The sequence below is a fragment of the Stenotrophomonas maltophilia group sp. msm4 genome (assembly GCF_032025605.1).
GTDB classification, from domain to species: Bacteria; Pseudomonadota; Gammaproteobacteria; order Xanthomonadales; family Xanthomonadaceae; genus Stenotrophomonas; species Stenotrophomonas sepilia.
In genome coordinates, this window is record NZ_JAVSKK010000002.1 from 668113 (window position 1) to 722717 (window position 54605).

Annotated in this window: 56 protein-coding genes and 5 tRNA genes (2 of these 61 only partly in view); 28 read left to right on the forward strand and 33 right to left on the reverse strand. The window is 65.7% G+C overall.

Annotated features, from left to right (window positions below; all coding sequences use genetic code 11):
- The 3 genes from ROV93_RS12195 to ROV93_RS12205 form a co-directional block, all read right to left on the reverse strand.
- On the reverse strand, window positions 1-1921 hold the 5' portion of the coding sequence (locus tag ROV93_RS12195) for an NADPH-dependent 2,4-dienoyl-CoA reductase (protein ID WP_072169149.1). It extends 110 nt beyond the left edge of the window; 1921 of the gene's 2031 nt are visible here — the first part of the coding sequence; it begins with the start codon at window positions 1919-1921; the stop codon falls past the left edge of the window.
- A gap of 134 nt (window positions 1922-2055) precedes the next feature.
- Window positions 2056-2688 (reverse strand): hypothetical protein, encoded by a 633-nt coding sequence (locus ROV93_RS12200; protein WP_072169150.1) that lies wholly within the window; start codon window positions 2686-2688, stop codon window positions 2056-2058.
- A gap of 192 nt (window positions 2689-2880) precedes the next feature.
- Window positions 2881-3900 carry a zinc-binding alcohol dehydrogenase family protein gene (locus ROV93_RS12205; RefSeq protein ID WP_072169151.1) on the reverse strand — a complete coding sequence of 340 codons (1020 nt, stop codon included), beginning with the start codon at window positions 3898-3900 and terminating at the stop codon, window positions 2881-2883.
- A gap of 357 nt (window positions 3901-4257) precedes the next feature.
- On the opposite strand from ROV93_RS12205, the gene ROV93_RS12210 reads away from it, so the two are divergent.
- The 4 genes from ROV93_RS12210 to ROV93_RS12225 all read left to right on the forward strand — a co-directional run bounded on the left by ROV93_RS12210 (window position 4258) and on the right by ROV93_RS12225 (window position 7321).
- The gene (locus ROV93_RS12210) at window positions 4258-5349 is read left to right on the forward strand and encodes an OmpA family protein (protein WP_049416163.1); all 1092 of its coding nucleotides are present in this window, start codon (window positions 4258-4260) and stop codon (window positions 5347-5349) included.
- Between the two features lie 218 nt (window positions 5350-5567).
- Window positions 5568-6074: a hypothetical protein gene (locus ROV93_RS12215; protein WP_005408235.1), complete on the forward strand. Its 507-nt coding sequence runs from the start codon at window positions 5568-5570 to the stop codon at window positions 6072-6074.
- Between the two features lie 20 nt (window positions 6075-6094).
- Window positions 6095-6901, forward strand: coding sequence for a pseudouridine synthase (locus tag ROV93_RS12220; protein ID WP_072169152.1), 807 nt, complete (start codon window positions 6095-6097; stop codon window positions 6899-6901).
- 84 nt (window positions 6902-6985) lie between these two features.
- Window positions 6986-7321, forward strand: a complete 336-nt coding sequence (locus ROV93_RS12225; protein WP_005415439.1) for a hypothetical protein — start codon at window positions 6986-6988, stop codon at window positions 7319-7321.
- Between the two features lie 127 nt (window positions 7322-7448).
- Here ROV93_RS12225 and kbl read toward each other — a convergent pair whose 3' ends face one another.
- The gene (kbl, locus tag ROV93_RS12230; RefSeq protein WP_005415440.1) at window positions 7449-8657 is read right to left on the reverse strand and encodes a glycine C-acetyltransferase; all 1209 of its coding nucleotides are present in this window, start codon (window positions 8655-8657) and stop codon (window positions 7449-7451) included.
- Window positions 8658-8862: 205 nt separating this feature from the next.
- Here kbl and ROV93_RS12235 point away from each other — a divergent pair, with 205 nt between their 5' ends.
- The gene (locus tag ROV93_RS12235; RefSeq protein ID WP_072169153.1) at window positions 8863-9558 is read left to right on the forward strand and encodes a TorF family putative porin; all 696 of its coding nucleotides are present in this window, start codon (window positions 8863-8865) and stop codon (window positions 9556-9558) included.
- A 194-nt stretch (window positions 9559-9752) separates the two neighbouring features.
- Here the strand turns inward: ROV93_RS12235 and tdh are convergent, their stop codons facing one another.
- A complete protein-coding gene (tdh, locus tag ROV93_RS12240; RefSeq protein ID WP_005415442.1) occupies window positions 9753-10775 on the reverse strand; it encodes an L-threonine 3-dehydrogenase in 1023 nt (340 codons plus the stop codon).
- Between the two features lie 373 nt (window positions 10776-11148).
- Between tdh and ROV93_RS12245 the strand changes: the two genes are divergently transcribed.
- The 7 genes from ROV93_RS12245 to ROV93_RS12275 all read left to right on the forward strand — a co-directional run bounded on the left by ROV93_RS12245 (window position 11149) and on the right by ROV93_RS12275 (window position 19742).
- Window positions 11149-13311: a S46 family peptidase gene (locus ROV93_RS12245; protein WP_061480604.1), complete on the forward strand. Its 2163-nt coding sequence runs from the start codon at window positions 11149-11151 to the stop codon at window positions 13309-13311.
- A 192-nt stretch (window positions 13312-13503) separates the two neighbouring features.
- Window positions 13504-14148 carry a histidine phosphatase family protein gene (locus tag ROV93_RS12250; RefSeq protein ID WP_008268389.1) on the forward strand — a complete coding sequence of 215 codons (645 nt, stop codon included), beginning with the start codon at window positions 13504-13506 and terminating at the stop codon, window positions 14146-14148.
- Window positions 14149-14189: 41 nt separating this feature from the next.
- Window positions 14190-15461, forward strand: coding sequence for a bifunctional tetrahydrofolate synthase/dihydrofolate synthase (gene folC / locus ROV93_RS12255; RefSeq protein WP_111008086.1), 1272 nt, complete (start codon window positions 14190-14192; stop codon window positions 15459-15461).
- 80 nt (window positions 15462-15541) lie between these two features.
- Window positions 15542-16585, forward strand: a complete 1044-nt coding sequence (locus ROV93_RS12260) for an SPOR domain-containing protein (protein ID WP_072169154.1) — start codon at window positions 15542-15544, stop codon at window positions 16583-16585.
- 46 nt (window positions 16586-16631) lie between these two features.
- Window positions 16632-17411 carry a CvpA family protein gene (locus ROV93_RS12265; RefSeq protein WP_072169155.1) on the forward strand — a complete coding sequence of 260 codons (780 nt, stop codon included), beginning with the start codon at window positions 16632-16634 and terminating at the stop codon, window positions 17409-17411.
- 30 nt (window positions 17412-17441) lie between these two features.
- The gene (purF, locus tag ROV93_RS12270) at window positions 17442-18908 is read left to right on the forward strand and encodes an amidophosphoribosyltransferase (protein ID WP_049414284.1); all 1467 of its coding nucleotides are present in this window, start codon (window positions 17442-17444) and stop codon (window positions 18906-18908) included.
- 9 nt (window positions 18909-18917) lie between these two features.
- Entirely contained in the window at window positions 18918-19742 is an 825-nt protein-coding gene (locus ROV93_RS12275) for a ferritin-like domain-containing protein (protein WP_049414282.1), read from the forward strand.
- Between the two features lie 66 nt (window positions 19743-19808).
- On the opposite strand, the gene ROV93_RS12280 is transcribed toward ROV93_RS12275, so the two are convergent.
- Window positions 19809-21266, reverse strand: coding sequence for a DUF2235 domain-containing protein (locus ROV93_RS12280; RefSeq protein ID WP_072169157.1), 1458 nt, complete (start codon window positions 21264-21266; stop codon window positions 19809-19811).
- Between the two features lie 225 nt (window positions 21267-21491).
- Between ROV93_RS12280 and ROV93_RS12285 the strand changes: the two genes are divergently transcribed.
- On the forward strand, window positions 21492-22745 hold the full coding sequence (locus ROV93_RS12285; protein ID WP_069138938.1) for a M12 family metallo-peptidase: 1254 nt from the start codon (window positions 21492-21494) through the stop codon (window positions 22743-22745).
- Window positions 22746-22799: 54 nt separating this feature from the next.
- Here the strand turns inward: ROV93_RS12285 and lpxH are convergent, their stop codons facing one another.
- From lpxH to ROV93_RS12330, 9 genes are all read right to left on the reverse strand, one after another.
- Window positions 22800-23546, reverse strand: a complete 747-nt coding sequence (gene lpxH / locus ROV93_RS12290) for a UDP-2,3-diacylglucosamine diphosphatase (protein ID WP_072169156.1) — start codon at window positions 23544-23546, stop codon at window positions 22800-22802.
- Between the two features lie 93 nt (window positions 23547-23639).
- Window positions 23640-24179, reverse strand: coding sequence for a phosphatase PAP2 family protein (locus ROV93_RS12295; RefSeq protein ID WP_065185789.1), 540 nt, complete (start codon window positions 24177-24179; stop codon window positions 23640-23642).
- Entirely contained in the window at window positions 24160-25305 is a 1146-nt protein-coding gene (locus ROV93_RS12300) for a glycosyltransferase family 1 protein (protein ID WP_180890757.1), read from the reverse strand. Before ROV93_RS12300 ends, ROV93_RS12295 begins: the two co-directional genes overlap by 20 nt.
- A 170-nt stretch (window positions 25306-25475) precedes the next feature.
- Entirely contained in the window at window positions 25476-28400 is a 2925-nt protein-coding gene (locus ROV93_RS12305) for a TonB-dependent receptor (RefSeq protein WP_072168271.1), read from the reverse strand.
- A 319-nt stretch (window positions 28401-28719) separates the two neighbouring features.
- On the reverse strand, window positions 28720-30246 hold the full coding sequence (gene ppx / locus ROV93_RS12310; RefSeq protein ID WP_005415458.1) for an exopolyphosphatase: 1527 nt from the start codon (window positions 30244-30246) through the stop codon (window positions 28720-28722).
- A 169-nt stretch (window positions 30247-30415) separates the two neighbouring features.
- Window positions 30416-32503, reverse strand: coding sequence for a polyphosphate kinase 1 (gene ppk1, locus ROV93_RS12315; protein WP_053500783.1), 2088 nt, complete (start codon window positions 32501-32503; stop codon window positions 30416-30418).
- A gap of 4 nt (window positions 32504-32507) precedes the next feature.
- Window positions 32508-33839, reverse strand: coding sequence for a phosphate regulon sensor histidine kinase PhoR (gene phoR, locus ROV93_RS12320; protein WP_061479944.1), 1332 nt, complete (start codon window positions 33837-33839; stop codon window positions 32508-32510).
- 111 nt (window positions 33840-33950) lie between these two features.
- A complete protein-coding gene (phoB, locus tag ROV93_RS12325) occupies window positions 33951-34640 on the reverse strand; it encodes a phosphate regulon transcriptional regulator PhoB (RefSeq protein WP_005408258.1) in 690 nt (229 codons plus the stop codon).
- Between the two features lie 116 nt (window positions 34641-34756).
- Window positions 34757-36457, reverse strand: a complete 1701-nt coding sequence (locus ROV93_RS12330) for a M48 family metalloprotease (protein WP_172412112.1) — start codon at window positions 36455-36457, stop codon at window positions 34757-34759.
- An 88-nt stretch (window positions 36458-36545) separates the two neighbouring features.
- On the opposite strand from ROV93_RS12330, the gene grxC reads away from it, so the two are divergent.
- The 5 genes from grxC (at window position 36546) to ROV93_RS12355 (ending at window position 40472) form a co-directional block, all read left to right on the forward strand.
- A complete protein-coding gene (gene grxC / locus ROV93_RS12335; RefSeq protein WP_004154541.1) occupies window positions 36546-36836 on the forward strand; it encodes a glutaredoxin 3 in 291 nt (96 codons plus the stop codon).
- Entirely contained in the window at window positions 36833-37225 is a 393-nt protein-coding gene (locus ROV93_RS12340; RefSeq protein WP_004154542.1) for a carboxymuconolactone decarboxylase family protein, read from the forward strand. Before grxC ends, ROV93_RS12340 begins: the two co-directional genes overlap by 4 nt.
- Before the next feature lie 321 nt (window positions 37226-37546).
- Complete coding sequence (locus ROV93_RS12345; protein WP_012479261.1) at window positions 37547-38551, forward strand: isocitrate dehydrogenase; 1005 nt, start codon at window positions 37547-37549, stop codon at window positions 38549-38551.
- 206 nt (window positions 38552-38757) lie between these two features.
- Window positions 38758-39501 (forward strand): cysteine hydrolase, encoded by a 744-nt coding sequence (locus ROV93_RS12350; protein ID WP_072168270.1) that lies wholly within the window; start codon window positions 38758-38760, stop codon window positions 39499-39501.
- Between the two features lie 53 nt (window positions 39502-39554).
- Window positions 39555-40472: a LysR family transcriptional regulator gene (locus ROV93_RS12355; RefSeq protein WP_072168269.1), complete on the forward strand. Its 918-nt coding sequence runs from the start codon at window positions 39555-39557 to the stop codon at window positions 40470-40472.
- Between the two features lie 81 nt (window positions 40473-40553).
- Here ROV93_RS12355 and ROV93_RS12360 read toward each other — a convergent pair whose 3' ends face one another.
- Window positions 40554-41312 (reverse strand): Bax inhibitor-1/YccA family protein, encoded by a 759-nt coding sequence (locus ROV93_RS12360; protein WP_072168268.1) that lies wholly within the window; start codon window positions 41310-41312, stop codon window positions 40554-40556.
- Between the two features lie 180 nt (window positions 41313-41492).
- On the opposite strand from ROV93_RS12360, the gene ROV93_RS12365 reads away from it, so the two are divergent.
- Both ROV93_RS12365 and ROV93_RS12370 read left to right on the forward strand, forming a co-directional pair.
- Window positions 41493-41569 (forward strand) — tRNA-Pro (locus ROV93_RS12365).
- Window positions 41570-41608: 39 nt separating this feature from the next.
- Window positions 41609-41685 (forward strand) — tRNA-Arg (locus ROV93_RS12370).
- 171 nt (window positions 41686-41856) lie between these two features.
- On the opposite strand, the gene ROV93_RS12375 is transcribed toward ROV93_RS12370, so the two are convergent.
- Window positions 41857-42279: a hypothetical protein gene (locus ROV93_RS12375; RefSeq protein WP_227836579.1), complete on the reverse strand. Its 423-nt coding sequence runs from the start codon at window positions 42277-42279 to the stop codon at window positions 41857-41859.
- Between the two features lie 74 nt (window positions 42280-42353).
- Window positions 42354-43274 (reverse strand): hypothetical protein, encoded by a 921-nt coding sequence (locus ROV93_RS12380; RefSeq protein ID WP_031748294.1) that lies wholly within the window; start codon window positions 43272-43274, stop codon window positions 42354-42356.
- 434 nt (window positions 43275-43708) lie between these two features.
- On the opposite strand from ROV93_RS12380, the gene ROV93_RS12385 reads away from it, so the two are divergent.
- Together ROV93_RS12385 and ROV93_RS12390 are read left to right on the forward strand one after the other, a co-directional pair.
- Window positions 43709-43933 carry a hypothetical protein gene (locus tag ROV93_RS12385; protein ID WP_072168266.1) on the forward strand — a complete coding sequence of 75 codons (225 nt, stop codon included), beginning with the start codon at window positions 43709-43711 and terminating at the stop codon, window positions 43931-43933.
- A gap of 168 nt (window positions 43934-44101) precedes the next feature.
- Window positions 44102-44178 (forward strand) — tRNA-His (locus tag ROV93_RS12390).
- Window positions 44179-44240: 62 nt separating this feature from the next.
- Here the strand turns inward: ROV93_RS12390 and ROV93_RS12395 are convergent.
- The 11 genes from ROV93_RS12395 to ROV93_RS12445 all read right to left on the reverse strand — a co-directional run bounded on the left by ROV93_RS12395 (window position 44241) and on the right by ROV93_RS12445 (window position 49097).
- A complete protein-coding gene (locus ROV93_RS12395) occupies window positions 44241-45479 on the reverse strand; it encodes a site-specific integrase (protein ID WP_180890760.1) in 1239 nt (412 codons plus the stop codon).
- 65 nt (window positions 45480-45544) lie between these two features.
- On the reverse strand, window positions 45545-45919 hold the full coding sequence (locus tag ROV93_RS12400) for a MarR family transcriptional regulator (protein ID WP_180890761.1): 375 nt from the start codon (window positions 45917-45919) through the stop codon (window positions 45545-45547).
- Window positions 45920-46490: 571 nt separating this feature from the next.
- Window positions 46491-46658, reverse strand: a complete 168-nt coding sequence (locus tag ROV93_RS12405; protein WP_180890762.1) for a hypothetical protein — start codon at window positions 46656-46658, stop codon at window positions 46491-46493.
- 259 nt (window positions 46659-46917) lie between these two features.
- Window positions 46918-47160: a hypothetical protein gene (locus ROV93_RS12410; protein WP_312539945.1), complete on the reverse strand. Its 243-nt coding sequence runs from the start codon at window positions 47158-47160 to the stop codon at window positions 46918-46920.
- A gap of 10 nt (window positions 47161-47170) precedes the next feature.
- Entirely contained in the window at window positions 47171-47638 is a 468-nt protein-coding gene (locus ROV93_RS12415; protein WP_180890764.1) for a hypothetical protein, read from the reverse strand.
- A 64-nt stretch (window positions 47639-47702) separates the two neighbouring features.
- The gene (locus ROV93_RS12420; protein ID WP_032961791.1) at window positions 47703-47963 is read right to left on the reverse strand and encodes a hypothetical protein; all 261 of its coding nucleotides are present in this window, start codon (window positions 47961-47963) and stop codon (window positions 47703-47705) included.
- Entirely contained in the window at window positions 47960-48142 is a 183-nt protein-coding gene (locus ROV93_RS12425) for a hypothetical protein (protein ID WP_049397876.1), read from the reverse strand. Before ROV93_RS12425 ends, ROV93_RS12420 begins: the two co-directional genes overlap by 4 nt.
- Window positions 48139-48309, reverse strand: a complete 171-nt coding sequence (locus ROV93_RS12430; protein WP_312539947.1) for a hypothetical protein — start codon at window positions 48307-48309, stop codon at window positions 48139-48141. The genes ROV93_RS12425 and ROV93_RS12430 overlap by 4 nt, the downstream gene beginning before the upstream one ends.
- Window positions 48309-48632, reverse strand: a complete 324-nt coding sequence (locus ROV93_RS12435) for a hypothetical protein (protein WP_134734692.1) — start codon at window positions 48630-48632, stop codon at window positions 48309-48311. Before ROV93_RS12435 ends, ROV93_RS12430 begins: the two co-directional genes overlap by 1 nt.
- Before the next feature lie 64 nt (window positions 48633-48696).
- Window positions 48697-48867, reverse strand: a complete 171-nt coding sequence (locus tag ROV93_RS12440) for a hypothetical protein (protein ID WP_167692992.1) — start codon at window positions 48865-48867, stop codon at window positions 48697-48699.
- 68 nt (window positions 48868-48935) lie between these two features.
- A complete protein-coding gene (locus ROV93_RS12445) occupies window positions 48936-49097 on the reverse strand; it encodes a hypothetical protein (protein ID WP_155029018.1) in 162 nt (53 codons plus the stop codon).
- Between the two features lie 1077 nt (window positions 49098-50174).
- On the opposite strand from ROV93_RS12445, the gene ROV93_RS12450 reads away from it, so the two are divergent.
- From ROV93_RS12450 to ROV93_RS12460, 3 genes are all read left to right on the forward strand, one after another.
- On the forward strand, window positions 50175-50504 hold the full coding sequence (locus ROV93_RS12450; protein ID WP_032961796.1) for a hypothetical protein: 330 nt from the start codon (window positions 50175-50177) through the stop codon (window positions 50502-50504).
- 215 nt (window positions 50505-50719) lie between these two features.
- Entirely contained in the window at window positions 50720-51052 is a 333-nt protein-coding gene (locus ROV93_RS12455) for a hypothetical protein (RefSeq protein ID WP_032961798.1), read from the forward strand.
- 103 nt (window positions 51053-51155) lie between these two features.
- Complete coding sequence (locus tag ROV93_RS12460) at window positions 51156-51542, forward strand: response regulator (protein WP_005409127.1); 387 nt, start codon at window positions 51156-51158, stop codon at window positions 51540-51542.
- Window positions 51543-51563: 21 nt separating this feature from the next.
- On the opposite strand, the gene ROV93_RS12465 is transcribed toward ROV93_RS12460, so the two are convergent.
- The 4 genes from ROV93_RS12465 to ROV93_RS12480 all read right to left on the reverse strand — a co-directional run bounded on the left by ROV93_RS12465 (window position 51564) and on the right by ROV93_RS12480 (window position 53230).
- On the reverse strand, window positions 51564-52016 hold the full coding sequence (locus ROV93_RS12465) for a hypothetical protein (protein WP_005412387.1): 453 nt from the start codon (window positions 52014-52016) through the stop codon (window positions 51564-51566).
- Window positions 52013-52321, reverse strand: coding sequence for a hypothetical protein (locus tag ROV93_RS12470; protein ID WP_049447208.1), 309 nt, complete (start codon window positions 52319-52321; stop codon window positions 52013-52015). Before ROV93_RS12470 ends, ROV93_RS12465 begins: the two co-directional genes overlap by 4 nt.
- A complete protein-coding gene (locus tag ROV93_RS12475) occupies window positions 52318-52728 on the reverse strand; it encodes a lysozyme (protein WP_219627573.1) in 411 nt (136 codons plus the stop codon). The genes ROV93_RS12470 and ROV93_RS12475 overlap by 4 nt, the downstream gene beginning before the upstream one ends.
- A gap of 106 nt (window positions 52729-52834) precedes the next feature.
- The gene (locus tag ROV93_RS12480) at window positions 52835-53230 is read right to left on the reverse strand and encodes a hypothetical protein (RefSeq protein ID WP_180890766.1); all 396 of its coding nucleotides are present in this window, start codon (window positions 53228-53230) and stop codon (window positions 52835-52837) included.
- Between the two features lie 445 nt (window positions 53231-53675).
- Here ROV93_RS12480 and ROV93_RS12485 point away from each other — a divergent pair.
- From ROV93_RS12485 to ROV93_RS12495, 3 genes are all read left to right on the forward strand, one after another.
- A tRNA-Lys gene (locus tag ROV93_RS12485) sits at window positions 53676-53751 on the forward strand.
- Window positions 53752-53949: 198 nt separating this feature from the next.
- A tRNA-Lys gene (locus ROV93_RS12490) sits at window positions 53950-54025 on the forward strand.
- Between the two features lie 424 nt (window positions 54026-54449).
- On the forward strand, window positions 54450-54605 hold the 5' end (the start) of the coding sequence (locus tag ROV93_RS12495) for a hypothetical protein (RefSeq protein WP_072168265.1). Its footprint extends 213 nt past the window's final position; 156 of the gene's 369 nt are visible here — the first part of the coding sequence; it begins with the start codon at window positions 54450-54452; its stop codon lies beyond the right edge, outside the window.

Below are 54605 nucleotides of genomic sequence, written 5' to 3' on the forward strand. Positions count from 1 at the left end.
GTTCGGCCCGCAGCGTGCGGTTCGGTTCCTGCCCGGCGCAGATCACCACATGGTCGACCGGCAGCAGCTGTTCGCTGCCGTCCACGCGGATGCGCAGGCCCTCGTCGTCCACCCCCAGGTACTCGACGCCACCGAGCATGCGCACGCCCTTGGCCTTCAGCGTGGCGCGATGGATCCAGCCGGTGGTCTTGCCCAGCCGCGCGCCCGGCTTGCCTGGGCTGCGCTGCAGCAGCCACAAGCGCCGCGGTGACGGCTCGACCTCGGGCCGGCCCAGCGAGCCGCGTGCCTCGAAGCTGGCATCCACGCCCCATTCGGCCATCCAGCGCTGCGGATCCAGCGAGGGGGATTCACCGGCGTGGCTGAGGAATTCGCCGACATCGAAGCCGATGCCGCCGGCGCCGATGATCGCCGCATTGGCGCCCACTTCGACCCGTCCCAGCAGCACGTCCAGGTAGCTCACCACCTTGGCGTGATCGGCACCGGGGAAATCGACCTTGCGCGGGGTGATGCCGGTGGCCAGCACCACCTCGTCGAAGCCAGCCAGTTGGGAAGCGTCGACGCGGGTACCCAGGCGCAGCTGTACGCCGGTCTCCTGCAGCGCGTGGCGGAAGTAGCGCAGGGTCTCGTGGAACTCTTCCTTGCCGGGGATGCGCTTGGCCACGTTGAACTGGCCGCCGATCTCATCATTGGCATCGAACAGGGTGACCTGGTGGCCACGCTGGGCAGCGACAGTGGCGCAGGCCAGGCCGGCGGGGCCGGCACCGACCACCGCGACCTTCTTCGGCGTAGCCGTGGGACGATAGACCAGCTCGGTCTCGTGGGCGGCGCGCGGATTGACCAGGCAGCTGGCCAGCTTGTTCTCGAACACGTGGTCCAGGCAGGCCTGGTTGCAGGCGATGCAGGTGTTGATCGCCTCCGCGCGGCCGGCACGGGCCTTGTTCGGCCACTGCGGGTCGGCCAGCAGCGGGCGTGCCAGCGACACCATGTCGGCGCCGCCACCGGCCAGGATGCGTTCGGCAACGTCGGGCATGTTGATGCGGTTGGTCGCCACCAGCGGTACCTTCACATGCGGCTTGAGCTTGGCGGTGACGCCGGCAAAGGCCGCGCGCGGCACCGAGGTGGCGATGGTCGGAATGCGCGCTTCGTGCCAGCCGATGCCGGAATTGATGATCGTTGCGCCAGCCGCCTCGATCGCCTGCGCCTGCTGAACGATCTCGTCCCAGTCGCTGCCGTCGTCGACCAGATCCACCAGTGACAGGCGGTAGATGATGATGAAGTCCGGGCCGCAGGCCTCGCGGATGCGGCGCACGATCTCGACCGCGAAGCGCATGCGCTGGCGCGCGTCGCCGCCCCAGGCATCGGCGCGCTTGTTGGTGCGCGGGGCGATGAACTCGTTGATGAGGTAGCCCTCCGAGCCCATCACTTCCACGCCGTCGTAGCCGGCCTCGCGGGCCAGCTTGGCACTGCGAGCGTAGTCGGCGATATGGCGCTCTACGCCGCTGGCCGACAATGCGCGCGGGGTGAACGGGTTGATCGGTGCCTTCAGCTTCGTCGGTGCCACCGACAACGGGTGGTAGGCATAGCGGCCGGCATGCAGCAGCTGCAGGCAGATCTTCGCGCCGTGCTGGTGCGCGGCGGCGGTGAGCTGGCGGTGCGGCCGCACTTCCCAGGGCCAGGACAGCTTGCCACCGAATGGCTTCAGCCAACCGACCACATTGGGCGCGAAGCCGCCGGTGACGATCAGGCCGACGCCGCCCTCGGCGCGCTCGGCGAAGTAGGCCGCCAGCCGCGGGAAGTCGCGGGCGCGATCTTCCAGGCCGGTGTGCATCGAACCCATCAGGACGCGATTGCGCAGCTGGGTGAAGCCCAGGTCCAGCGGGGCGAACAGGTGGGGATAGGCGCTTTCGTTGGCTGGCGACATGGTCGATACGCTTGCGTACGGAAGCGCGAAGCGTGCCGCGAAACGGCGGCCGGGGCAAGGCCCGCTTCTTTGGAAGGGCTGGCCGCTGTCTGACGGTTTGGCAGTGCCGGCCGCTGGCCGGCATTCCGGTCAACTCAGGGCGATTGCGGTTGCCGGCCAGCGGCCGGCACAACCGGCGCGGGCCGACCGATCCCGAACCAGCCCAGCGTCATTCCGCACAGCGGCCCGATCAGCAGGGCGAAGGCGAGGGTGCCGAGGCCGACATTGCCGCCCAGGCACCAGCCCAGCAGCAGTACGCTGCCTTCGATCAGGCTGCGCACCTTCCAGATCGGCCAGCCGGTACGGGCATGCAGACCGGTCATCAGGCCATCGCGTGGCCCCGGGCCAAGGCGGGCACCGATGTACAGGCCGGTGGCCAGCGCCACCAGCAGCATGCCGCCACAGAACATCGCCAGCTGCCAGCCAAGGCCGACGGCCGGCGGCAGCAGCCACAGCCCGAACTGTGCGGAGGGGCCGATCAGCATCACGTTGAGCACGGTGCCGACGCCCGGCTTCTGCCGCAGCGGCCACCACAGCAGCAGCACCAATGCACCGATGGCATTGGTTGCCAGGCCGAATGACAGTGGCGTCTGCGCAGCGATGCCCTGCGACAGCACATCCCAGGGTGCCACGCCGATGGCGGCACGGATCATCAGCGAGGCGCCGAAGCCGTACAGGAACAGGCCGGTGATCAATTGCAGCAGGCGCAAGGGCAGGGTGGTGGGCATGGCGGTCCGGGGGGGGGATCTGTTTCCACCGTATCGCTGTTTCTGCATCATCCATAGATACAGATGCCGGCCAATCCGCCGCTACAGGTAGCGTCGATCCTGCATGCGGGCGGTTGTGCAGGGCCGAGCCCGTGCTCTGCGGGTGGCGGCAGGCACAGCAGCCGAGCGTGGGCTCGGCTCTACATCACCGCGTCAGTCGTCCCAGCCGACCAGCGCCAGCTTGCCTACCGTGCGCCCGCTGGCCAGGCGCTGATGCGCGATGTCCAGGTTGGCCGCATTGATCGTGCCCAGCGTTTCCTTGAGCGTGCCACGCAGCTGGCCGGCATCGATCATGCTGGCCGCACGGCTGAGGATGCGGTGCTGTTCGATACAGTCGGCGGTGGCGAAGCGCGAACGCGCGAACATGAATTCCCAGTGGATGCCGATGCATTTGGCCTTGTAGGGATCGCCGATGCGCAGCGCACCCCGCGGCTCGACGATCAGGCCGACGTGGCCCTGCGGTGCCAGCAGCTGGCCCAGTTCATCCCAGTAGTGGTCGGTGTCGGCCAGATTGAGCGCGACCTGCACCGCATCGATGCCCAGCGCCCGCAACTGGGGCTGCAGTGGCTGCCGATGGTCGATCACATGCGTGGCCCCCATCTGCCGGCACCACTCGATTGAGGCCTCGCGCGAGGCGGTGGCGATCACCTCGAAACCGGCATGGCGTGCCAGCTGGATCGCCATCGAGCCGACGCCGCCGGCGCCGCCGATCACCAGCAGGTGCTGGCCCACGTGGCGGCGGCCATCGAGCTGCAGCGGCATGCGCTGGAACAGCAGTTCCCAGGCTGTGAGAGTGGTCAACGGCAGCGCCGCCGCTTCAGCGAAATCGAGCGTGGTCGGCTTGCGCGCGACCAGGCGCTCATCAACCCACTGGTACTGGGCGTTGCAGCCCGGCCGGGTAACGTCACCGGCGAAGTAGACCTCGTCACCGGAGGCGAACAGGCTGGCCTCGTCACCGATGGCTTCGACCACGCCGGCTGCGTCCCAGCCGAGCACCCGGGGAACCTCAAGAGTGGCCGGATCGGTGGCGGCCCGCTGCTTGCCATCGACGGGGTTGACCGAAACCGCTTCGATCCGCACCAGCAGATCGCGACCGCGAGGAGGCAGCGGCGGCGGCAGCAGGACATCACGCAGGGCGGGCGCGTATTCACGACTCAGGGCGACGGCTTTCATCACGGCTCCGGCTGGGTTCGTGATCCCATCATAAGGTTCCTCACGTTTCCTCAGACGCGCTGAACCGTGTGATGCAGCACGTTGCGCAATATGTCGCTTCTCGCGCCTAAACCCCGTCAAACCCTTGCAGCGTGTGGGTCTTGCGGATTTTCATCATCCTGTATAGGGTTTCAACGTCGGACCGGTGGACGGTCGGGCGCAACACTTCACATGTTACGGGACTGTTAACATGGCCTTCACCCGCCTGAGCATAATGTTCGCGGCGGTGGCGTGCTGAATCGGCTGTCGAACATCGACGCACTAGTGCTGGCCCATGCCTCTACCGGTTTCATACCCCCGAAATAGGAGCTGTACTCAATGAACAAGAAGATCCTTACTGCCGCGCTGCTGGGCGGCCTGGCTTTCGCCCAGGCAGCTTCGGCGCAGGAGTTCGATGACCGCTGGTACCTGACCGGTTCGGCCGGCTTCAACTTCCAGGACAGCGACCGTCTGACCAATGACGCTCCGTTCGTGACTCTGGGCCTGGGTAAGTTCATCAGCCCGAACTGGTCGCTGGACGGTGAGCTGAACTACCAGAACCCGAACTTCGACAGCAACCAGGACCTGAACTGGTCGCAGTACGGCGTCTCGCTGGACCTGCGTCGCCACTTCATCAAGGAAGGCCGCGGCTGGAACCCGTACATCGTCGGTGGCCTGGGCTACCAGAAGTCGGAAGAAGAGTACGCTGCGCTCGACAACAACGGCCCGCGCCAGCGTAAGGACGGCAATGTTGCCGCCAAGCTGGGCGTCGGCCTGCAGACCACCTTCGAGAAGCGTGTTGCTGTCCGCGCCGAAGTGGCCTACCGCGCTGACTTCGACGACCAGAGCATCGCCGCACGTGACGAGAGCTGGTTCGGCGACGTGCTGGCTTCGGTCGGCGTCGTGATCCCGCTGGGCCCGGCTCCGGTCGCGGCTGCTCCGGCTCCGGCTCCGGTTGCCCCGAGCTGCGCCGACCTGGACGACGACGGTGACGGCGTCAACAACTGCGACGACAAGTGCCCGAACTCGCAGCCGGGTCAGACCATCGGTCCGGACGGTTGCCCGGTTCCGGTCTCCATCGACCTGAAGGGCGTCAACTTCGACTTCGACAAGTCGAACCTGCGTCCGGACGCTGTGGCGATCCTGAGCGAAGCCACCGAGATCCTGAAGCGTTACCCGGATCTGCGCGTTGAAGTTGCCGGTCACACCGACTCGAAGGGTACCGACGCTTACAACCAGAAGCTGTCGGAGCGTCGTGCTACCGCCGTGTACAACTACCTGACCAAGAACGGCGTTGACGCCGGTCGCCTGGTCGGCCCGATCGGCTACGGCGAGAGCCGTCCGATTGCTCCGAACACCAACCCGGATGGTTCGGACAACCCGGAAGGTCGCGCCAAGAACCGTCGTACCGAGCTGAACGTCCAGAACTAAGTTCTGACGCTCTGCCCGTAGGACACAGCAGGACCCGGCTTCGGCCGGGTCTTGTTGTTTCTGCGGCCAGGAAGCTCGCCTGTGACCCGGCAAGGCGACCGTTCGTCGTCTTTTTGTCCGTAAAACCAATAAGTTGTCGTATTCATTGAAAGTGGCGCTTGAAAGCTGACACGGCATTGCTAAACTCGCCGCGTCACTTCCTTCCGTGGATGCCCCTCATGCTGCGCTCTGCATCGGCCGCCGTCCTGGCGCTGGCCCTGGTTCCCGCCGCCCACGCTGCGGTCGATTGCTCGGTCAACACCAGCGCCTCGCCGCTGCCGTTGCCGGCCACGACCATCGCGCCGGTGGCCGACGAGCTGTACATCCGTGGCAACCAGCTGGGCATGCCGGCCGGTGTGCTGAGCAGCAACTACGACCCGTCGCAGTCGCTGGACCAGGTGCTGCAGCGCCTGCGCATCGACGGCTGCCAGAACATCGCCAAGGCCATTCCGAGCGCACCGGCGGTGAAGCCGAACGATCCGGCGGCCTATAAGCCGCAGACCGAATTCGACAACACGCCCTGGCGCTTCGACATGAGCCAGAACGGCAAGCGCATGACCGCCGAAGAGTTCGACGCCTGGATGAAGGCGCGCGGTGTTCGCGTGGTCAAGGCGCGTCCGGCTCCGGCCGCCACTCCGGCCCCGGCCGAAGCACCGGCTGAGACCAAGCCGGTCGACAAGAAGTAAGCGCCGCGGGGAGCAGAGGCTTGCGCACGCGCCGCCCACCTGCCGCCCCCGCCGCCCGCTCCCGCGCACCGCGTGGGCGTGCGACTCCGAATGTCACCAGTGGCGTGCGCCATGGCCTGGCGCGCATACTGTCCAAGGCCGGCGTGTGCTCGCGCAGCGAGGCCGCGCGCTGGATCGCCGAGGGCCGCGTGCGCGTGTCCGGCCGCATCGTTCGTGATCCCGAGTTCCCGATTGCCAGTCCGCCCCCGCCGATCGAGGTCGACGGCCAGCCGATGGGGGCGCCGCAGCGCCTGTACCTGATGCTCAACAAGCCGCGCGGGGTGGTCACCACGGCGCAGGACGAGCGTGGTCGCGACACCGTGTATCGCTGCTTCGATGGTGCCGGCCTGCCGTGGATCGCGCCGGTCGGGCGCCTGGACAAGGCCAGCGAAGGCTTGCTGTTGTTCAGCAATGATCCGCAGTGGGCGGCGCACCTGACCGATCCGGAGACCGGCCCGCAGAAGACCTATCACGTGCAGGTGGATCGTCTGCCCGATGAGGACACCCTGGCCGCGCTGCGCGCCGGTGTCGAAGACGCGGGCGAGCTCCTCGCCGCCTGTGCCGTGCGCGTACTGCGCAGTGGCGACAAGACCGCATGGCTGGAGGTGGTCCTCGACGAGGGCCGCAACCGCCATATCCGCCGCCTGTTGGCGGCCTTCGACCTGCAGGTGCTGCGCCTGGTCCGGGTCGCGATCGGTGGGCTGCTGCTCGGCGATCTCGGCAAGGGCCAGTGGCGGGTTCTGCAGGTCAGCGACCAGCAGCGGCTGGGGGCCGCTGCACCGGGCTGATCATCGCCCGTGGCCGGCAGTTGCGGGCCGCCGTTCCAGGCGTAGGGGGCGCCTGGCTGTCGACTTTCCCGAACGGAGCCTGCCATGTACCACCCGACCCTCAATCAAACCCTGCGCTGTGCAGGCCTGCTGCTGCCGATGGTGCTGCTGGCCGCCTGCGGCGGCCACAAGAAGGTGGCCAAGGCGGAAACGCCTGCCGAGACCCCGGTGGTGGAAGTGAAAACCCCGGAGCTGGATGGTCGCGGCAGTTACCGCTTCCTGATGAGCAACGGCGACAAGAAGATGACCGCCGATGAGTTCGATGCCTGGATGAAGGCCAACGGCATCCGCGTTGCCAAGGGCAATGGCCAGGACGCTGCCGCCAAGCCGGTAGTGGTTGCCAGCAAGGAAGAGCCGAAGGGCAAGAAGAAAAAGAAGTGACGCCCGTGGGTGCCGACCCTGGTCGGCACGTCATCAGGCTCCGGTAGGTGCCGACCTTGGTCGGCACGCTTTGACCGTGCGGGGTCAGAGCCCTTTCCTGCGGAAAGCGATCCGACCCCGGCCATGATCAGCCCTTGACCACGCCCAGTTCGACACCAATGCGGGTGAACGCATCAATCGCCCGGTCCAGGTGCTCGCGGCTGTGCGCGGCGCTGATCTGGGTACGGATGCGGGCCTGGCCCTTGGGTACCACCGGGAAGAAGAAGCCGATGGCGTAGATGCCTTCTTCCAGCAGGCGCTCGGCGAACTTCTGCGCCAACGGTGCGTCATACAGCATCACCGGGCTGATCGGATGCACGCCCGGCTTCACGTCGAAACCGGCGGCGGTCATCTTTTCGCGGAAGTAGGCGGTGTTCTCGGCCAGGGTGCTGCGCAGGTCGTCAGCGGCCGCCAGCATTTCGAACGCCTTGATGCCGGCGGCCACCACGTGCGGCGGCAGCGAGTTGGAGAACAGGTACGGGCGCGAGCGCTGGCGCAGCAGTTCGATCACCTCGGCGCTGGCGCAGGTGAAGCCGCCCAGTGCGCCACCCATGGCCTTGCCCAGAGTGCCGGTGATGATGTCGATCTTCTCCAGCACCCCCTTCACTTCGGCCGAGCCGCGGCCGGTGGCGCCAAGGAAGCCGGTGGCGTGGCATTCGTCGATGTGCACCAGGGCGTTGTACTTCTTTGCCAGCGCGGTGATCTCGTCCAGCGGCGCGATGAAGCCATCCATCGAGAACACGCCGTCGGTGGTGATCAGCTTGGTCTTGCAGCCGGCGGCATCGGCGGCCTGCAGCTGGGCTTCCAGATCGGCCATGTCACAGTTGGCGTAGCGGAAGCGCTTGGCCTTGCACAGACGCACGCCGTCGATGATCGAAGCATGGTTCAGTGCATCGGAAATGATCGCGTCGTTCTCGCCAAGCAGCGGCTCGAACAGGCCGCCGTTGGCGTCGAAGCAGGCCGCGTACAGGATGGTGTCCTGCTTGCCGAAGAAGTCGGCGATCTGCTTTTCCAGCTGCTTGTGCAGGTCCTGCGTGCCGCAGATGAAGCGCACCGAGGCCATGCCGAAGCCGTGGGTATCGAGTGCGTCCTTGGCGGCCTGGATCAGGTCCGGATGGTCGGCCAGTCCCAGGTAGTTGTTGGCACAGAAATTCAGCACCTTGCGGCCGTCGTCGAGGGTGATCTCGGCCGACTGCGGGCTGGTGATGATCCGCTCGGACTTGAACAGGCCCTGGGCGCGGATGGCGTCCAGTTCCTCGGCGTAGTGGCGGGTCAGGGCGGAGGAGGCGTCGGTCATGGCGTGGGCACGGCTCTGAACGGGAAACCGCTGATTCTAACGGGCATCGCCGCTTGCCGACCGGCCCGGGCGGGGCATCGCCACGGCCGGCGCATGTTGCATCGCAATAGCAAAGTGGTTAAAAATTCGTGAACCGGAGCTGTCCCGTTCCGGCCGATACGCCCGCCCTCGGCCTTCCACGCCACCGCCCCCACCGGAGACGCTCATGAAGCACGCCCGTGCCTGCCTCGCCATTGCCGCTGCCTTGACCCTGGCTGCCCCGTTCGCCGCCAGTGCCCAGGAAAACGAATCGCCGTACAGCTGGAACGTCACCGCCGTGTCGGACTACCTGTTCCGTGGTGTCTCGCAGACCGACGAAAAGCCGACCCTGCAGGCCGGTTTCACCTACACCTCGCCGGTCGGCCTGTATGCCGGTGTCTGGGGTTCGGGCGTCGACTTCGGTCCGGGCGACCCGAGCACCGAGGTGGACTACCAGATCGGCTACGGCGTTGACGTCACGCCCCGCGTCAATTTCGACGCGCTGCTGAACCGCTACACCTACCTCGGTGCCAGCGAGCTGAACTACAACGAGCTGATCACCACCACCACGCTGGATGAAACCTACAAGCTGACGGTGGCCTACACCAACGATGTCTGGAACAGCAGCACCGATGGCTGGTACTTCGGCCTGGGCGGCAGCTGGGGCCTGCCGAAGGACTTCACCCTGAATGCCAATGTCGGCCGCAGCAGCTTCGAGAAGGGCCTGGCCAAGGACTACACCGACTGGAACGTCGGCGTCAGCCGCCAGTTCGGCCTGTTCAACGTCGGCCTGGGCTACTACGGTACCGACGGCAATGGCCGTGACAACTCGGGCAAGCTGGCACACAGCCGCGTGCTGCTGACCGTGGCCGTCGGCAAGTAACCCTTGCTTCGGTAGGTGCCAGGCTTGCCTGGCATGCTTTACGAAAAAGGCGCCCATCGGGCGCCTTTTTCAATTCCGCAGTGTTCTTGATCCCATCCGGGGGAGAGCCCCCTTGTTGTTCAAGGGGGCGCGCCAATGGCGCGGGGATAAGGAAACATGCGCGGACTGATTCAACGTGCCGAGGGCACGGTGAATCAGTTCCAGCTGAGCACGACCTTGCCGGCCTTGCCTTCTTCCATCAGGTCGAAGCCCTTCTGGAAGTCGTCGATAGGCAGCTGGTGGGTCATCACCTTGCCGAGCGGGAAGCCGGACAGCACCAGCTGGGTCATCTTGTACCAGGTCTCATACATCTTGCGGCCGTAGATGCCTTGCACGGTCAGGCCCTTGAAGATGATCTTGTCCCAGTCGCAGCCGGCACCCTTGGGCATGATGCCCAGCATGGCGATCTTGCCACCGTGGTACATGCAGTCGAGCATGTCGTTGAACGCACGCGGGTTGCCGCTCATTTCCAGGCCCACATCGAAGCCCTCCATGTGCAGTTCCTTCATCACGTCCTTCAGCGACTGGTTGGCGACGTTGACCACGCGGGTGGCACCCATGTCGGCGGCCAGCTTCAGGCGGAAGTCGTTGACGTCGGTCACCACCACGTTGCGCGCACCGATGTGCTTGCAGATGCCGGCGGCGATGATGCCGATCGGGCCCGCGCCGGTGATCAGCACGTCCTCACCGATCACGTCGAATTCCAGTGCGCAGTGCGCAGCGTTGCCGTACGGGTCGAAGAACGCGGCCAGCTCCGACGGGATCTGGTCCGGGATCGGCCACAGGTTGCTGGCCGGCATCACCATGTATTCGGCAAAGGCACCATTGACGTTGACGCCGATGCCGACGGTGTTCGGGCACAGGTGCGGGCGGCCGCCACGGCAGTTGCGGCAGTGGCCGCAGACGATGTGGCCTTCGGCCGAGACGCGCTGGCCGATCTCGTAGCCGGTCACGCCCGGGCCGATTTCGGCAATGCGACCGACGAATTCATGGCCGATGGTCAGGCCCGGCTTGATCGTGCGCTGGCTCCACTCGTCCCACAGGTAGATGTGCAGGTCGGTACCGCAGATCGCGGTCTTCTCGAGCTTGATCAACACCTGGTTGGGGCCCGGAGTCGGCACCGGAACCTCTTCCATCCAGATGCCCTTGGCTGCTTCGCGCTTGACCAGGGCCTTCATCGTTTGCTGCGCCATCGGGGTGGAACTCATCAGGGGGAAAGCGCGGATTATAGGGTGCCGCGCGGATTTCCCATGTTGCGCTGCGGGTGCTTTGGCGGAACGAAAGGCGTGCGCCGGCGGGCGTTTCGAACGTACTGCAAACAGCAGCGCCTCCCTGATTCCGGGGGGAGGGGGCGTGGTCACCCTGGCCGGGACACGCAAAAGCCCATCCATGGCGCCAACAGTCCCGGGCAGGGTGACCACGCCCCCTCTGGACGATTCCGTGTGCGCGGCCGATGTGCGCAGAGCAAGAAGCAGGCCCATGACTTCCGGGGTTCGGGCCGGGGCAGGGCGGCGGGCTACAATCGAGGGTTCCACTACCAGGGGCCGCTCCATGCGCTCGAACCTGCTTGCATTTTCCATCGTCGCCAGCCTTGGGCTGGTCCAGGTCGCCCACGCCGCAGAAGGCATGTGGGTGCCGCAGCAGCTGCCGGAAATCGCCGGGCCGCTGCAGAAGGCCGGCCTGAAGCTGTCCCCGGAGCAGCTGGCCAACCTGACCGGTGACCCGATGGGTGCGGTGGTTGCGCTGGGTGGCTGCACCGCCAGCTTCGTCTCGCCGCAGGGCCTGGTGGTCACCAACCACCACTGCGCGTATGGCGCCATCCAGCTCAATTCGACCGCGCAGAAGAACCTGATCAAGGACGGCTTCAACGCGCCGACCCTGAAGGATGAACTGAGCGCCGGCCCGAACGCCCGCGTGTTCGTGCTCGACCAGATCACCGACGTCACCGCCCAGGCCAAGGCCGCCATCGCCGCCGCCGGCAACGACCCGCTGGCCCGCAGTCGCGCGCTGGACGCCTTCGACAAGGCCCAGGTTGCCGCCTGTGAAGCCGATGCCGGCTTCCGCTGCCGCCTGTACAGCTTCTCCGGCGGCAACACCTATCGCCTGTTCCGCAACATGGAAATCAAGGACGTGCGCCTGGTCTACGCGCCCCCGGGCAGCGTCGGCAAGTTCGGCGGCGACGTCGACAACTGGATGTGGCCGCGCCACACCGGCGATTTCTCGTTCTACCGCGCCTACGTCGGCAAGGATGGCAAGCCGGCCGCCTTCGCCGCCGACAACGTGCCGTACCAGCCCAAGCACTTCCTGAAGTTCGCCGACCAGCCGCTGGGCGCCGACGACTTCGTGATGGTGGCCGGCTACCCGGGCCGCACCAACCGCTATGCGCTGGCCGGTGAGTTCAACGAAACCGCCAGCTTCACCTACCCGACCATCGCCAAGCACTACAACGCCGTGCTCAAGATGATCGCCGACGCCGGCAAGGCCGACGCCGACGTCAAGGTGAAGTACGCCGCCACCGCCGCCAGCATGAACAACGTGGCCAAGAACTACCTGGGCCAGCTGGAAGGCTTCAAGCGCATCGACGCCGCCGGCCAGAAACAGGCGGAAGAGGCCGCCGTGCTGGCGTGGCTGAAGAAGCAGGGCGCTGCCGGCAAGCCCGCGCTGGCCGCACATGCGCAGCTGCTCAAGCATCTGGATACCAGCAAGTCGACCCGCGAACGCGACCTGTTCGTTGGTCAGTTCAACAACACCTCGGCCGTTGGCGCGGCAATCACCCTGTACCGCCTGTCGATCGAGCGCAGCAAGCCGGATGCCGAGCGCGAAGCCGGTTACCAGGAACGCGACCTGACCACCATTGAAGGTGGCCTGAAGCAGATGGACCGCCGCTACGTGGCGAAGATGGACCAGCAGCTGCAGGCCTACTGGCTGGAGCAGTACGTGGCTCTGCCGGCCGCGCAGCGCGACAATGAAGTGCTGAACAAGTGGCTGGCCGGCAGCGATGCCAACGCAGTCAAGGCGCTGGTGGGCAAGCTGTCGGGCACCGAGCTCGGCAGCCTGGACGCACGCCTGAAGTGGTTCAAGGCCGACCGTGCCGCGTTTGAAGCCAGCAGCGATCCGGCCATCCAGTACGCCGTGGCTGTCATGCCGGCGCTGCTGAAGCAGGAAGAGCAGAAGAAGATCCGCGAAGGTGAATCGCTGACCGCGCGTCCGCTGTACCTGCAGGCCGTGGCCGACTACAAGAAGAGCCAGGGCGAGTTCGTCTACCCGGACGCCAACCTGTCGCTGCGCATCACCTTCGGCAACGTCATGGGCTACGGCAAGGACGGCGTGAAGTACACCCCGTTCACCACCCTGGAAGGCGTGGCGGCAAAGGAAACCGGTGAAGATCCGTTCGATTCGCCGAAGGCGCTGCTCGATGCGGTCAAGGCCAAGCGTTATGGCGGCCTGGAAGACAAGCGCATCGGCTCGGTGCCGGTGAACTTCCTGTCCAACCTGGACATCACCGGCGGCAACTCGGGTTCGCCGGTGCTGGACGCCAACGGCAGGCTGGTCGGCCTGGCATTCGACGGCAACTGGGAATCGGTCAGCTCCAACTGGGTGTTCGACCCGGTGATGACCCGCATGATCGCCGTCGACAGCCGCTACATGCAGTGGATCATGCAGGAAGTGGCGCCGGCGCCGCAGCTGCTGAAGGAACTGAACCTGGCGAAGTAAGGTAGTGCCGGCCGCTGGCCGGCAACCTCGACCAGACAGCCGGAGTTTTCGAAACCCCGCGACCCACGTCGCGGGGTTTTTTCATGCCCGCCCCGACCCGGCGCGCCGAACAGGTATCATCCGTGTTCCGCGCACTTCACAGGATGTGAACGAAACGCGGGAACCTCCTCCCCCCCAGGACCCCTTGCACGCATGCGCATCCTGCTTGCCCGCCACGGTGAAACGCCGTGGAACGCCGAAGGCCGCTATCAGGGCCAGATCGACATCCCGCTGTCGCCGATCGGCGAAGCCCAGGCCCAGGCACTGGGTGCCCGCCTGGCCTCGGTCGACATTACCCGTGCCGTCGCTTCGCCGCTGTCGCGCGCGCAGCGCACCGCGCAGCTGGCGCTTGGCGCCGCCCGTGCCGACATGCTGCTGACCGAGCCGGAACTGCAGGAAATCGCCCACGGCGAATGGGAAGGGCTGCTGGCCAGCGAGATCCATGAGAAGGATCCGTCGCGCCTGCAGGCCTGGCGCGAGGAGCCGGATACCGTGCTGATGCCCGGCGGCGAATCGCTGCGCCTGGTGCTGGAGCGCAGCTGGCGCGGCCTGGCCCGCGCCACCGAGGGCCTCGGCGAGCACGACACCCTGCTGGTGGTCGCCCATGACGCGGTGAACCGCGTGATCCTGTGCAAGGTGCTGGGCCTGCCGATCTCCCGCCTGTGGACCTTCCGCCAGGCACCGACCACGCTCAACCTGCTCGAAGGCGCCGACCTTGACAGCCTGGAAGTGGTGCGCCTGAACGACTGCGCCCACCACACGCCGTTCTTCGGCGAAGCCAAGCACCGCGCACTCTGATCGATCCCCTCGCACCAACTGCTTCTGCTGGAACCGCTGCCGTGACGAACACCCCGACCACCCTGGCCGACTGGCTGGACTACATTGAACGCCAGCACCCGGCGAGCATCGACATGGGCCTGGAGCGCGTGCGCGCCGTGGCCACGGCGATGGGCCTGGGGGCGCCGGCCAAGCGCACCATCGTGGTCGGTGGCACCAACGGCAAGGGCTCCACCGTGGCCTTCATCGAAGCCATTGCACGTGCCGCCGGCTGGAAGGTGGGCGCGTACACCTCGCCACACCTGCTGCGCTACAACGAGCGCGTGCGCATCGACGGCCAGGACGTGGACGATGCCGCGCTGGTCGCTGCGTTCAGTGCGGTCGAGGCCGCGCGTGGCGAGACCACGCTGACCTATTTCGAGTACGGCACGCTGGCTGCGCTGCAGCTGTTCGCCGACGCCGGGCTGGACCTGGCGGTGCTGGAAGTGGGCCTGGGCGGCCGCCTGGATGCGGTCAACATCGTCGATGCCGATGTGGCGGTGATCACCACCGTGGACATTGACCACGCCGAGTGGCTGGGCGAGGACCGCGAGGCGATCGGCACCGAGAAGGCCGGCATCATCCGCGGCTGGAAGCCGGTGATCCTGGGCGAGACCGACCCGCCCTCGAGCGTGCTCGCGCGTGCCTACCTGGTCGGTGCCAACGCGATCCGCGGCGGCAGCGATTACTTCTACGAGCCGATCGACGCCCAGCGCTGGCGCTGGCGCGATGTCGGCCTGCGCATGGAATTGCCGACCCCGGCGCTGGCCGGCCCGATCCAGCTGGCCAATGCCGGTGCGGCCATCGCCGCGCTGCGCGCGCTGGACAAGCCGGTGCCGCGCGCGGCGTGGGCCGCCGGTATCGCGGCGGCGCGCATTCCGGGCCGCCTGCAGGCGTTCGAGCGTGGCGGTGTGCAGATCCGCGTCGACGTCGGGCATAACCCGCAGGCGGCGGGCCAGCTGGCGCGCGCGCTGAAGGCCGAGGCGTCGGCCGGGCGCACCTTGGCGGTGTATGCCGCATTGCAGGACAAGGACGCGGTGGGTGTGGTGCAGGCATTGCAGGGCGTGGTTGCCGAGTGGACCCTTGCCGGCCTGGACGGCCCGCGCGGCCAGAGTGCCGCCCAGTTGCAGGCGCGCCTGGCCGAGACCGCTGCTGGCAGCGCGCAGCTGGCCGCTTCGGTCGAACAGGCGCTGGCGCAGGTACTGGCCCGGGCCGAGCGCGGTGACCGCGTACTGGTGTTTGGCTCCTTCCATACCGCTGCCGCCGCATTGCAGTGGTTGCAGGGCAGCGCCTGAGCCACGTTCAGCCAATCCCGACGCCGTCCGGTCCGGCACCTGTATAATCGACCGCAACCTCCGGACAGTTGCCGCCTCACGTGGATACGCCTCTGAAACAGCGTCTGATTGGTGCCATCGTGCTGGTTGCACTGGCCGTGATTTTCCTGCCGATGCTGGTCAAGGGGCCTGCACCGGACAGCGGCGTGGCCTCGGTGCCTATCGCCGCGCCGGATGCACCGGCCGATGGCCAGTTCGAAACCCGTGAACTGCCGCTGGTGGCCCCGGCCGGTGGGGCTACCGGCCTGCAGACCGGGCAGGCCAAGCCGCTGCAGGAGGCCGCCACGCCGGCCACGCCGCCGACCGTGGACACGTCCCCGGCGGTTGCCGCCGGCAACTACGCCGTCACTTTCGGCGCCTACGGCAGCAAGGCCGACGCCGATGCCGTGATCGCCTACCTGCAGCGCTCGCAGCTGCCGGGCTTCGCAGAAGCGACTACCATCAACGGCCGTCAGGCATGGCGTGTGCGCGTGGGGCCGTATGCCGACCGTGCACAGGCCGAGGCGGCCCGGCTGCAGGCGGTGAAGATCCGCGCCGATGTGAAGGCCGAAGTGATCACCCTGGATGCCGCAACGGGCAGTAGCGCCCCGGTGGCAGCTACCCCGGCACCGGCTACGCCAAGCGCCAGTACCCCGTCCGCAGCCACCTCGCCGTCCGCCAGCAGCAACCCGGTGCGCAGCGAAAGCCTGCCGCCGAGTACGCCGACTGCGACGGCCACTCCGGCGGCCAAGCCCGAGCCGCCGAAGCCGGCGCCGAAGCCCGAAACCCCGAAGCCCGAGCCGAAGCCGGAGGCCACCGCCAGCAAGCCGGTGACGGCACCGACCACGCCGGCTGCACCGGCGGCCAGCGGCGTCGGCTTCGCCGTGCAGCTGGGCGCGTTCGGTCAGGCCAGCGATGCCAATGCGCTGCGTGACAAGGTCCGTGCTGCCGGCTTCAGCGCCTTCGTCGAGCAGGTGCGTACCGAAAAGGGCACCCTGCATCGCGTCCGTGTCGGACCGGTGGCCAACCGGGCTGACGCCGAACAGCTGAAGGCGCAGGTCGCCGCCAAGGTTGGCGTCGCCGGCATGGTCCGACCGCACCCATGACCGACGCGCAGGCCCGTTGCCAGCGCCGCCGAAGGAGCGGGGCGCCATGATCGACGTGGTGCTGCTGATCGTGATCGCCGCCTCGACGCTGCTCGGGATGCTGCGTGGCTTCGTGGGAATCGTCATCGGCACGTTGTCGTGGCTGCTGGCCGCATGGGCGGCCTTCGCCTTCGGCAACGATGCCGCGCGCTGGTGGGCGGCGCCCGCCGCACCTGGCGGCGAACATTTCGTCGGCGGCTACCTGGGCGTGGGCATTGGCGTGATGATCGTGGTCGCGGTGATCGGCATGGTCATCAAGGCGATGATCCATCGCAGCATGCTGACCAGCCTGGACCGGTTGCTGGGCGGTGTACTGGGGGCCGTGCGAGGTGGCCTGATCGCGGCGATCCTGGTGCTGCTGGCCGGCTTCACCCCGCTGACTGCCGAGCCCTCCTGGAAGCGCTCGGCGGTTCGCCCGGTGCTGAATCCGGCCGTGACCTGGATGAACGGGAAGCTGCCGCGCTGGCAGGTACCGGGCGCCGATATGCTGCCCAAGGCCTTGCCGACCGACATGCTGTCCCCATCTGCATTGATGGAATTGGGGAAGAACGCAGGCGCCGGGTTGGGAAAGCCGGGCGGGGCAGGCGATAATGGCATTCTCAACCAGGTAGTGGCGGGCGGCGGATGGCTGCGGCCCGCGAAAGCGGAACAGGGCGATGCATACGATCCGGCCGAAGTGCGCCCGGACGCCCCAGCACTGCCGGACAGTATCGAGCCGGACGATCCGGCCAATGTCGACCGCAGGCGCGGCGACCACCGCGGCCAGGTACGGCCACCTTCCTTGTAACTGGGCACAGCCCAGCGGAGACCTCGCACCATGTGTGGCATCGTCGGAATCGTCGGCAACCAGAACGTCGCCGGGCAGTTGTATGACGGCTTGACCGTTCTCCAGCATCGCGGCCAGGACGCGGCAGGTATCGCCACCGCCAATGGCAGCCGCCTGCGGGTGCAGAAGGCCACCGGCCTGGTCCGCGATGTGTTCGACGCCCGCACCATGTCCACGCTGGAAGGCAGCGTCGGCATCGCGCACGTGCGCTATCCGACGGCAGGTTCGGAAGGCATGGACGAGGCACAGCCGTTCTACGTGAATTCGCCTTACGGCATCGCGCTGGCCCACAACGGCAACCTGATCAACACCGAGGCGCTGCGCCAGCAGGTGTTCGAACAGGACCGGCGCAACGTCAACACCGATTCGGACAGCGAAGTGCTGCTGAACGTGTTCGCCTACGAACTGGAGCAGCAGCGCCAGCTCAGCCCGGAAGCCGCGATCCGCGCGGTGGCCGGCGTGCATCGCCGCTGCAAGGGCGGCTATGCAGTGGTCAGCGTGGTGCTGGGCCTGGGCCTGGTGGCCTTCCGCGACCCGCATGGCATCCGCCCGCTGGTGCTGGGCAAGCGCAGCCACGCAGAAGGCGACGAGTACATCGTGGCGTCCGAGTCGGCCGCGCTGGACGTGCTGGGTTTCCAGCGCGTGCGTGACGTGCAGCCGGGCGAAGCGCTGGTGATCACCGCGCGCGGCGAGCTGTTCTCGGAAATCTGCGCCGAGCCGGCCGAGCACACACCATGCATCTTCGAATACGTCTACTTCGCGCGCCCGGATTCGATGATCGACAACGTCTCGGTGCACAAGGCACGCATGCGCATGGGCATCAAGCTGGGCGAGAAGATCCTGCGCCTGCGCCCGGACCACGACATCGACACCATCATCCCGATCCCGGATACCTCGCGCGATGCCGCGCTGGAGATCTCCAATGTGCTCGGGGTGAAGTACCGCGAAGGCTTCATCAAGAACCGCTACATCGGCCGCACCTTCATCATGCCGGGGCAGGGTGAACGCGTGAAGTCGGTGCGCCGCAAGCTCAACCCGATCCACCTGGAGTTCCGCAACCGCGTGGTGCTGCTGGTGGACGATTCGATCGTGCGTGGCACCACCAGCCAGCAGATCGTGCAGATGGCCCGTGATGCCGGCGCGCGCAAGGTCTACCTGGCCAGCGCCGCGCCGCCGGTGCGTTACCCGAACATCTACGGCATCGACATGCCGGCGGCCGAAGAGCTGGTCGCGCACAACCGCACGGTGGAAGAGATCGAGGCCCACCTGGGCTGCGACTGGCTGATCTACCAGGACCTGGAAGACATGGAAGCGGCGGTGAGCGAAGGCAACCCGGCGCTGCGCAGCTTCGATTCGTCCTGCTTCAACGGCCACTACCCGACCGGTATCGAGCCGGGCTACTTCGAGCGCATCCAGCAGTTGCGTTCGGACGATGCCAAGCACAAGCGCCGCGCCTGAGGATCAGGCGTGGTGGATGTGCCCGACGTTGGTGGCGACCTGCTGCGCGCTGCGCAGCAGTGCCTGGCTGAAGCCGATCCGCTGCGCAAGGTCGCATTGACCCAGGCGTATGCGGCCGCGTTCCGTGCCGGCCGCCTGAAGGTGGCCGCGGATGCGCCGCCGCCGGATCCGATCTGCATGCCGGGTCGTCCGGGACGACTGGTGCTGGTGCATCCGCGCGAGGTGCCACGGCGTGGACTGGGTGGCGTGGAAGGGCGGGCTGCCTTCATCCACGCGATTGCCCATATCGAGCTCAATGCGATCGACCTGGCCTGGGACGCGGTGTACCGGTTCCGGGGCCTGCCGTCGGCGTTCCATGCTGATTGGGTCAGCTGTGCCGATGACGAATCGCGGCATTTCATGCTGCTGCGCGAGCGCCTGCAGGTGCATGGCCACGACTATGCGGATTTCCCCGCACACAACGGTCTGTGGGAAATGTGCGAAAAGACCGCGCATGACGGCCTGGCGCGCATGGCGCTGGTGCCGCGCGTGCTGGAAGCGCGTGGCCTTGACGTCACCCCGGGCATGATCGAGAAGCTGCGCAATGTCGGTGATGGCGAAACCGCCGATGTGCTGGAGGTGATCCTGCGTGAGGAAGTGGCGCATGTTGCCGCCGGTTCGCGCTGGTATCGCTGGTACTGCGACCGCGCCGGTGTCGAGCCGCGCGCGCGTTTCAAGGAGCTGCTGGTGGAGTACGCCGGCGGCTACCTGCATGGGCCGTTCAACATGGAAGCGCGCCTGCTGGCCGGATTCGATGCGGACGAACTCGCCAACCTGGTCGAGCAGGCCGGTTGAAGAAAAGGGGACGGAGGGAATCAAGTCGTTTTGGCACAAGCGACTTGATTCCCTCCGTCCCCTCTTTCATGCGTTCGGCAGTACCACGCGCTTGCCATCCACCGTTGGCCGGTTGATGTAGAACAGGCCGGGGCCCGGCCGGTACGGCAGCTCGCTGACGCCGGCATCGGCAGCGTAGGTCAGTGCGGTGTCGCCCAGCGCGTCGAAGTTCCAGTGCGCCGACTGCATCAGGTAACGCCGTCGCAACAGCGCCTCCTGCGTTTGCGTCAGTGGCTGCCCGGCCACCAGTCGTCGTGCGATCGGTTGCAGGGCCGACGGCAGTTCCCAGTCGGGGACTGCGTTGGCATTGGCCGTCCATTGCACGCCGGCATCGATGGCATGCTGCTGCATCACCTGAAGCGCGATCAGCTGGTAGCGCCAGTCGATGCGCCGGCGCAACACCACGGCCGCCGTCACGTACAGCACCGGTGACAGCACTACGCTGCGGCTGCCGGCGCGACGCTGTTGCTGCCACTGGTGCCAGACATCCACCCAGACTTCCTTTTCGTCCAGGCCCAACTGCTGCCGCCAGCGCTCGGCGTCGGCCTGTGCCTCGGCGTAGGCCGTGGTCGCCTGCAGGATCGCCAGCGGTGGCGTCTGGTACTCGGCCACGCTCGGGCGGCGCAGCAGCTGCCGGCGCGGGCGACTGAGCAGCTTGGGCCCTTCTTCGAGCTGGTTGTAGCCGCCGCCGATGTTGGCGTGTACGCCGGGCAGGGCGATCTCGGTGAACGTTGGCGCCACGCTGGTCAATGGATAGTGCTGGCGATGCTCGTCACGCGCGCTCAGTTGCAGCACCTGCCTGGCAACGCCTGCATGCAGCGCGAGATGAGGTTGTTCGTCGGTGCGGCCACCGCTGACCGCAACCACCGTGTCGAACAGGCCGATGAAGCGCAGCGGCGGAGCGGCCGGGGCGAAGTCCGTTGTGCAGGACAGGCCAGCGGCCTGCAACAGCTGCCGCCAGCGGGTGCGATCCCAGGCCTGCAACTGGTTGGCCACATCGCGCGCGGCGGCCGCACCCCGTGAAAAGCCAAACAGATCCAGCTGCACGCCACGCAGTGGTCGCTGCCAGCGCGTAGCGAGTGCACCCAGTGCCGCCGGCAGCAGCACCTGCAGCGCGCGCTGCACTTTGGCGCGCACACCGCTGGCGCCAATGCCGAACGCCAGTCCGATCAGGTCGTCGTCGGCGTCATCGCGGGTACCGACACCTTCCACGTAGATCGACAGGGAGGGGCGCGCCGATGTCCCGCTGCGGCTGTCCGGGTACAGCTGCTGCAGGCGGGCGATGTTGGTCAGGCCATTGTCGTAGCTGCTGGTCAACCGGCTCTGGTAGGTCGAATCGTCATCCGCACGCAGCTGCGCCGGGCGCGGTTGCGGCAGCTGGGGCCTGCCACGGGCCAGGTTGTGTGCGTTGTTGCGGGTGCCATCGAAGAACAGCCCGATCCGCAGCAAGCCGACATCTTCGTCCGTGTCCTGCGATGGTGCCATGTGCATTCCCCGTCGTGGCTGCGTCACGGTAGCGCGAAAGCGGTGTGTTGGCGACGTGTAGTAACGCTTTTGACCTTACTTAACCCAGATGCGGTCGATCACAAATCCTGATTTTCACTTCTCTCGCCTATTGAATTCACACGACCGGCGCAGGCCATATGACCAGACCCGGCAAACCGGGTCGTGCTGCATCAACGCTGTTCACATCATTCAAGGAGCGACGCAATGTTGTCCAGATCGATTGGCAAAGCGGCAGGTGGCCTGGTGTTGGGTTTGTCGGTGGCAGCGGCCGCACATGCGGCACCATTGTTCGAGCCGGTGACGGTCATCAGCCGCGCATCGGCAAACAGCGAGCCCGCACTGGGCAAGCTGCTGGCCACCCCGTCCACGGCGACGGTACAGGAAGTGCGTGTCGATGCAGCAGCTACTGCACAACCGCAGCTGGAATTCGAACTGCTCGGCCGGCGGGTGCAGGCGGTGCGCAGCAAGGTCGAAGCACTGCCCGATGGCGGCAGCATCTGGTACGGCCAGTTCCGTTCGCCCTCGGACAAACTGACCGCGGCCACCTCCAACGGCCAGGACGACCCCGGCAATTCGCTGATCCTGGTGCGCTCGGGCGACACCGTCACCGGCTCGATCCGCAAGGATGGAAAGCTGTATCGCCTGCGCCCGTTGGGCAACCGCCACGTGCTGGTGGAAGTGGATGAATCGCGGATGCCGGCCGACCATCCGGCCGACTACAACCAGCTGCCGAAGATCCCGATGGGCAACAACGATCGCATCGGCATCGCGCAGGCATCGTCCGGTACGCCGGCGACCATCCGTGTGCTGGTGGTGGCGACCAATGCCGCCGTCGCCGCCTATGGCGGCAACATGCAGTCGCTGGTCCAGCTGGCGGTGGCCGAGTCCAACCAGGGCTACGGCAACAGCAACGTCGGCCTGACGCTGCAACTGGCCGGTTACGAGACCACCAGCTACAGCGAGTCTGGCAACTTCACCACCGACCTGTCGCGTTTCCGTGGCACCAGCGACGGCTACATGGACAGCATCCACACCAGCCGCAACACCACCGCGGCCGATGTCGGCGTGCTGCTGATCAACAACAGTGCCTACTGCGGCCTGGCCTCGGGGATCGGCTCGACCGCGTCGACGGCGTTCGCGGCGGTGTACTGGGATTGCGCGACCGGCTACTACTCATTCGCGCATGAGATCGGCCACCTGCAGAGCGCGCGGCATGACATCGCCACCGACCCGAGCACATCGCCCTACGCCTATGGCCACGGCTACCGCTATGAGCCGTCCAGCGGCACCGGCTGGCGCACGATCATGGCCTATAACTGCACCCGCAGCTGCCCGCGCCTGAACTACTGGTCCAACCCGAACATCAGCTACAACGGCATCCCGATGGGCAACGCCAGTACCGCCGACAACCAGCGCGTGCTGGTCAACACCAAGGCCACCATCGCGGCCTTCCGCTGAGTCTGTACTGTCCGCGGCCGCCTTGTGCGGCCGCGGATTTCCTGCCGGCGGGAATTACCCGCGGGGCAGGGTATCCAGCGACCAGCCATTGGCATCCACGCGCAGCACCGAGCCCTGTTCGTACCAGTCGCCGAGCACGATGCGGGTGCGGTCGCGGCCGCCGGCCTGCAGCGTATGGATGGCCGGGCGGTGGGTATGGCCATGGATCATGGTGTCCACGCCGTGGCGGACGAAGGTTGCATCGACTTCGGACGGGGCGACGTCGGTGACGGTCTCGAACTGCGCGCGATCGCCCTGCTTCATTTCCGACTGGCGGGCCTGGCTCGCCTCGCGCGCCTTCTGCGCGAAGGCGATGCGTGCGGCCAGCGGCTGCGACAGGAACTGCGCCTGGAACACCGGGTCGCGGGTCTGCGCACGGAACTGCTGGTAGGGGATGTCATCGGTGCACAGCAGGTCACCATGCTGCAGCAGCACCGGGCGGCCGTACAGCTCGATCACGCACGGGTCGGGCAGGATGCGCAGGCCGGCACGGCGCGCATAGTCCTCGCCAAGCAGGAAATCGCGGTTGCCGCGGATGAAGTACACGGGCACGCCGCTGTCGGACAGCACCTTCAACGCATCGGCCACCGCATCGGCGGCCGGAGAGGGCGTGTCGTCGCCGATCCAGGCCTCGAACAGGTCGCCGAGAATGTACAGCGCATCGGCGCCGGGCGCCTGCTCGCGCAGGAAGCGCAGGAACAGGTCGGTGATCTCCGGACGGCTGGGGTCCAGGTGCAGGTCGGAAATGAACAACGTGGTCATGCCTGCATTCTAGGCCATCAATGATGATGGTAGCGCCGCGGGAGTCGCGCGGTCGGATCGCATTTCCGGCGGAAAAGCGATCTGATCCCTGGGCTACACCGGCAGCGGCAGCCAGGTCAGGCTGGCCGAAGCCAGCAGGACGGCGATGCCCGTGGCGGCGAGCACGTCGGAAGGATAGTGCAGGCCCAGCACCACCCGCGACAGCGCGACACCGAGGGTGAACGGTACCAGCAAGGGTGCCAGCCAGGGGTAGTAGGCCAGCGCGACGATGGTGAACGACACTGCGTGCAGGGTGTGCCCGGACGGGAAGCTGAATTCGTCCAACGGTGCCACCCAGGCGCGGATGCGAAGATCGGCCGCGTAAGGCCGCGGACGCCGCGTCCAGCGCTTGAGGCCCTTGTACAGCAGCAATGCGGCCAGGCCGGTGGCGGCCATGTGCACCGAGGCGCGCAGGCCATCGAAGCCATCCAGCACCACCAGCGCAGCCATCAGCACATACCAGAACACGCCATCGCCGAGACGGCTGATGGCCGAGAACAGGCGGCGCACGCGGCGGCGCCGGCAGTAGTGGTTCGCCCGCCGGCACAAGCGCGCCTCGCGCCCTGCCAGCAGTTCAAGCGGCGTGGTGCGCATGGCCGCTCCTCCGCGACTGCGCAAGCTCGGCCAGCAACGCATCGAACTCGTCCACCACCTGCTGTGGATGCAATCGCTTCATCGCACGTGAGGCATTGCCGCCCAGTTCGTGGCGTTTCGCGTCATCGGCGGCCAGTTGCACGGCGGCCTCGATGAACTGCTCGTCGCTGTCCACCGCTGCGCCGTTCTCGCCGTTGCGCAGGTACTCACGCGCGGCGCCGTAGTCGAAGGCCACGGTGGCCACACCGCTGGCCATGCTTTCCAGAGTCACGTTGCCGAATGTCTCGCTGCGGCTGGGGAACAGGAACAGATCGCCGCTGGCGAAGTGGCGGGCCAGCGCATCGCCGCGCTGGATGCCACAGAAGATGAAATCGGGATTTTCATGTGCCAGCTTCTCGCGGGCCGGGCCGTCACCCACCCATACAAAGCGTGCCTTGGGCCGGATCTGCTGCAGGCGGCGGAATGCCTTCACCGCCAGGCCGAGGTTCTTTTCGGCAGCAATGCGGCCGACATGGATCGCCACCAGGCCGTTGCCATCCACGCCCCATTCCTCGCGCAGTGCAGGGTCGCGCCGGCCTGGATCGAACTGCTGGCTGTCCACCGCACGGGCCAGCAGGCGCACGCGTTCGAAGCCCTGTTCGCCGAGGAACTGCTGTAGTTCGCGGGTCGGCACCAGGGTAGCGTCCGCCTGGTTGTGGAAGCGGCGCATCCAGCGCATGGCCGCGGCCTGCAGCCATGCCACGCCATAGTCGGGCAAGTACTCGTCGAAGCGGGTGTGGAAGCCGCTGGCCACCGGAATGCCGAGGCGACGTGCGGTACGCAGTGCCGACCAGCCGAGTGGACCTTCTGTGGCGATGTAGACCGCATCCGGACGCTGATTCTGCCAATGGCGGCCCAGCCGGATCGGGGCTGGCAGGCCGAAGCGCAGGCCGGGGTAGCGGGGCAGGGCAGCGCCGGGAACCAGCAGGGTGCCGGGTGCCGAATCCAGCGCTTCGGTGGACTGGCGGGGGCGGACGAGGTCGATCTCGTGTCCGGCTGCACGCAGACCCTGCTCCAGGCCCTGTACGGTGAGGGCGACGCCGTTGACTTCCGGCGGATAGGTCTCGGTGACGATGGCATAGCGCATGGCGGGCCTCCCGGTTTCCGGCATGCTCGGGCCTGGCGATGTAGCCGACATGACCGCTTTGCGACCGTCAGATGACGGGGGCGCCGGCCACCGAAGGGGCGCTGCGGCCAACAAAAAACCACGGCCCCGAAGGGCCGTGGTCCTGGTGCTTCATGTCACAGCGCGATGGATCAGAAGCGCTGCTGGTACTTCATGTAGACGAAGCGGCCGATGTCGTAGCCACCGTAGTACGAGAAGGCCGAGTTCGGCTTGCTGTACATGATCGGGCCGGTCTTTTCGAACACGTTGTTGGCACCGACCGACACGGTGGCATCCCACGGCAGCGAGTAACGCACCTGCACGTCGTGGAAGGTGACCGCACCACGCTCGTTGTAGTTGCGGGCGCCCTTGTACCACGGTGCATACACACCCGGATCCGAGCATTCGTCCGGGTACAGCGCGATGTTCGAGCAGGTTTCCTTCACGCCCGAGTAGTAACGCGCGGTCCAGCTCGCGCCGAAGTTGCCCCGCTCGTAGCCCAGCACCAGGTTGGAACGGACGCGGAAGGCGCTGCCGATGCCGTTGGTGACGATCGGAACGATCGAGTTGTCGTTGGAGGTGCGGTAGGTCGCACTGGACACGTAGGTGGTGGCCGAGTTCACGTTGAACTTGCCGAACCGGGTGTCCAGACGGTAGCTCACGTCCAGGTCGTAGCCTTCGGTTTCCATGAAGCCCGCGTTGCGGTTGCCGAACTTCAGGTTGGTCACGATGCCGGTCACCGGGTCACGCTGGAAGCGCGAGCAGCGCGCTTCGATGCCCGACTCGTAGCAGTCCTGCAGGATCTGGGTCGGCGTGTCGGCGATGATCGTGTTGTCGATGCGGATCTTCCACCAGTCCAGCGAGGCGTTGAAGCCCTGGATGAAGCTCGGGCTCCAGACCAGGCCCAGGGTCTTGCTGGTCGAGGTTTCCGGCGTCAGCAGCGGGTTGGACCCGGAGGTGAACGGCACCGGCGTCGCGTCCGTCGACGTGTTCACCGGGGTGCCGCCCTGGCGCAGCTGGCGGAAGGTATTCGCATTGGCGATGTCGCGTGCGCAACGTGCACGGACTTCGGCGCTGGAGGCCGAGGAACCGAAACGGGTGTCGCACGGATCGCTGAACTGCGCGAAGGTCTCCGAACCACCACCGAACAGGTCGCTGATGGTCGGTGCACGGAAGCCCTCGGCCCAGGTGCCACGCACCATCAGCGAGTCGATCGGCTTCCACTTGAAGCCGAACTTGCTGTTGAGCGTGTTGCCGAAGGTGTTGTAGTCCGAGAAGCGGGTTGCGCCATTGAAGGTCAGTTCCTTCGCGCCCGGCAGGTCGGCCAGCACCGGAACGTTCACTTCCAGGTAGGCCTCGTTGACGGTGTAGTCACCGCCGGTCGGGCCTGCGGCCAGGTTGGTGGTAGCGCCGGTCTGGGCCAGGGCATCCGGGGTGTACTTGCCTTCTTCCTTGCGGCTTTCCACGCCGAAGGCGAAGCCGAGATCGCCAGCCGGCAGGGTCACGATGCTGCCAGCGATGTTGGCAAAGAAGTTCTTGGAGGTGGTGCGGCCCTTGGTGATCTCTTCCGGGAACAGCCACGCCTGCAGTTCTTCGTTGCCGTACAGGCCATCGGCAGCCGTCGTGCCATACGGCACCAACGGGTTCCACGGCTTGCACACGTCATAGGAGATCGGTGCAGCTGCGGTACCGCACTGCACCTTGCCGGTGGCGGCGTTGTAGAACGACGGGCCGACGCCGCCGGCGACGCGACCCTTGTGCAGGTTGCCGGTGGCCACCGATTCCAGCTCATTGCGGTTGTACTGGTAGCCCACTTCCCAGTCGAAGTAGCGGCTGCCGATCTCGAACGAACCGTCGAACGACGCCACCGCGCGGTAGGTCTTCAGCTCGCTGGTGGTCACGCGCGGCACTTCCCAGGTGCGGCGGTTCCAGGCCACGGCGGTCGGGTTGGCGTAACCGTGCTGGCGGCCGAACGGGTTGAAGTAGCTGTTGATCGACATCGAGCCGACACCGGCGGTGCTCGACTGCAGCGGATAGCCCGCGATCTGACGGGTGGACTCACGCTTGTTGTAGCCCAGCTCGGTGCGGAAGTTGACGCTGTCGGTGATCTTGAAGCGGCCGTCGAAATAGACCGAGTCGCGCTTGACCGGATACATCACATGCATCTGGTCGTTGGCGTTGCTCACGTCACCGGTGAAAGGCGTGGTATCGGTGAGGTGGTAATTGGCCGGGTTGGTGGGATCCGCGCCGCGGTTGAGGGAATAGCCGCAACCCGCAGTGGCGGTACAGCCCGGGCCGCGCAGACCCGTGAACTGGCCGTACTGGCTGATCGTGGTCCAGTTGCTGCTGTCGTAAGGATGGCGATCGGTCATGCCGTACTTGCTGAAGCCGCGATCGCGCGCCCACACGCCCTTCTCTTCGGCATGCTCGGCCGACAGGGTCAACGACACGCGCTCATTGCTCCAGCCGGCGACCACGTCGAAGCGGTCGCGGGCACCGTCGCCCTGGCTGTACTGGCCGTGGTAGACGTTGGCAGTCACACCAGTGACATTGGAACGGGTGATGATGTTCACCACACCGGCCATGGCGTCGGAGCCATAGATCGCAGAGGCGCCGTCCTTCAGCACCTCGATGCGTTCCACGGCGGACACCGGCAGCGTGGAGATGTCCTGGTAGCCGGACGTGCTGATGCCCAGGCGCTTGCCGTTGACCAGCACCAGGGTGCGCTGGGTGCCCAGGTTGCGCATGTCGATGTAGGTGCCGCCCGCGTTCTCGCCTGCGGTCAGCGCATTGGCGCGGCTGATGGTCGGGCTGCCCATCGCGGTGACGTTCTGCAGGATGTCGGCAACCGAGCTGAACCCCTGCTTTTCGATGTCGTTGCGGCTGATCGCGAACACCGGCTGTGCGGTTTCCACGTCCACCTGGCGGATGCGCGAGCCGGTGATCTCGATGCGGTCGAGGTTGGTCGGGTTGGCGTTGCTGCCTTCCTGGGCAAACGCGGGCAGCGCTGCCAGCGCTGCAGTGGTAGCCAGGGCGTAGCGGATGGCCTGCCCCAGTGCGGTGGTGCGTGAAGTCATGGCGAGCTCTCTCTCTCTCAGGTCGTGCACAGGACGCCAAAGGGGGCGTCGAAGGAGCCAGCAGGGTCGATGACCGAGCCGGTGACCCGATAGTAGTCTCGTTAGTTAATGCTCTGTAAAGAGTTCGTATCCATTCATGTCACGCGGCCGCGCCAGCCTTCACAAAACGTGAACAAAAGCAGGCGCTTACGTGATGGCAGCGATGGCCCACAGCGCGCCGTTGTGGTGCGGAGCAGCACAAAAAACCGCCAGACTGCGCAAAGTGGGAGTGGGAAATGCGTCACCTCGGTTGTCCTGTGGACAACAGCGGACAGCGTATTCAGGCCACGAACGGACGGAACTGGATGCCCAGCCCGGCGATGCCATCGGTCTCGCCGATCAGGTCCGCGCGCAGCAGCGGGCGGGCATCGATGAAGGCCTGCGGCACGATCAGCGACAGCCGGTTGTCGTCGGCGGTCAGTTCCAGTGCCGGCAGCGGATCGTCTTCGTGGGCGCGATTGAGCAGCACCGCCAGCCGCAGCAGGGCCGCCAGCCGGCGTGCGGTCAGCAGCAGTCGCTCGGGCAGGGCGTCGAAGGCGGTCTTGGTCACGCTGCGGCGGTGGCTGCGCACCAGAGCCGCCAGCATCTGCTGCTCCTGGCGCGAGAAGCCGGCGATATCCGAGTGTTCCAGCACATAGCTGCCATGCACGTGGTAGCCGCTGTGCGCGATCATCAGGCCCAGCTCGTGCAGGCGCGCGGCCCAGCCGAGCATGCGCGCATCGTCGGCATCGAGCCTCCAGCGCTCCTGCACCTGTTCCAGCAGGGACAGCGCGGTGTCCTGCACGCGCTCGGCCTGGACGGTATCGATACCGTAGCGCTGGCTGAGCGCAGCCACCGATTCGTCACGCAGGTCGTTCTCGCCGGCGCGGCCGACGATGTCATACAGGATGCCTTCGCGCATCGCCGCCTTGCTGACCAGCAGTTTCTGCAGGCCCAGCGCCTGGAAGGCCGCTTCCAGCACCAGGATGCCGCCGGCGATGATCGGGCGGCGGTCGCTGGACAGGCCCGGCAGCTGGATGTCGTCGATCTTCTTGGCCTTCAGCAGTTCATCGCGCAGCTGCGGCAGGGCCTCGGCGGTGATGGCGCCCTTGCTCAGCTTCATCGTCGCGCAGATCTCGCTGATCGCCTTGTGCGTGCCCGAAGAGCCCAACGCTTCCTGCCAGCCCAGCGCGCGGTACTTGCTGGCGAAAGGCTGGAACTCGCGGCCAATCTCGGCCAGCGCGTCCTTCCAGCGCTTCTTGCTCAGCTTGCCGCCGGGGAAAAAGCGCCGGGTGCTGGCGATGCAGCCGGCCTGCAGGCTTTCGCGCTCCAGGGTCTGCATGCCCATGCCGATGATGAACTCGGTGGAGCCACCGCCGATGTCGATCACCAGCCGGCGCTGCCCGGGCTTGGGCGGTTGCGCGTGGGCCACGCCCAGGTAGATCAGGCGCGCTTCTTCGCGCCCGCTGACCACTTCGATGGCATGCCCCAGTGCGGTCTCGGCCGGTACCAGGAACGACTGCGGCGAGCGCAGCTGGCGCACGGTGTTGGTGGCCAGCGCGCGCACCCGGTGCGGCGGCACATTGCGGATGCGCTGGCCGAAGCGGGCCAGGCATTCCAGTGCACGTTGGCGTGCAGCGGAAGAGAGACCACCTTTGCCATCCAGGCCATCGGCCATGCGCACCGTCTCGCGCAGGCGGTCGATCACCCGCAGCTGGCCGAGCGTATAGCGCGCGATGACCATGTGGAAACTGTTGGAGCCAAGGTCGATGGCGGCCAGCAGGTCGCCATCCTGCAATGCGGGCGGAGTCGTGGTGGTGTGCGGCATGGACGAATGTTAGCCGAAGGGGCGGTGTGCTCGTCACCGCGCGGCCTTCACATTTTGGAAGAGGGCGTGCCGCAGGACTGCAAGGGGTCAGATCCCTTTCCCGCAGGAAAGGGATCTGACCCCGTGGCGATCGAACCCCGACCAGCGGTCGGGATCTACCGGGGCAGGGTCAGAGCCCCTGCATCAACGCCATCTGCGCCGAATGCGGGGCTTCGTCGTGGGCTGGGGCACGCTTGTGGTAGATGCCGTGCGCGTCCAGTTCCCAGGCGTTGAGGTTGTCGTCAAGGTAGTTCTGCAGGACTTCGCGGTAGACCCGCTTGGCCAGTTCCGGATCGAGGATCGGGAAGCAGGTCTCGACCCGGCGCAGCAGGTTGCGTTCCAGCCAGTCGGCGCTGGCGCAGTACATTTCCGGTGCGCCGTCGTTGCCGAACCAGTAGACGCGGCTGTGTTCCAGGAAGCGGCCGACGATCGAGCGCACGCGGATGTTGTCCGAGATGCCCGGCACGCCCGGTCGCAGCGTGCAGGCGCCGCGGATGATCAGGTCGATCTGCACGCCGGCCTGCGACGCGGCGTACAGCGCGCGCACCACCTGCGGTTCGTTCAGTGCGTTCATCTTGGCGATGATCCGCGCCGGGCGGCCAGCGGCGGCGATGCGCGTCTCGCGCTCGATGCGGCCGAGGATGCCGGTGTGCAGGGTGAAGGGCGACTGCAGCAGGCGCTTGAGCTTCATCTTCGACGCCAGCCCGGACAGCTGCTGGAACAGCAGGTGCACGTCATTGCCGATGTCCGCATCGGCGGTGATCAGGCTGATGTCGGTATACGCGCGGGCGGTGCCGCTGTGGTAGTTGCCGGTACCCAGGTGCACGTAGCGGCGCAGCTTGCGGCCCTCGCGGCGCACGATCAGCAGCATCTTGGCGTGGGTCTTGTAGCCGACCACGCCGTACACCACCTGCACGCCGGCTTCCTGCAGGCGATCGGCCAGGCCGAGGTTGGCTTCTTCGTCGAAGCGGGCGCGCAGTTCGACCACCACGGTCACGTCCTTGCCGTTACGCGCGGCCTGGATCAGCGCATCGACGATCAGTGAGTCCTTGCCGGTGCGGTACAGGGTCTGCTTGATCGCCAGCACGTTCGGATCGATTGCCGCCTGCCGGATCAGGTCCAGCACTGCGGTGAAGGCGTCGAATGGGTGGTGCAGCAGCAGGTCCTGGCGCGCCACCGTCTCGAAGATGCCGTCACTGTCGCGCAGCGTGCGCGGGGTCATCGGCGGGTATTTCAGGTCCGGTTGCGCGATCAGGTCGTACAGCTGGATGATGCGGTTGAGGTTGACCGGGCCATCGATGCGGTACACCGCGTTCTCGGTCAGGCCGAAATTCTGCAGCAGGGTCCGCACGATCTCGCGCGGCATGTCGTGCGCGATCTCCAGCCGCACCGCTGGCCGGTAGCCGCGGTCGACCAGTTCGTCGCGTAGTGCCAGCGCCAGGTTCTCCACTTCCTCCTCGTCCACCACCAGCTCGGAATTGCGGGTGACGCGGAACTGGTAGGCGCCCTGGACTTCCATGCCCGGGAACAGCTCATCGACGAAGGTCGACAGCACCGACGAGAGGAACACGAAGTTCTGGGGCCCGCCGAGCTTTTCCGGCAGCTGGATGATGCGCGGCAGTGAGCGCGGCGCACGCACGATGGCCAGGTGGCCGGCGCGGCCGAACGCATCGGTGCCCTTGAGCACCACCACGATGTTCAGCGACTTGTTGAGGATCTTCGGGAACGGGTGCACCGGGTCCAGGCCCAGTGGCGACAGCACCGGCATGATCTCGTTGCGGAAGTAGGCGCGCAGCCAGCGCTTCTGGCGGTCGGTCCAGGAGTGGCGGCCGAGCACGCCGATGCCGGCCTCCATCAGCGCCGGCCGCAGCGTCTCGTTCCAGCAGCGGTACTGCTGGTCCACCAGTTCGGCGGCGCGGTCATGGATGGCGCTCAGGATGGCCTGCGGGCTCATCCCGTCCGGTGCGGGTGGCAGGCCGTACTCCTGCGCGTGGCGCACGGCGGCGGCGCGGATCTCGAAGAACTCGTCGAGGTTGGTGCAGGAGATGCACATGAAGCGCAGGCGCTCCAGCAGCGGCACCTGCGGGTCCATCGCCTGGGCCAGCACGCGGAAGTTGAAATCCAGCTGTGACAGTTCGCGATTGATGTACAGCGCCGGGTCACGCAACGGATCGTTGTCCGGGCTCACGGGGAGGGGGAGGGATCCGAGGCTGCTCATGGCGTCATTCTTCGATGGAGGTCAAGGGGGCGGACTCGCGCGGGCGCACGTGGTCGGCATCGAAATGGCAGGAGAACACCGAGCCCTTGCCGACTTCGCTTTCAATTTCCAGCCGTGCGTGGTGCAGGCCGAGGATGTGCTTGACGATGGACAGGCCCAGGCCGGTACCACCGCTTTCGCGCGATCGGCTGCTGGAGACACGGTAGAAGCGTTCGGTCAGGCGCGGCAGGTGGGTGGCCGGGATGCCGTAGCCGGAGTCACGCACCGCCAGCACCGCACCGTCGCCCTCGCGGCGGAACTCCACCGCGATGCGCCCACCGGCCGGCGTATAGCGCACCGCATTGGTGACCAGGTTGGAGAAGGCGCTGTGCAGCTCCTTGGTCGAGCCCTGAAGGTCAACGCCGGCCAGGTCGTCGATGCTGATCTGGTGGCGGCCCTGGCTGTGCGCTTCGGCTTCGCGGCGCAGGGTGGCCAGCATCGGCTGCATGGCTACGGTCTCGTCCTCGCTGTGTTCCTGCGATTCGAGGCGCGACAGGGTCAGCAGGTCTTCCACCAGCTGGGCCATGCGCTGGCTCTGCTTGCGCATTTCTTCCAGCATCGGTCCGGTTCCCGGGAAATCCTCCGGGTCCATCATGTCCAGGTAGCCGTGGACCACGGTGAGCGGCGTGCGCAGCTCGTGTGAAACGTTGGCGACGAAATCCCGCCGCACCTGCTCCAGGCGCAGCAGCTTGCTGACGTCACGCGCGATCAGCAGCCAGTAGTCCGACGAATAGGGAATCAGGCGCAGGTTCAGGCGGATCGCCGGATCGACCGGCGAGGGTACGTCCAGGATGGGCTCGGCATTGCGGCCACCGGCCAGCCAGTGCGCCAGCGGCATCGGCTGCAGGCGCTCGACCAGGGCCTCGCCAAGGTCGCCGGGATGGTGCAGGCCGAGCAGGGCGGTAGCCGCTTCGTTGAACCACTGCACGCGCTGGCTGTTGCGATCCAGCACGACGACAGCATCGGGCAGCGCGGCGGCAGCGGCGCGGTAGCTGCGCAGCATGTCCAGCAGGCGGCGCTTGCGCACGCGCATTTCCACCTGGTTGCGGTACAGCAGGCGGTCCAGTTCGTTCCAGACGCCGGTGCCTTCTTCGGCGGTGTCCCAGCGCTGGCGAGCGGTCAGCCGGCGCAGAACGCTGCGCAGGCGCCAGTAATGCCAGGCCAGGGTCGCCAGCGCGCCCAGTGCGATGCACAACCACAGATGGCCCGTGAACCACCCCACCAGTCCGGCGAACAGCAGCACCGCGGCAACGGTGGCCAGGGTCTTCAACCAGGCAGAGCGGATGTGGCGGGGCATTGCGATCTCGTCGTTGAGGTGCGGCGGTTCACTGGGGTGAACCGAGGGTTATAGCAGAGTTGCCGGCACCGGCACCTGCACTGCAGGTGCGCGGTGCCGGCACGACGAGACTCAGGTGGCGGTGGAGAAGCGGTAGCCGGCGCCGCGCACGGTCTGCACCATGTTCTCGGCGTTGAACGGCTCCAGCGTCTTGCGCAGGCGGCGGATATGCACGTCGATGGTGCGTTCCTCCACGTAAACGCTGCCGCCCCACACATGGTCCAGCAGCTGCGCGCGGGTGTAGACGCGCTCCGGGTGGGTCATGAAGAAATGCAGCAGGCGGTATTCGGTCGGGCCGATCGGCACCGGCTGGTCGTTGGCGAACACGCGATGGGCGGCGCCGTCGATACGGATCGGGCCGACGGCTACGCTGCCGTCCTCGTCATCTTCGCGGGCGCGGCGCATGACCGCGCGGATGCGGGCCAGCAGTTCGCGTGCCGAGAACGGCTTGACCACATAGTCATCGACACCGGCCTCGAGGCCACCGACGCGATCGTTCTCCTCGCCGCGGGCGGTCAGCATGATGATCGGCACTTCGCGGGTCAGCGTTTCCTTGCGCCAGCGACGGGCCAGGTCCAGGCCGCTGGTGCCGGGCAGCATCCAGTCCAGCAGGATCAGGTCGGGAACGCGATCGGCGATCGCGGTCTGGGCCTCCCGGGCATCGCCGGCGTGGACCGGTTCGTAATCGCCCTTGCGAAGGGCGAAGGCGACCATTTCACGGATCGCGGGCTCGTCATCGACGATCAGGATGCGTTTCTGCACGAGGACACCGTAGGGCTCGGTTACTGGAGTGGTGCCAGTAGACTACGGTTTGATGACATGTTTGTGACTACCCGGCCGGAACCGGCCCGGATTGCCATCGGCCGGTCATGCGGTGCTCAGCGACGGTCCAGATCCGGGTCCTGCACGCCCTGCCGGCGCAGTTCCAGCACCGTCGGGGTGATCGATTCGATGCGCGCGTCAACCCGCGCGCGGCCGATGTAATCCAGCGCCGGGTTGCGCTTGAGCGCCTGCAGCTGCATCAGCGCCTGTTCTGGCCGCCCGCTGAGGAAGGCGGCCTCGGCATAGGCCTCGCTGGCGCGCACGCTGTCGCCAGCCAACTCACTGGCGCGGGCGAAACGCTGCTGGAAGACCGGATCGTTACCACTTTGCGACAGCAGGGGGCGCAGCATCGCCTGCGCACGCTGGCCGGCTTCGCGGCTGCCTTGTTCGTTCAGGATCTCGGCATAGGTCAGTGCCACCGGGCGGCTGTTGGGGTGTTCGCGCAACAATTGCTCGAAGCGGCTGTTGGCCTGGGCCGCCTGGCCTGCGCGTGACTCCGCCTCGCCCAGGCCCAGCGCCAGCCACAGGTTGCCGGGGTGGGTCTGCAGCAGGCCGGCCAGGGTCTGCCGGGCCTGGCCGGCACCGGCACGGCCACCGCGCATCACCGCCAGCGCCTGGCCGTAGCGCTGCGCATCGTTGAGGCCGTCCTTCTGCCGCTTGGCCAGGTCGGCGTACTCGCGCTCCAGCTCGGGGGTGGAGTCCGCGCTGAGCACGCGCAGACGCTCACGCGCCCACTCGAAGTCACCGCTGGCGCCACGGTTGAGCTGGCCGATCGGCAGGCGCAGCACACTGCCGGGCAGCAGCGGGTTGTTGCCGCGCAGCAGCGGCTCGCCCAGGCTGGGATCGGCCGGGTCCACCCGCTCCTTGCGCTCGCCGGTGGGCGTGCTGGTGGTGAGCAGCACCGTATCCTTCTTCATCTGCTGGGCGCGGGACTTGGCCTCGCTGATGCGGGTGATGTTGACCGGGTGGGTGCGCAGGAACTCGGGCACGCTGTAGCCGCCTTCGTTGCCGCGCATGGCTGCCGACATCCGCTCGAAGAAGCCGGCCATGGCATCCACGTCGTAGCCGCTGCGCGACAGGGTGCGGATGCCGAGGCGGTCGGCCTCGGACTCGTTGGAGCGGGTGTAGTTGATCTGCCGCTGCTGCATCAGGCCCATGCCGGAGCTGATCGCCGCCATCGTCGCGTTGCCGGACGACGTGCTGTTGCTGGCCTGGGCGGCCACTACCGCCGCCAGCATGCCCAGCAGGATCGGGATCTGGTCGCGCTGGGCGCGCTCGACACCGCGCAGCACGTGCTGCTGGGTGACGTGGGCGATTTCGTGGGACAGCACCGCAGCGACCTCGTCCTCGCGCTCGGCGGTCAGCACCAGTCCGGCATTGACCCCGATGTAGCCGCCCAGCGTGGCGAACGCGTTGATCTGGCGGTCGTTCATCACGAAGAAGGTGTACGGCTGCCGCGGCTGGTCACTATTGGAGCCGAGCCGGGTACCCATGGTCTGCAGCCAGTCGTTGACCAGCGGATCTTCCAGCAGGTAGCCGTAGTTGCGCAGCTCGCGCAGCATCATCGCGCCGTACTCGGCCTGGCGGGCCGGGGTCAGCAGCTCGCCGGCCGAAGAGCCGATGTCGGGCAGCTTCTCCTGGGCCTGGGCCAGCGGCATGGCCAGGGCCAGGGTGACGGCGGTAGTCAGCAGCAGGGCTCGCAAGCAGAAGGTCCTCGGGCGGGGCGCGCCAAGCGTGGCAGGGCGGGGGGCAACCATTCGTTAATCCACAGTGTTGCGGCCGTGGCGTGGAAATTCCAGCGCACCGGTACCATATGTAGACCGTCGATCCATCGTGGAGTTTCCCGTGACAGCCCAGACCGCCGGCGGTGCCCCCGCCATCACCATCTATTCCACTGCCGTCTGCCCGTACTGCGTGGCCGCCAAGAACTTCCTGAAGAGCAAGGGCCAGCAGTGGACCGAGGTCCGCATCGACCTGGACCCGGCCGAGCGCGAGAAGATGATGGCGCTGACCCGCCGCACCAGCGTGCCGCAGATCTTCGTCGGCGACGTCCATGTCGGCGGCTACGACGACATGATGGCCCTGCACCGTGAAGGCAAGCTCGAGCCGCTGCTGGCCGGGCAGGGCCAGGCATGAGCGCGGCCGACGACGGCAGCAAGGACCGCATCGCCGAGTTCACCGAGTTCCGCAAGCGCATGAACGAGCGCATCCTGGGCGAACCGAACCAGGTGGTGCGCCGCTTCTTCGCGCTGGATACGCAGACCTACCAGGCCGGCGCGCTGGACGTGAAGACCAAGGAGCTGCTGGGCCTGGTGGCCTCGATGGTGCTGCGCTGCGACGACTGCATCAGCTACCACGTGGCCCAGTGCAAGGACGCCGGGGTGACCCGTGAGGAGTTCTTCGAGACCTTCTCGGTCGGCCTGGTGGTGGGCGGCTCCATCGTGATCCCGCACCTGCGCCGCGCGGTCGACTTCCTCGACCAGCTCGAAGGCGGCGCCGCCGCGCCAGCCGCGCACGAGCACTGAGGGTCGTGCCGGCCAGCGGCCGGCATCCCCTGAATTCGACATGGCCGGGGTTGCCGGCCCGCGGCCGGCACTACCGGGCCCGCGAGGGGGCCTGTCCCGCGATCCAACAGCCCAGGAGCCCCTTCTTGTTGAAGGGGCGCGCCGACAGGCGGGGGTAGAGGAGGGACGCGCGGGCAATTCTGCCTGAGCCGGGGACTGGGACCATGGTCTATTTGGGACCTCGGCCCCGGCTCAGGCATAATTGCCGGTGAAACTTCCTTTGCGCCGGCGTTTCCGGGCACGTCCGGACGGCGTTTTTCCCCCTGTTCGGAACATCGATCAATGACGCAGAAAATTACGGTCATCCGCGGCGACGGCATTGGCCCGGAAATCATGGACGCCACCCTGTTCGTGCTCGACCAGCTCAAGACTGGCCTGGAGTACGAAGACGCCGACGCCGGCCTGGTGGCCCTGGAAAAGCACGGCGACCTGATGCCGGCGGTGACCCTGGAATCGATCGCGCGCAACAAGGTCGCGCTGAAGAGCCCGCTGACCACCCCGGTCGGTGGTGGCTTCACCTCGATCAACGTCAGCCTGCGCCGCCACTTCGACCTGTACGCCAACGTGCGCCCGGCCCACACCTTCCCGAACACCAAGTCGCGTTTCGACAACGTCGACCTGATCACCGTCCGTGAGAACACCGAAGGTGCCTACCTGGCCGAAGGCCAGGAAGTGTCGGCCGACGGCGAGACCGCCTTCTCCGGCACCCGCATCACCCGCAAGGGCTCCGAGCGCATCGTGCGCTACGCCTTCGAGCTGGCCAAGAGCACCGGCCGCAAGAAGGTCACCGCCGTGCACAAGGCCAACATCATCAAGTCGACCTCGGGCCTGTTCCTGAATGTCGCCCGTGAAGTGGCCGCGCAGTACCCGGACATCGAGTTCCAGGAAATGATCGTCGACAACTGCTGCATGCAGCTGGTGATGCGCCCGGAACAGTTCGATGTGATCGTCACCACGAACCTGTTCGGCGACATCATCTCCGACCTGTGCGCCGGCCTGGTCGGCGGCCTGGGCCTGGCTCCGGGCGCCAACATCGGCAAGGATGCGGCGATCTTCGAAGCCGTGCACGGCACCGCGCCGGACATCGCCGGCCAGGGCAAGGCCAATCCGTGCGCGCTGCTGCTGGCGGCCGCGCAGATGCTGGACCACATCGGCCAGCCGGAAAACGCCGAGCGCCTGCGCAAGGCCATCGTGGCGACCATGGAAGCCAAGGATTCGCTGACCGGCGACCTGGGTGGCACCGGCACCACCATGAGCTTTGCCAAGGCCATTGCCAGCCGCCTGTAAGCGGCCGGCCGACCTCGGTCGGATGCACAGCGGGGCACCTTCGGGCGCCCCGTTGCGTTTTTCCGCCTCTGTAGAGTCGAGCATGGCTCGACTCCACAGAAGCGGTCTGTGCTGATATCGCACAGATCATGTGCTGTTTCACGGCTGGTTCGTGCGCCATCCGCTCCGCATCCTGTGCCCACTTTCCACTGCACAGGAGTCGCTCCATGAATCTCACCGCCTTCGGCCTGGCCAGCTTGCTCGGCATGACCGCCACCATCCCGGTTGCTGCTGCCGAGCCGGCCCATGCCACCATCCGCCATATGGCGGGTGCGCCGGTCGCGACCTCGCTGGATGCGGCGAAGACTGCCGTGCTGGTGATCGACTTCCAGAACGAGTACTTCGATGCCAGGGCCGTACCGGGCTTTGCGGGTGGCCGCATGGTCATTCCCGATGGCGTGGCCGCACTGCGTCAGGCCAGGCGGGTAGTCGAATTCGCCGATGCCCACGGCATCCGCGTGATCCATGTCCAGCACGTGCTGCCGGCCGGCGCACCCCTGTTCGCGCAGGGCAGCGTCAATGCCGCCTTCCATCGCGACCTGCAGCCGCGCCAGGGCGAGACCGTGGTGCAGAAGGACAATGTCAGCGTGTTCGCCGGCGCGTCCGCAGCCGTGCTCGACCCGATGCTGATGAATGCCGGTATCGATACCCTGATCGTCACTGGCCTGCAGACCCATGCCTGTGTGGCCGGTGCCGCGCGCGACGCAGCGGCCGCCCCACGTGGCTACCGGGTGATCGTCTCGTCCGATGCCAGCGCCAGCCGTGATCTGGATCTGGCCGGCGGCCGTCGCATCGATCATCGCGCGCTGCATGAGGCCTCGCTGGCGCAGATCGAAGACGCCTTCGGCGACGTCATGAGCACCGACGCGATCCTGGCGCTGCCGGTACGCAAGGCCGGTGACGGCGCTTGATAAGCTGGCGGGGCCCGCATGCCGTGGGCCCCGCCACGTGGAGCTGCCCGCCGATGGATCACTTCGCCGCCCTGCGCGCGCTGCGCGCCATCGTTGACGCGGGCAGTTTCACCGCGGCCGCCGAGCGCCTGGGGACCACCCACTCGGCGATGTCGCGGCAGCTGCGGCAGCTGGAAGAACACCTGCAGGTACGCCTGCTCGATCGCAACAGCCGTCGGCTGTCGTTGACCGAGGCCGGGCGCGATTACTACCGCGAGGCGGCAACGCTGCTGGACCGCCTGCAGGAGGCGGACGATCGTGCCCGCGCCGGGCAGGCGCAACCCAGTGGCAGGGTGCGGATCAGCGTGCCGCAGGTAGTGGCCAGCCAGGAACTGCCGCATTGGCTGCCCTCGTTCCTGCAGCGTTACCCGCAGGTCACGCTGGACCTGTCGGCGGATGATCAGGTGGTGGATGTGGTCGGTGGTGGCTTCGACCTGGCGCTGCGCATTGCAGCTTCATTGCCGGACAGCCAGCTGGTCGCGCGCGAGCTGGCCAGCTGCCCGCGCATCCTGGTCGCCGCACCGGCCTACCTGGCCCGGCATGGCCTGCCGCGGCAGGCTGCGGATCTGGAGCAGCACACGCTGCTGGGTTTCAGTCCCACCCCATCAATGCCGCCCTGGCAGTTACAGGGGCCGCGCGGCGCCTGCGTGAGCGTTGAAGCCGGGCAGCGCCTGCGTGTGGATGCCACGCCTGCGCTGTACGCCGCCGCGCTGGCCGGAATGGGCATCAGCCTGTTCACCGCGTTGACCGTGCAGGAGGACCTGCGCGCCGGTCGTCTGATCCGCGTGCTGCCGGCCTGGCATGCCGGCCAGCGGCGCTACTTCGCGTTGTACCCGCATGCACGTGCGCTCGCGCCCAAGGTGCGCGCGCTGGTCGAGCACCTTGCGGCGCACTACGCTGCACAGGCTGGCGTGGCTGGCGTGGCTGGCTAGCCGGGAAATGCAGCAGCCACGCGTTACAAAGAGAAAAGGGCGCCCCGAAGGCGCCCTTTGTCGTTTATGGCTCTGTCCGGTTCAGCGCTGCTGGATCTTCGACAGCAGGCGCAGGAACTCCACATACAGCCAGACCAGGGTCACCATCAGGCCGAATGCGCCATACCACTCCATGTACTTCGGCGCGCGCTGGGCGACGCCGGACTCGATGAAATCGAAGTCCAGCACCAGGTTCAGCGCGGCCACGACCACCACGAACAGGCTGAAGGCAATGCCCAGCCAGCTGGAGTCGTGGATCACCGGCACGTTGATGTTGAAGAAGCCCAGTACGAACGAGGCCAGGTAGAGCAGGGCGATGCCGCCGGTGGCGGCGACCACGCCCATCTTGAAGTTCTCGGTGGCCTTGATCAGGCCGCTGCGGTATGCGAACAGCAGGGCGGCCAGGGTGCCGAAGGTCAGCAGCACCGCCTGGAACACGATGCCCGGATACTTCATGTTGAACAGGGCCGACACGGCGCCCAGGAACAGGCCTTCGACCAGCGCGTACATCGGCGCGGTGACCGGCGACCATTCCTTCTTGAAGATGGTGATCAGTGCCAGCACCAGGCCGCCAATCGCGCCGCCGATGGCGTACAGGCTCGCGCTGCCGGAAATCTGGCCGTACTCGTCGACCGCCTGGCTCCAGGCGAACGCCGCGGTCAGCACGGTCAACAGCAGCAGGATGCCGGTCTTGTTGGCGGTGCCATTGAGGGTCATGACCTGGTCGGGGCTGGTCACTACCGAGCCACTGGCGAGGTCGAGGAAAGTCGACTCGGAAAGAGCCGGGTTGCCGCTGCGCATGCGTGTTCTCCGTGCGGATGAAGGTCGGGACGGCCATCCGGCCGATGGGCGTGAGCATAGCCGATGACTGCTTTCGGCGTTGTGGCAGGCCCGGGTTCTGTGCATCCTTCGTTGACAGTTCCCAACGCGCTTGGCGACAATGAACAACTCCCCGGGCCCAACCCGAGGGGATTGCAAGACCGGGGTATAGCGCAGTCTGGTAGCGCGCCTGCTTTGGGAGCAGGATGTCGGGGGTTCGAATCCCTCTACCCCGACCAATCCCACGCCACGTCGGATTGGACACCGTTCCGGTTCGGGCGCCCGTAGCTCAACTGGATAGAGCACCGGCCTTCTAAGCCGGCGGTTACAGGTTCGATTCCTGTCGGGCGCGCCATTGGAATCAATGGCATATGAATTACTTTGGTGCTGGCGGAGCCTATTCCAGGAACAGCGGAAATGTGTGGCGCGCGCCGCCGTGGGTCACAAAAAAGGCCAGCGCGGTGCGCTGACCTTTCTGTTCTGTGTCCTGGCGAGAGCACTTCGTTGAAGTGCCCCCAAGGCTGAATCATATCTGCTCAAGTTCGCCTACATCGACCCTGCCGCCACCGCAATTGCCATGGCAACCGCCGCCGATCGGGGCACTGCCGCCACCACCACCGCCACCACCACCACCACCGCCACCACCACCGCGGGAGTTGGGCGGGAGCACGGTCGAAATCACTTCGCCGGAGTCGAAGCCTGCGCCTCGCCACGTGTAGTTGACGCAGGAAATACCGTTGCAGACGGTCAGGACATCGCCGGTCTGAACTCGCGTCTGGGCTGTCCAGACGGTGGTCCGGCCGTCATTGAGCTTCTGGACCTCTTGGGAAAGCTGCTGGTTGGTCACCGGATCGGGATACGGGGTTGTCAGCGTGCATCCGGCGGTGCAGTTGATGACGCCAGGAAGCTTTTTCGCTTGAACGCTCCCGCTCGCCATGAACAGCAGCACGCCTGCAATGGCGGGAATGGAGTTTCTACCAAGCGAAGGATAATCCCAATCAGTCTAGCTTTCACAATAGGTCCTTATCGTGGGATGCAACAGTTCTTGAAGATTTCATTCGATGAAATGCGGGCTTTCTCTTTCTCCTGACTGCTCAGGTTTTTCTCATGGTTGGCAATGTCATTGGTGGTGGCAAAACGTGGGTCCAGCCGGTTGAGGACGCGGGTGTACGCCAGGGCGGCAACGGGATCGGCAGGAACGATGCCGCCATAGGTGTAGGCCATCGCCATGTCGCTGATGACATTGACGTTCCCTTGTGATTCCAGCTCGCGCAGATATCCGGTGGCGGTGTCCTTCCACGCCTCGAGCGCCGCGGGATCACGGATTGCGTCATCAAGCGAACCGATGACTTTCTCCGGCGATCGCGAGTAAGCGCGCATCGCTTCCTGCGAGCCCATGGCGGCGGCCTTCGAAAGCCAGTCGGCGTGATAGATGTCCCGATCCAGGGCCAGCGACTCGCACTCTCCGAGGATTCGTTCCGATCGCTCCAGGAACCAGTTGCCGGACCCGACCGTGGTGGCTGAATCCGCCAGCTTGTCAGCGCGATCCGAGATGAAGGTCTGGCACTGCTCGATGGTTCGATAGATTTCGTAGGTTGCTGTGGCATCTCCGGATTCGGAGCGCAGCATCAGTTGCTTGACGTGGGCGAGCGCGTCACCGGGAGGCCGGAACTCATTGCCTCTTACGATCTCGTAGGCTTTGGGTCCCACCGCCTTGTACGAGCCTGGCGGGATCTTGTTGTCCCGCTCAAGCCTCTGCGCGGCCGCCGCACCTGACGCAGGAAGCGGCCTTCCCTGGTCGGGCCTTTCATCGAGGCTGCCACTCTTCCAGGATTCCTCTGCCGTCACATCGACAGCCGCCTGCTGCCGGTAGCTGGACATTGCAACGGCTGCCACTGCCAGCACGGCTGCTAGCGCGACGAATCCGATTAGCCGCTTGCTCATCTATTGCTCTCACCTTCATTGCAGGAACCGGCATGGTTGCAAACGCGCGCCTCGCGTTCCATGTCCTGCAGCTAACGTTGTATGAATGGATCTCCCCCATTTCTGTTTGAGATTCATTCATGATTCGTTCACTTATTATTCACGCTTTCGGGAGTGGGCCCGACGATGTCGAGCTGTTGCCTGCGCCTGACCATCGGTACAGGTGGCACGCACCTTCCGGCGATCGGCATGAGGTGCAGTTTCGAAAGGCGCGGGAGAGGTAGAGCGGGTGATGGCCGAAGTGCATCGGCTGCGCAGGCACCAATAGCGGCTCACTCTGTATTGCGGTGGTCTCGCCTTGCTGGTGTTGACTGGCCTGCTGATGGGGCGACAGCCCAGCGCAACGCGCCGTTCGACGTGATCGAAACGATGGTGCCGAAGGACAGCTGCGGCCGATGTTCTCGGCTGAAGATGAGCGCTTGCACGCGCAGACTGTGCAAGCGATTACCCGTCGTGTGCTTCCTGGCAGGCCGCAGTCGCGCAATGCGATGCTTCAGCTGATCGACGGGGCGGGCCAGCTGCACCTGCAGTTGCAGGTCACGCCCAAAGGTGAGGTGACGCTGTCATTCTTGGATGAGCATGCAGACATCGCGCGCGTGGTCTCGGCGGAGCAGCTCTGATGTCCTGTTCCGGCCCCTGCACATCAATGTGAAGAAGTGCTTGCAATTCCTTCGCGACTACCGGAAAATGCCGGACTCGCTTCGGGGGACGGACTTCTGGTTCCGCCCGGTAGCGAAGCATCAAGTTCCAGCGCCAGCCTCATCGGCGATGGAGCGAAAGTTTCAGTGGTGGCTGTAGCTCAGTTGGTTAGAGTACCGGATTGTGATTCCGGTGGTCGGGGGTTCGAATCCCCTCAGCCACCCCACTTTTTTCTTACTACCGTCGCTAAGTTACTGAAAAGTAAGCTGGCGACGGTCAGTTTTGGTACTACAATCCCTCGTTGGCAATCAATCCCTGTCTCGGAACGTCACCTGGGGGCGTCACCTGCGGCGCAGCCCGCAATTGCTCCAGCGCAGACTTGCCGATGAGCGCCTGCTCGGCCAGCACCTTCGCGTAGGTCTCTGACGTGGTGCGGATGTCTCGATGCCCCAGCCACTCCTGCACGAGCTTGATGTTGCCGGTCGCCAGCAGCAGCCGGGTTGCGCAGGTGTGCCGCAGCGAGTGGATCACGCACTCCTTCTCCTTGGCGAGATGCGTCCCCTTTCGCGCACGATTCCAGAGCTTGTTGGCGCGGGTCTTGTTGAGCGTGGAGAAGGGGCCGGTCTGCTCCTTGCCTGCCGCCTTGCGCCGCCGCTGGACCACCTCCGAAGCGCGGGAGGTCAGGGGGATGGTGCGCTGCCGGCCGCCTTTGAGTTCCCCGTGACGCCAGAAGCGCACGGCGGTGGGTGGGGTGCCCACGAGGTCGCTCCAGCGCAGGTTGAACGCCTGGCTCAGGCGGCAGCCCACGTCGGCCAGGAACACGAACAGGTCGTGGTAGTCCTTACCGTCGCGCGTCCGCGGCCGACCGCCGTACTCGGGGTCGGGTAGGGTGTCCCATGCGAGCACGCGGGAGAGGATCAGCTCCTCGTCCTGGATGGTCAGGGTGAACTGGCGCGCGTTGTCGCGCTCGTCGCTCGGGCGGTACTCCGGGATGGCGGCCAGCATGCGTCCGGCCTTCGCCTCGCGGCGCAGGACGGCCATCAGGGCGTGCATCTTGCGGTTGATGGTCGCCGGGGCAGCCTGCTCGGCCTCCATCTTGGTCACCATCGCGTCCACGGCGGCCTGGGTGATGTCGTTGATGGGCGTGTCCTCGCCAAGGAAGCCCTGGACGATCTTGCAGTTGGTGCGGACGGTCTCGATGGACTTGAGCTTGCCCCAAAAGTTGCGGTCCTCCAGGGCGTCATCCATCGCGTCCTTGAGGGTGCGCTGCCGGGCCTTGGCTTTCGCCACGGCCATCTGCGCCGACCGGGACTTGCCCCGGATGAGTTCGCGCAGCACGTCCTCGGAAACGTCGGGGTCATCGCGCAGGGCGTCGAGGACCGCCTGCTCCTTGCGCTCGGCGGCCACGCGGTCACGGGTGCCGGTGGACAGGCGCACGCGGCGGTATCCCTCCTGCACGTCGAGCATGTAGTAGCGCTTGTCGGGCGCACCCGGCTTGGGTGCGGTCCCTTTGAGGCGAAGGGCCATGTGTATCTCCAAAAATGAAAAGGCCCGCACTAGGCGGGCCTCGGGGCACAACGGGGTGTTGGGGGTTAGGCGGCTGCGACGCGCGCCGTCACCTTGCGGTTGACACGTTCTGAGAGCGAAGCCAGCCAGTGCAGCGCCTTGGTCGTCGGAAAGATCAGGTTGCGCTTGCGGTAGGCGGGATCGGGGCGCTGCTCCAGGAAGTCAGGCCCCGGCTCGCGGTTACGCTTGATAGACGACAGGTCGAGCACATTGCGGCTCACTGCGGAGGGAGAGAGTCCGCCGAGGACGCGCTCAAGGTCCACCTGCTGAATGCCCGGCTCGTCCACAACGGCGAGTAGGGTGAGGATGCGGGTGGCGGTGATGTCCTCGTCGATCTCTTCCCGGAAGGCTGACAGTGCGGTTGTGAGAATGGCCGTCAGTTCTTTCTGCGAGAGATTCATGGTGCGCTCATTTTCCGTAAGGGGATGGTTCCCCCTTGGGAAACCATCAGGGTCTATCTTGGAGCCGCAATGTAAGGATTACAAGGCCCAAGCCAATGTTGATGGCATTCTTGCCAATTTTGTCCATCCAAAAACCACGCTGCCAAGGCGTGGGGGAGGGGTCGATTCCGATCTCATATCCAAAGGCTTTCACGAACAGGTCCAGGTACTTCTGCCCTGCGAAGGGGCCGTCCTGTCCCCTGCTCACGGCGTTGTAATGCGCCGCCACCCCCGGCTGCGCTCCACAAAAAGGTCTTACGTTTCAGTGTTTTAAGAACGGTAGTACAAGCATCACCGCCAGGGTCACGATGGCCCCGACCACGGATGCAAAGTCCTTGCCCTACGCGGACTACCGCGCTGGCTATTGTCCGTCTCACCGTACTCATAGACTGAGAACGCCCCCCCTGGTCGTCTGCGGATGCGCAGCCCGACAGCAGCACGCTACCGTCGGGCAGACTACAGGCCACAATGATGGCGCGTCCGTAGGAATCAAGTACCACCGGAGAGATTGATCCCGACTCGTGCATTGAGTTCATGGCTGCGGGGTCTCAGTTGGGGCGGCGGGTGGGACCGGATAGGACACCCGCCAGCCACAGTCCTCGGGGACGACCGAGAACTGGACGCGCTCGTTGAGCAGGCCGAGCACGGCGCGCAGGACGCCGCGCTTCTCGTTGTGGTCGAAGTGGATGGTCCGAATCATTCCGGCACCTCATAGGTGCGCTCGTGGAGCACCGAGACCTCCCGTTCGATGACCAGGAACGGGCCGATCTGGTGTGCGCGGAAGGCCAGGCTGACGATGATGATTTCCATGATGGTTTCCTTTGACGTGGATCAAGCGCCGCGACGGGCGAGGTGGTAGTTGGCCTGACGCATCAGGCGGTGGAACTCGGCGACATCGGCCGGAGACATCGGCCGAGCCACCCGGATGGCTTGGGGGCGCTTAGGAGCGCGGAGGCGGATCACGGTGCGCGCCCTCCCGACAGCGCGACCCACAAGGTCACGCAAGGCAGGACGTTGATGCACCAGCGGCGGTTGTAGGGCGACCAGTGCGCGCCAATCCACGCGCTGCCCCGGTAGTGGTCGCGGCATTCCCAGCCGCTCACAGTGCCCAGCGTGTCGTTGTTCTCCCAGGGCGCACCCGCGTCAGGGTCAGGGATGTGCTCGACCTTGAAGGTCAGCCCGTGCAGCTCGATGGTGTCCATGCTCGTCTCCTCAGCGGAACCAGCGCTGCGCCACGCCGCGGCCCAGCTCGCGGCGCGCGGTTGCGCGGATGTGATTGCCCCAGCTCCCGTCGTGTCGCTCGCGCAGCTCGGCGGGCGAGTTCTCGCGCCAGTAGTCCCAGAGCAGTTGCGAGAGCACGCGGCAGACGCCAGCGCGGAACTCGGTCGGCCAATACTGGCCGGTGCAGTAGTCCAATCGGCCGTCGTCGCGCAGTTGCAGTCGCCCCGAGCCTTGCAGCGCCTTGCGGATGTCGTGCGCGGTGATCGACTCGCGCCAACCAATCGCGGCCAGCATTTCCAGTGCGTCGCTGCGCTGCCGCTGGGCGGTGCGCTGGTCGCTACGGTAGCTCGACGCGGTGCCGTAGTTGCACGGATCGAAGCCGGGGCGCTGATTGACGAAAGCGGTCAGCATCGCCATCAGTTCTTCGCGGGTCAGCAGTGCGGCAGGCTTGCGTGCCATGTGAGTGCTCCAGAAATGCGAAGGCCCGCACTAGGCGGGCCTCGGGATCAGCGGTGGTTGTCGGTCAGTGCGCCCAATCGGGCTTGACGTTCAGCAGGTAGGCGGCGGCCACTGCGCGGGCGGTGTCCTCGTCGGCCACGTCGGCAATCCACCACCAGCGGTCCTTACCGGCCCAGCGGTAGACGCCCCAAAACTGCGCGGCCATCGGTGCGCAAGGCTCGACGCTTCCATCGAACTCTTGGCGGGGACCGTAGGAGACCGATCGGTCGCCCAGGGTGACCAGCTTGTCACCGGCAGGTACAGCCAGCTCGTTGTCGTTGCTCATTGCGACAGGCCCTTTGCGTGCTCAATGGCGCGATCCAGCGCGCCGGGGATGTTGTGAAAAATGCCGTGGCGTGTCGAGTGGGTGAGGCCGATTTTGTAGACCTCAAAATGGTTCGGTCCCTTGCGCAGCACCCACGCCTTTTCGGTCTCGAACATGATGTCCTCCTCGCGGTAGCTCATCGCGCGGCTCCCATGGGGTCGAAGTCGGTATCCCTGATTGCGCGGTTGACCACGGTGGCGAACTCCTCGGCTTGCTGCGGCGTCATCGCGGTCGCCGCCAGTTGTTCGTGATAGCGCCCCGGCTGTGCCAGGAACACGTTGCGGGTTCCGTAGGTGCGCAGTTCCATCACAGCACCCCCAGCCCGCGCAGCACCGGCTCCACCAGCGCGTCGGTGTCCTCGTTTGCGCTCCAGTCGCTCGCTACGTCGGCCCCGTTCTGCCAGATCAGCCACACGAAACCGACGCGGCTGCCATCCTCGCGGCGGAATACCAGCGTGTCGGCGTCGGTGGTCGCCAGCGCTTCCAGCACCATCTGCCGGTCGCGTCCACGCTTCACCGTCCACTCCTCGCCATCGTTGACGGAAATGGCATAGCCCTTGGCGAGCGCGAGGTCCACCAACGCCCGCGCTATGTCGGCGGCGATCTTCGGTGCGTACTTGTCGAGATTCATGGCTTTCTCCGGGCAACAAAAAAGCCGCCTTGCGGCGGCTTCGGGGGATTGGGGTAGGGCGCGGTTAGAGGAACAACTTGGTCAGCGTGACGATGCCAGCCACAAAGGCCGTGGCGACCACCAGCGGATACCACCGGGTCTCCATCATCAGCTTGTCGATCTCGCGGTTGATCTTGCGAATCTCAGCGGTGAGCTTGCGCACTTGCAAGTCCTCCAGTGGTCCATTGGTGCTCATGGTAGCTCCAAAAAAGACCCGCCGTCACACGTCGGCGGGGTGTGGAAAATCTGGTTGACGAAAGGGGATCAGATGACAACGGGGGATGGACAAGGCGCAACTTGGGTGCGGTTCTTGTTCGCCTGGCGCTCCCGCTCGTTGAGTCGGGCGCGGTGCTCGCGGATGCCGCGGCGGATGCAACCGGCCACGTAGTAGTCGCGGGCGGTCATATCAAACGGGATCATCGTCATGGGTTGCTCTCCAGTGAATCGGACCACCAAAACGCCCCATCACAACGGTAGGGACGCTTTGGCGGTCAGACTCATGCTTGTAAGGCATGGAATCTGACCGTCGCCAGCTTCCGGGAGCGCCTCCAGCTCGCCTAGGAATCCCGTACAGCTGGCCCCGCTCTTTCTGGCGGTGACCCGGTATCCGTGGCGGCCTTCATCGGCCCTTACACTTCCCGGCGCGGCTAGTGTTCCCAGCTCCCCGCGTTCTGCCGTGGGCGGCGCTCCTGCCTGCCCCTTTCCTACTGTCCCGACCGCACCCTGCGACCGTTGTTCGATGGTGGGCATTATGCCCGTTTGCTCCCGGTTTGTCAATCACTCCCGGTAGTGGGATGGTTGAGCCGGACGTTACCTGCGGTGCGCTTAGGGGCCTTTGGGGCTAGTCCTCAGTGCTGGCGGGATAAGCTCTAGGTGCTGTCGATCCATCGGTCGCACGTCTGTCGCCGCCTTTTCCGCTGCCGCCGTGTTGCTGGCGACGGGTATAGATTAGATCAATCCCCGCATGGCTGTCAATACCCCTATGGCAACGATTTTCGGATGGTCGCAGGGAGCGCCTAGCGCGCGCGTGGGGAGCTTCTATAGGCGGGGCGGTAGGGATGCCCGTGGCGGGCCTCGCGTGGGCCGTGGCGGCGCATTGGCTGGCCGTGGTGGGCGGCAGGTGGGCATAGGCTGGGGCAGGCTGCGCCGAGGTGGTCGGCAGGTGTGCCGAGGTGGTGCCGAGGTGGGAGCGTGGCGGTCAGGGCAAAAAGACAGATAGGGACAGACAGAGGCGCGAACGTTTGCGGGCCGATGTCCGCAGATTGCCCAGGTATCGCATGGGATTGCCTAGGCACTGGATACCTAATCCGGTGGTTCACCTTTGGAATCAGTAGGTTAGCCGAGGTGGTGACGCCGCAGGTGACGCGAAGGGGGCGCATCGTGCCTTACGCTACAGGGGGCGACCCCCTACGGGGGGTGATCGCGCCGTTCCAAGTAGTTGGATACTCCTTCGGAAATTTGCCGCAAACCTTTCGACCACCTCTGTCACTTCGAGGAGACGTTATGTACGCCCGCCGATACACGATAAGAACCGCTACCGCGATCACCGTCCTGGCCTTAGTGCTCGCAGGACTCCCTGCCGCGTACTTTCAGACCGGCGTAAGGAGCGCTGAGGAGTTGCGTTCCTGGAACGAGCAGATCATCGAGAACGACGCCTCGCCGCAGGTGTTGGTTGATGAGGCGGTGCGGACGTTTGACGCCGCGACGAATGACCTCATCAGCAACCGCAATTCCCGCAACCTGTTTCTCCAGCTCGCTTTGGGCATCCCGGCGCTCGCTTGGATTGGTGCGGGCGTGGTGCTATGGGTCATCAAGGATGGGACGGAGGTCTAGTCCGCCGCAGTGGCACCCAAGGAGGACAGAGGAACACCCCAGGAGTGCATAGGAGAACTGTAGCTCTACTTGATGGTGAATACCAATGAATAGAACTCTATAGTCCTGCTAGAGTAATACTTAGGTCTTACTATGATAGCACCCTTGTCAAGCCCTCCCAGTGCTCCGTGGTCGAATAAACTTAGCGGTTGGCATAGACATTACAACGAGCATCTATGGCATCGCTCAATACCCTCCTCATTCGCTTGGCGGCGCTGGTCACTGTCCTCTCGCTGGTCTGTGCTGGAGTGCCCGCCGCATATCAGCACGCGAAGCTTCGAGCAGCACGGGAGCTGGTCGAACGTACCCGCGAGGTCATAAACGATGACACGACCGCGTACAGCGTGGTGGCCGATGCGGTGCCAATTCTGGATTCTGCACTGACTGAGGCCGCGCAGCACGAGCACATGAGAGGCCTACTCGTGGAATTCACGATTGGCGTCCCGCTGATCGTTTGGTTTGTCGTCTTGGCTGTAATGTGGTGGTTCAAGGATGAAGAATTGGCGTGATAGCTGAACTGTTCACTTTCAGGTAGAGTCGTTTCCTGTCTTTTAACTGGCCGTCGTGTACGGTACGAACCGTTTGGGGAACGTAGGCGTGGGAGAACGCGCGATGGCTACGGATGCATACAGCCAGGGTCGGCTCGGCTCGTTGTTGGTCATGGAAGATGATCCTGACCTCTCAGGGATGTTGAAGGAAATCCTGGCGATGCAGGGTTACGAGGTCGATGTGGTCGCCTCCGCTGCCGATGCATTCGACCGCATAGAGGCGAAAGCATTTCACGCGGCGATCTTAGACATCCAGACGCAGGACGGAGCATCAATGTCCGTCGCCGATTACCTGCTGTCGCACCGAATTCCCTACATGTTCGCGTCCGGGGTGCCGAACCCGCAGCTCCCTGACGCTCACCAGTGGGCGACCTTTCTCCCGAAGCCGTACCGCATCAAAGAACTCATGAGCGCCCTTGATAGGACTCGCCAAATCGGCATTCCTGTTTAGGCGCGTCCATGCGCCAGTAGTTCAGGTCCGGCGTTTTAGGAAACGCTTTGTAACCGTGTCGTAGGTCTGCACCGGAGGACCGCTGTAGAGGTCCGTCGAGCAGGCCATGAGGACTGCTTCGGTCGCGTTGTGGCCTGCCTTCATGGCGGCCAGGGCAATCGCACCACCACTACCGGCGACGAGGAAGTCGCGCCGGAGGTCGAGAGGGAGACCGTCGTGGTAGAAGGCCACCGGGTTGTCCCGCAGGCCGACCACGAGGATCGTGTACTCGCCCTTGGTCAGTTCGTCGAATCCCTCCGACAGCTCGCGCACGGCTCGCTGGATGTGGGAAGTGGTGCCCGCGCCGAACACCACCAGGTCGCGCCCGGTGGTGTCGGTGGTGCGGTAGAACTTCTCCTCCTCGTACCGCAGATCACCAGCGGTGACCTGCGAGTCGATAGCAACGAGCCGGCCGTCAAAGGCCAGCGTGGTCACTGCTTGATGTGCTCCCGCCAGTAGCTCGGGGTGAACGCAGCCCACTCGATGTCGTTCACGTCATCCCACAGGCGCTCCGCGGCATTCCGCAGGTGCTCCCACAGGCCGCCGAGGACGACGTAGGGAAGCGCCAGGAACACGGCGACGAACAGCCAGCCGGTGTAGGTGCGACGGGAGGTCTCGCGCAGGCGCTCCAGGAGCCATTGCGAGGCGAGGGCAATGCGCAGCGCTACGTACCCCTTAGCGCGCTCGTAGGCGCGCACCAGGCGCTCGCTGGCGCGGTTGTAGATGGTCTTGATGGTCACTTGGAGTTCCAGAGTTTGACTTCCGCCTCGCGGCGGTCGATGAGGCCGGGCAGGTCCGTCAGCACGCCCTTGACGCGACCCTTGGTCCATCGGCGGAGCTGTGCGGGCACCGCCGCGTAGTCGCCCGCGTTGAGCACGCGGAGCAGGGTGGAGCTGGCGAAGTTGCCCTCGCCGAGGTTGAACACGAAGTCGATCAGGGCGGCTTCCTGCGGCGCGCTGAGGGGCACGCGCACGTATCGACGGACGACCGTAGCGGCCTTGGAGAGGTCAGCCTCCAGCAGCTCCACAGCGCGTTCCTCGGTGATGCGGAGGCCAGGCTTCACGTCACTGCCGGTGTGGCCGTAGCCGATGGTCCACTTGTCTGCGGGGCACAGGTAGGCCACCAGGCGCAGACCCTCCGACTTCATCGTCAGAGGGCGCGCGAGCTGGACAGCCTGGCTCACACCGGGGCGTAGGGGTTCGACTGGCCGCCCTGGGTGTGGCAGCAGGGAGCGTGGTTGCAGTCGCACGGCGTTACCGGCGCGGGTGCGCTCGGGCCGTCGTTGTCGTCGTCGTTCTTGCGGCGCAGGAACAGGTACAGCAGGGCACCGCCTTGCGGTGATCGGCGACGAGCGCGTTGACGCAGGTGAAGCTGGTCAGATAGGCGAGGGCGTGGGGGTTCAGGTGGCGGATGAACTTGAGGGCGGCGTGGCGCTTGCCCGGCTTGCCGGTGTCGGCTTCGGCCACGAACGCCGCGATTGCGGCGGCGGTGGCGTCGATGCTCTCCAGGACCAGCTTGCGGCCGGGGCCGGTCTCGGCCTCCTGGCGCTGCTCCCTGATCTTCTCGTAGCGGGCAATGCCCAGGCTGGTGCTCTCCTTCTCCAGTTCGAGCTGGGCGGCGTGCAGGTCGTTCTCTTGCCAAGTCGTCATCGTTTGCCCTCGGGGGATGCAAAAGTCAAAACGGGAGGACCGCACCGGGGGCTGCCCGGTACGGTCCTGAGTGGTTCGGTTGTTGGTCCTGGGTGGACCTATGTGGAACTGTAGTAGTCCTCGGTGGTGAACAGCAATGAGTAGTTCTGAATGGTTGTCCTAGGAGGAGGTCCGCCGATGATGACTACTTTATTCGGCGTCACCTCGCGTCACCTGTGACGGCACGAGGCGTCACCTAGTTGTCACCCGTGATGTCACCTGTTACGATGTGCGTCTCGTAAGTGCTTGCACTTGCTGGGGTTCTAGATCAGCGGAATCAGATTGTGATTCCGGTGGTCGGGGGTTCGAATCCCCTCAGCCACCCCACTGATTCAACCGCATCGGCGCAGCCGAAACGGTATTGCAATAAACAGAAAGCACGCTACAATGTGTGTCTGAGTTTCACGGGCCGTTAGCTCAGTTGGTAGAGCAGTTGACTCTTAATCAATAGGTCCAAGGTTCGAATCCTTGACGGCCCACCAAGACAGAAGCCACCTGGTACGCCAGGTGGCTTTTTTCTTATGGGTGTGACTCCCATCGTTCCGATGGATCACGCGTTGCAGAACCCGTTCGGCGTGGATCTGCAGCAGGAGCGGGGCTCGCAGTGCTGGTTTCAACCACGTTGAAAAAAGTGCTTGCACCCACCGAGCGGATCGGGTCATAATTCGCGCCCCGATTTCGGGCTGTTAGCTCAGTTGGTAGAGCAGTTGACTCTTAATCAATAGGTCCAAGGTTCGAATCCTTGACAGCCCACCAGACGAAAGCCACTTGGTTCGCCAAGTGGCTTTTTTCTTGCCTGTTCGCTGAGGGGCATCTGCAGATGCCAGCGGTGCTGGCTGGAGTGGAGCCCCCTTGAGTCAAGGGGGCGCGGCGAAGCCGCGGGGATGTGGCGGCTGATGAAGTGGGGCCCGCGCTTTGCCGCGCAAAGCGTGGGGCTGCGGCGCGAATGCGCGGCAGCTTCCCACTTGGTTCGCCAAGTGGCTTTTTTCTTGCCTGTTCGCTGGGGGGGGGGGGGCATTTCATCCGCGCATGGCGTGGATCGACTGAAGCAATGCTGAAATCAGGGTCATACGCGTCATCAGTGTTATCAATGCTGTGCGCTGCATCTCACCGCATCGCATCCTGCATCGCACCCAATGGATCTTCCGCGCCGACGGCGCATGCACGAAGGAAGATGTTGATGGCTCATATCAATCGATTGCACCGCACGCTGTGGGTTTCCTTCGCGTTGCTGGCACTGGCGGCCTGCGCGCCCGCCGACAATCCCGCGCAGACCGTCGAACGCGATGCTGGCACTGAAAGTGCTCCTGCGCGCCCGGTCGGTGAGGCCATGCAG

Coding starts and splice junctions, on each gene's coding strand:
- ROV93_RS12415 (WP_180890764.1), bottom strand. CDS start 47,638: ATGGCACGCAAGCCTGCCGCACTGCTGACCCGCGAAGAACTGATGGCG.
- ROV93_RS12475 (WP_219627573.1), bottom strand. CDS start 52,728: ATGAAGTCGGAGGGTCTGCGCCTGGTGGCCTACCTGTGCCCCGCAGAC.
- ROV93_RS12210 (WP_049416163.1), top strand. CDS start 4,258: ATGAACAAGAAGATCCTTACTGCCGCGCTGCTGGGCGGCCTGGCTTTC.
- ROV93_RS12215 (WP_005408235.1), top strand. CDS start 5,568: ATGCTGCGCTCTGCATCGGCCGCCGTCCTGGCGCTGGCCCTGGTTCCC.
- ROV93_RS12435 (WP_134734692.1), bottom strand. CDS start 48,632: ATGAATCTCGACAAGTACGCACCGAAGATCGCCGCCGACATAGCGCGG.
- ROV93_RS12285 (WP_069138938.1), top strand. CDS start 21,492: ATGTTGTCCAGATCGATTGGCAAAGCGGCAGGTGGCCTGGTGTTGGGT.
- ROV93_RS12410 (WP_312539945.1), bottom strand. CDS start 47,160: ATGGACACCATCGAGCTGCACGGGCTGACCTTCAAGGTCGAGCACATC.
- ROV93_RS12425 (WP_049397876.1), bottom strand. CDS start 48,142: ATGAGCTACCGCGAGGAGGACATCATGTTCGAGACCGAAAAGGCGTGG.
- purF (WP_049414284.1), top strand. CDS start 17,442: ATGTGTGGCATCGTCGGAATCGTCGGCAACCAGAACGTCGCCGGGCAG.
- ROV93_RS12400 (WP_180890761.1), bottom strand. CDS start 45,919: ATGAATCTCTCGCAGAAAGAACTGACGGCCATTCTCACAACCGCACTG.
- ROV93_RS12330 (WP_172412112.1), bottom strand. CDS start 36,457: ATGGTTGCCCCCCGCCCTGCCACGCTTGGCGCGCCCCGCCCGAGGACC.
- lpxH (WP_072169156.1), bottom strand. CDS start 23,546: ATGACCACGTTGTTCATTTCCGACCTGCACCTGGACCCCAGCCGTCCG.
- ROV93_RS12380 (WP_031748294.1), bottom strand. CDS start 43,274: ATGAGCAAGCGGCTAATCGGATTCGTCGCGCTAGCAGCCGTGCTGGCA.
- ROV93_RS12420 (WP_032961791.1), bottom strand. CDS start 47,963: ATGAGCAACGACAACGAGCTGGCTGTACCTGCCGGTGACAAGCTGGTC.
- ROV93_RS12200 (WP_072169150.1), bottom strand. CDS start 2,688: ATGCCCACCACCCTGCCCTTGCGCCTGCTGCAATTGATCACCGGCCTG.
- ROV93_RS12235 (WP_072169153.1), top strand. CDS start 8,863: ATGAAGCACGCCCGTGCCTGCCTCGCCATTGCCGCTGCCTTGACCCTG.
- ROV93_RS12340 (WP_004154542.1), top strand. CDS start 36,833: ATGAGCGCGGCCGACGACGGCAGCAAGGACCGCATCGCCGAGTTCACC.
- ROV93_RS12225 (WP_005415439.1), top strand. CDS start 6,986: ATGTACCACCCGACCCTCAATCAAACCCTGCGCTGTGCAGGCCTGCTG.
- ROV93_RS12450 (WP_032961796.1), top strand. CDS start 50,175: ATGTACGCCCGCCGATACACGATAAGAACCGCTACCGCGATCACCGTC.
- tdh (WP_005415442.1), bottom strand. CDS start 10,775: ATGAAGGCCCTGGTCAAGCGCGAAGCAGCCAAGGGCATCTGGATGGAA.
- ROV93_RS12280 (WP_072169157.1), bottom strand. CDS start 21,266: ATGGCACCATCGCAGGACACGGACGAAGATGTCGGCTTGCTGCGGATC.
- ppx (WP_005415458.1), bottom strand. CDS start 30,246: ATGCCGCACACCACCACGACTCCGCCCGCATTGCAGGATGGCGACCTG.
- ROV93_RS12205 (WP_072169151.1), bottom strand. CDS start 3,900: ATGAAAGCCGTCGCCCTGAGTCGTGAATACGCGCCCGCCCTGCGTGAT.
- ROV93_RS12395 (WP_180890760.1), bottom strand. CDS start 45,479: ATGGCCCTTCGCCTCAAAGGGACCGCACCCAAGCCGGGTGCGCCCGAC.
- ROV93_RS12385 (WP_072168266.1), top strand. CDS start 43,709: ATGTTCTCGGCTGAAGATGAGCGCTTGCACGCGCAGACTGTGCAAGCG.
- ROV93_RS12295 (WP_065185789.1), bottom strand. CDS start 24,179: ATGCGCACCACGCCGCTTGAACTGCTGGCAGGGCGCGAGGCGCGCTTG.
- ROV93_RS12480 (WP_180890766.1), bottom strand. CDS start 53,230: ATGACGACTTGGCAAGAGAACGACCTGCACGCCGCCCAGCTCGAACTG.
- ROV93_RS12265 (WP_072169155.1), top strand. CDS start 16,632: ATGATCGACGTGGTGCTGCTGATCGTGATCGCCGCCTCGACGCTGCTC.
- ROV93_RS12440 (WP_167692992.1), bottom strand. CDS start 48,867: ATGAGCACCAATGGACCACTGGAGGACTTGCAAGTGCGCAAGCTCACC.
- ROV93_RS12405 (WP_180890762.1), bottom strand. CDS start 46,658: ATGATTCGGACCATCCACTTCGACCACAACGAGAAGCGCGGCGTCCTG.
- ppk1 (WP_053500783.1), bottom strand. CDS start 32,503: ATGAGCAGCCTCGGATCCCTCCCCCTCCCCGTGAGCCCGGACAACGAT.
- ROV93_RS12455 (WP_032961798.1), top strand. CDS start 50,720: ATGGCATCGCTCAATACCCTCCTCATTCGCTTGGCGGCGCTGGTCACT.
- ROV93_RS12460 (WP_005409127.1), top strand. CDS start 51,156: ATGGCTACGGATGCATACAGCCAGGGTCGGCTCGGCTCGTTGTTGGTC.
- ROV93_RS12360 (WP_072168268.1), bottom strand. CDS start 41,312: ATGCGCAGCGGCAACCCGGCTCTTTCCGAGTCGACTTTCCTCGACCTC.
- ROV93_RS12355 (WP_072168269.1), top strand. CDS start 39,555: ATGGATCACTTCGCCGCCCTGCGCGCGCTGCGCGCCATCGTTGACGCG.
- phoR (WP_061479944.1), bottom strand. CDS start 33,839: ATGCCCCGCCACATCCGCTCTGCCTGGTTGAAGACCCTGGCCACCGTT.
- ROV93_RS12305 (WP_072168271.1), bottom strand. CDS start 28,400: ATGACTTCACGCACCACCGCACTGGGGCAGGCCATCCGCTACGCCCTG.
- ROV93_RS12250 (WP_008268389.1), top strand. CDS start 13,504: ATGCGCATCCTGCTTGCCCGCCACGGTGAAACGCCGTGGAACGCCGAA.
- ROV93_RS12345 (WP_012479261.1), top strand. CDS start 37,547: ATGACGCAGAAAATTACGGTCATCCGCGGCGACGGCATTGGCCCGGAA.
- ROV93_RS12430 (WP_312539947.1), bottom strand. CDS start 48,309: ATGGAACTGCGCACCTACGGAACCCGCAACGTGTTCCTGGCACAGCCG.
- ROV93_RS12445 (WP_155029018.1), bottom strand. CDS start 49,097: ATGACGATGATCCCGTTTGATATGACCGCCCGCGACTACTACGTGGCC.
- ROV93_RS12300 (WP_180890757.1), bottom strand. CDS start 25,305: ATGCGCTATGCCATCGTCACCGAGACCTATCCGCCGGAAGTCAACGGC.
- kbl (WP_005415440.1), bottom strand. CDS start 8,657: ATGACCGACGCCTCCTCCGCCCTGACCCGCCACTACGCCGAGGAACTG.
- ROV93_RS12245 (WP_061480604.1), top strand. CDS start 11,149: ATGCGCTCGAACCTGCTTGCATTTTCCATCGTCGCCAGCCTTGGGCTG.
- ROV93_RS12350 (WP_072168270.1), top strand. CDS start 38,758: ATGAATCTCACCGCCTTCGGCCTGGCCAGCTTGCTCGGCATGACCGCC.